This window comes from Sphingomonas chlorellae, assembly GCF_056485145.1.
This window is the reverse complement of the sequence record NZ_JBQXXM010000001.1, coordinates 1110370-1167860: the sequence shown is the minus strand read 5'-3', so window position 1 is coordinate 1167860 and position 57491 is coordinate 1110370. Positions and strand designations below refer to the sequence as shown.

The following is a 57491-nucleotide window of genomic DNA, read 5'->3' as shown; positions in this document are numbered from 1 at the left end:
AGATCGTCGTCGTATCGCCCGGGCGCACCTTCACCCGTGACTTCGAATAGGTATAGTTGGCGATCAGCACCGCGCGGCGCGAACCCCAGACGGGGATGTATTTCTGCGCCTCGACCTCGCCGCCCCACAGCGTCGCGCGCGGCGCATTGGCAAAGCTGGTGAACGGATCCTCGGCGATGAAGCTGCTATAGGTCTCGATCGGCTTGTCGATCTTCTTGTAAAAGCCCGCGAGCGAGACGCGCTGGTCGGGAGCGAAATACCACTCCCAGCGCGCATCGACATTGTACAACTGGCTGTCGCGCAGCAACGGGTTGCCGCGGAACAGGCGGTTGGTCTCCGGATCATAATATTGCTGGAACAGCAGCTCGCGGAACTGCGGCCGCGCGATCGTTTTCGATCCGCTGACGCGCAGCTGCATCTGCGGTGCGACTTCCCATGTCAGCGTCGCGGCGGGCAACAGATAGTCGCGCTCGATCTTGTTCGATGCGCCCGAATTGCTCGGCGTCGTGAACACCTGCAACGGCGACACCGTCTGGCGCGCCGTCTCGAACCGGAAACCGGCATCGAGCGTCAGGCCCGGCGCCAGCGTGACATTGCCCTTCAGATACGCCGCCTGGCTGAGCAGCGCGGCGCGGAACGCCGGATCGGTCTCGGTCGGCTCGACGATGTCGAGGTTGAACGCCTTGATGATCGCCCCGCCGAGCAGCAGGTCGGGGCGCAGCATGCTCACGCCGACCGGGAAATTCTCCAGACTGCCCGCGCGGATCTGAAACTCCCGCCGCGCCGAGGTGCGGCTCGTGTCCGAATAGGCATAGCCCGCGCTCATCGTCAGCGCCGGCGAGAACTTGTAGGAAAAGTCCAGCCCGCCCGAATAGAGGTCCTCGTTCAGCCGCGAAAAGGCGATGTCGGCCGATCCGAGCTGGTTGTCGAGGCGGTTGATGTAATTCCCGCCATAACCTGGAAACGCCCGTTCGGTCGCCAGCACATAGCCGATCGAGGTTTCGAACGGCGAGCGCCGCTTCGAATTGGCATAGCCAAGCCGCACATCGACGCTCATCCCGCGGATCTTGAACTCGCCGACGAACTGCGTGTCGATCAGCTGGCGTTCGAACCATGCGGTATCCTGCAGCATCCGCTGGCGGTCGCCCGACGTATAGTCGATGCCGCGGCCGAGCCGCGCCTGCTTCAGCGTGTCGCGGATATACAGGTTGGTCCAGCGCAGCTTGTTGTCGCCGAACTCGAAACCCAGGCCCAGCAGCCCGTTCACCACGACGCGATTGTCGGTGATGACGCGCTCATAATCGAACCGCTTGCTCGAAAGGTCGGCCGAATCGGCGGCCTGTTGCGTCGCGTCGCGCGTCCGGAACTTGCTGCTGTACCCGGCCGCCGCGATCAGCCCCAGGCGGGCATCGTCGCCCGTATCGATCGCGGTGCCGGCGGTCAGGTTGGCCGACCAGTTGACCGGCATGTCGGTATTGCGCTGCAACAGCGCCGTGCGCGCATTGACGAGCTGCCCGGCGATCGCCTGCCGGTCGGCCAGGCTCAGGTCGCTGATCCGCTGGCGACCGTTGAAGAAGTTCTGGAGCGCGGGCGGCGTCCGGCGCGTGCCGTCGTCGAACCCCGTCCAGTCGTTGCCGCCGCCGGCATAGACATAGCCGAGCTTCCCCGTCGTCCGGCTGTCGGCGCCCACGCTTCCCGAGATCGACAGGAAGCTCTCCTTGGGCACCGCCTTGGTCGTCAGGTTGATGACGCCGCCGCCGAACTCGCCGGGGAAATTGGGCGAATAGCTCTTCTGGACCAGCGATGAGGCAATGACGTTGGTGGGAAAGATGTCGAGCGGCACCACGCGGCGCAGCGGCTCCGGGCTCGGCAGCGGCGACCCGTTGAGCAGCGCCAGCGAATAGCGATCGCCGAGGCCGCGGACATAGACGAAGCCGTTGCCGACCACGCTCAGGCCGGTGACGCGGCCCAGCGCGCCGGCAATGTCGCCCTCGCCGGTCCGCGCGATGTCGGCGCTCGACAGGACCGAGACGACCTGCGGCGTCGACCGGGTGACGTTGGCGCCGCGCCGGCCCACCACCACGATCTCGCCGCCGCCGCCGGGAACCGAAATGTCGGGTGCGGCCTGGTCCTGCGCGGCCTGATCCTGCGCGGCATCGCCGCTCGCCTCGGCGGGAGTGCCTGCCTGCGGGGCGTCGGCGCGCGTCGCGGTGTCGGGCAGCGTGGTCTGGGCGTGGGCGGCAAGCGGCGCCGCCAGCGCGGTGGAAACGAGCAGCAGGCGTGCAAGCCCGGACGGCTTCGTCATGGTCAATCCCCGAAATGTAAAGACGGGGCGGGACGTCGCCACCCGGGCCACGTCCCGCCTTGGTATCGCACTGCCTGTGGCCGGCCTCAGCTCGTGGGCAGGCTGGTGCAGGCGCCGGTGTTGCCCGAACCGAAGTTCGCGGTGGCGCTGTTGCAGGTCCAGCCCTGGAACCAGGTGTCGGTCGAACGGATCGCGCCGATAAAGCCCGCCTTTTCGAAGAAGGCGCCCAGCGTCGACGCGTCGAACGCCGTCACCGCCGCTTCCGACGCGCCGTTGACGAATGCCGGCGTCCCCGCGAGCAGCGTCGTCAGCGTCGGCGTAAAGGCGTCGTTGTTGCCGTTCGCGCCCGAGCCGAAAATGGTCTGGACGTTCGCCGCCGTGACGCCGTTCGCACCCAGATACTTGGTCGACGCGCACTGCATCACCACCGAACGGAACACCGGCGGGCCGGCCTCGTCCTGCGCGGGATCGGCGGCCTGGATCGTGTTCGTGCGGCTGATGCGCAGGCACGGCAGGTCGGGGCTCACCACCACCGAATTGACCAGCGAGTAATCGGTGCCGCCGCGCAGCAGGATCGCCGCCAGGTCCGCACCCGTGGTCGACCGCTGGAGGAAGGTCGCGTTCGACACCAGCGTGTTCTGGCGCGGCGTCTGGCCGTCATTGCTGTTGTCCGAATCGGCCTCGATCATCGCATCGCCGATGCCCGAGCGCTGGACCGCCAGCACATACTGGAAGTTCGCCTTGACGCCCGTGTCGGTGTCGAGATTGTCGTCCTCGGCGCCGACCGCGACGAAATACTTCATGTTCACCCGGCCGCCGAAGAATTCGGCCGCGTCGTCCGAGCTGTTGAAGCTCATGATGTGGTCGATCGTCGTGCCGGTGCCCACGCCCTCGGTCGTCAGCGACTGCAGTTCGGCATCGGCAGACAGGACATAGCCGGAGAAGCGGATCTGGACATAGCTCAGCTTGCCGCTGTTGTCGTTCGGCGTCGCGCCGCCATAGGTCGCCGGGTCGACCGCGCCTTCGGTCTGGCGTTCGCAGCCGACGGTGCCCGGGGTCGCGCCCGTCGCGGCGCAGTCGGTGATCGGCGCGCGGCCCATCAGCACCACGCCGCCCCACTGGCCCGACGCGCTGTCGCCGTTGAGGCCCAGCACATTGTCGCGGCTGGTAAAGACGATCGGCTGCGTCGGCGTGCCGACCGCGTTGATCTTGTTGCCGCGATTGACCGCCAGCCACGACACGCCCGTGCCGCCGAAGACGATGACGCCGGGTTCGATCGACAGCGTCACGCTCTTCTCGCCCGCGACCGGGGTGGCGCCCAGGTCGCTGCCCACGTCGACGCGACCGCCGAGGCGATAGAGCAGGCCCGGCAGCTTGGGCAGGTTGGTGCTGACGTTGATCTTGGCCGGCAGCGTGCACACGCGCCATTCGCCCGTCGGGCCGGTGATGACGCCGCTGTCGGTCAGGCCCTGCGGGTCCGCGATCGTCGGGCAGCCGCTGGCCGCCTTCACCGTCCCGCCGGTCGGCGTCGGCGTCGGGGTCGGGGTGGTCGGCGTCGGATTGTTGATGATGACGTTGCCGCCGGTGCCCGGCGAGGCAATGTCGTTGGCGCCGTCACAGGCGGACAGCGCTGCGGCAGCGCAGCTGGTGGCTAGAACGAGGCTGACGCGTTTGAAGCTGGCCATAAAGTCTCCGTTCCGGCAGGGCGCCGGGTTGTGCCGAGGGCGAATGCGCGGGATCGACTCGATGGCTCGATCGATCACATCCGGCGGCTAACGGGCTTGGATGACGCCAAAACGCGTTTTCAGAGACAGTTGCGTGACTGTCATATGACAGTTCGAAGGCGTTGCGCGGATGCAATGCAGCATCGCCCCCGCACAATGCGCGGTCGGTCAGGGCGCGCGCACGATCCGCCCGGCCTGCATGACAAAGGTGACGCGGCGCAGATCGGCGGGCGCGACGCTCGGATCGCCAGCCACCGCGACCAAGTCGGCCTCCAGCCCCGGCGCGATCCGGCCGATGCGGTCGCCCATCCCCAGGATGCGCGCATTGCCCGCGGTCGCGATGCGCAGCGCCTCGGCCGGTGCCAGCCCCCATTGCGCCATCAGCTCGATCTCGCGCGCGTTGTCGCCATGGCGAAACACCCCGGTGTCGCCGCCGACGCACAGCGTCACGCCCGATCGCAGCGCGGCGGCATAGCTTCGCCGCTTGACCGCGATCGCCTCGGGTTCGGGCGTTCCCGCCTTCCATCCGGCATAGCGCGCGCTTGCCTCGCTCGCGGCCAGCGTCGGACACAGCGCCGTCCCGCGCGCCTGCATCAGCGCCAGCGTCTCGGGCGTCGCATCGTTGCCATGCTCGATCGTGTCGGCGCCGGCCAGCACCGCGCGGCGAATCCCCTCGGGCGTGCTCGCATGGACCGCCACCTTGCGCCCGGCATCGTGCGCCGCCGCGACGGCGGCCGTCATTTCGGCCTGGCTGAAGGTCGGCCGGCTCGGCTCGCCCGGCGCCCAGCGATAATCGGCATAGAGCTTCACCCAGTCGGCGCCATGCGCGATCTGGCGCCGCACCGCCGCGACCAGCCCCTCGCCGCTCGCCTCCTCGGCGCCCTGCGGCACGTCGAAGGCATAGCCCTTGGGACCATAGGCGCCCGTGGCCACCAGCGCGCGACCGGCGATCAGCAGCCGCGGGCCGGGAACGATCCCTTGCGCGATCGCCGTCTTCAGCCCGGCATCGGCTTCCCCCGCGCCTTCGGTGCCCAGGTCGCGGACCGTCGTGAACCCGGCCATCAGCGTCGTCCGCGCCTGCGCCACCGCACGCGCGGTACGCAGCGCCAGCGGCTCCTTAATCACCTGGTCGTTCCAGCTCGTCTCGTCATAGGGGTGGAGAAACAGGTGGACGTGCAGGTCGATCAGCCCGGGGATCAGCGTCGTCCCGGCGAGCCGCAGCACCGTCGCGCCCGGCGGCGGCGTCACCGTTTCACCGACGCCCGCGATCCGGCCATGGTCGACCAGCACCTTCCAGCCGGCATGGCTCACCCGGTCCTCGGCGGTGAACACGCGGTCGGGCACCAGCAGTACGGCCCCCGCGCCCGCATCGGCCGTTGGAACCGCGGGCGGTGCCGCGCCATTCTGCGCCTGTGCGCCGCCGGCCGTGACCGTGGCGACCAGCAGCGCCAGTCCCCGCACCGCCCCCATGCGCTTCCGTCCGTTCGCCCACGCCATTCCGTTGCCCCCGATTGCGACCATCGCCGCGCATCCTGGCACCGGCACCGCCGCACGGGCAAGGCGAATGCCCGCAAAAGCAAAGAAGCCCGCGAGCCGTTCGGCCAGCGGGCTTCTTCAAAATGGTGGGCGCGGCAAGGATTGAACTTGCGACCCCTGCGGTGTGAACACAGTGCTCTACCACTGAGCTACGCGCCCATTGCCTTGCGGCAAATCCGGGAAGCGGGCCTTTAGGGCGCTGCGTTGCGCCTGTCCAGCCCCCAATTCCCGGATCGCGAAAAAATCAGTTCACCGAGTCCTTCAGCACCTTGCCCGCCTTGAACTTGGGCTGGTTCGAAGCCTTGATGGTCATTTCCTCGCCCGTGCGCGGGTTGCGGCCGGTCGAAGCCTTGCGCTTGCTGACCGAGAACGTGCCGAAACCGACAAGGCGAACCTCGTCCCCCTTCTTCAGCGCCACGGTGATCGCGTCGAACACGGCCTCGACGGCCTTGGTGGCATCACCCTTGCCGAGGCCGGAGGTCTCCGCGACCTGACCGATCAGCTCTTGCTTGTTCATGTTGCTGGGATCCCCCTGATCAAAATGCGTCAAAATGAATGAATCGCGGCGCGAAGCCGGAGGGGCCAGCAAGCACGCCGGCCCCGCCGCTGTCAAAGGCTTTCCCCGTGATTCGCTCGGAATTGACCTCAAAATCAGTGGTGCACGGGGTCTCCCAGCCCGGGAACGCCCACGGGCGGCTGCGTCGCCAGCTCGTCGGCCTCGGTCCAGTCGATCGGCGTCAGCGGTTCGGTGAGCGCCAGGCGCAGCACCTCGTCGACATGCGCGACCGGCACGATCTCCAGCGCCTCGCCGATATTGGCGGGGATTTCGGCCAGGTCCTTCTCGTTCTCGGTCGGGATCAGCACCGTCTTGATCCCCCCGCGCATCGCCGCGAGCAGCTTTTCCTTCAGCCCGCCGATCGGCAGCACGCGGCCGCGCAGCGTCACCTCGCCGGTCATCGCCACGTCCTTGCGCACCGCCACGCCGGTCAGCGTCGAGACGATCGACGTGACCAGCCCGATGCCCGCCGACGGACCGTCCTTGGGCACCGCGCCTTCGGGGAGGTGGACGTGGATGTCCTTGCGCCCGAACAGGCTCGGCTTGATGCCATATTGCGGCGCCCGCGCCTTGACGAAGCTGAACGCGGCCTCGACCGATTCCTTCATCACGTCGCCCAGCTTGCCCGTCGTCTTGATCGCGCCCTTGCCGGGCACGGTGACGCTCTCGATGGTCAGCAGTTCGCCGCCCACCTCGGTCCAGGCAAGGCCGGTCACCGCACCGATCTGGTGCTCCTCCTCGCCCACGCCGAAGCGATATTTCCGCACGCCGGCATAGTCGGCCAGGTTCTCGGGGGTGATGGTGACCTGGGTCTCCTTGCCCTCAAGGATCTTGCGCAGGCTCTTGCGCGCAAGCTTGGCGATCTCGCGCTCGAGCGTGCGGACGCCCGCCTCACGCGTGTAATAACGGATCAGGTCGCGCAGGCCCGCGTTGGTGAGCGTGAACTCGCCGTCCTTCAGCCCGTGCGCATCGATCTGCTTGGCGATCAGGTGCCGCTCGGCGATCTCGACCTTCTCGTCCTCGGTATAGCCCTCCAGCCGGATGATCTCCATGCGGTCGAGCAGCGGCTGCGGCAGGTTGAGCGAGTTGGCGGTGCACACGAACATGATGTCCGAAAGATCGATGTCGATCTCCAGATAATGATCGTTGAACTTGCTGTTCTGCTCGGGGTCGAGCACCTCGAGCAGCGCCGACGCCGGATCGCCGCGGAAGTCCTGGCCCAGCTTGTCGATCTCGTCGAGCAGGAACAGCGGGTTCGACGTGCCCGCCTTTTTCAGGTTCGACACGATCTTGCCCGGCAGCGAGCCGATATAGGTACGCCGGTGGCCGCGAATCTCGGCCTCGTCGCGCACGCCGCCCAGCGACTGGCGGATGAACTCGCGGCCCGTCGCCTTGGCGATGCTCTTGCCCAGGCTGGTCTTGCCGACGCCCGGCGGGCCGACGAGGCACAGGATCGGCCCCTTCAGCTTGTTGGTGCGCGCCTGGACCGCCAGATACTCGATGATCCGGTCCTTCACCTTTTCCAGCGCGTAATGATCCTCGTCGAGGATCGCCTGCGCCTCGCCGATATCCTTTTTCAGCTTCGACTTCTTGCCCCAGGGCAGCCCCAGCAGCACGTCGAGATAGTTGCGCACGACGGTGGCCTCGGCCGACATCGGCGCCATCGTCTTGAGCTTCTTCAGCTCGCTCTGCGCCTTGCCGCGCGCTTCCTTCGACAGCTTCAGCGTGGCGATCTTCTGCGTCAGCTCGGCAACCTCGTTGCCCTCGCCGTCCTCGCCCTCGTTGCCCAGCTCGCGCTGGATCGCCTTCAGCTGCTCGTTGAGGTAATATTCGCGCTGGGTCTTCTCCATCTGGCGCTTGACGCGGCTGCGGATCTTCTTCTCGACCTGCAGCACGCCCAGTTCGCCCTCCATGAAGGCGAACACCATCTCCAGCCGCTTGGCCGGATCGCGCTCGACCAGCAGCGACTGCTTGTCGGCGACCTTCACCGCGATATTCGCCGCCACCGCATCGGCCAGCCGCGACGGATCGTCGATCTCGCTCAGCTGCACGGCGGTCTCGGCCGGCAGCTTGCGGTTGAGCTTGGCATAATTCTCGAACTGCTCGACCACCGAACGCATCAGCGCACGCACCTCGGCGCCGTCGCTTTCGACGTCGGCGACCGGGCTCACATGCGCCACGAGATAGTTGCCCGCGTCCTCGATCGAATCGAGCGTCCCGCGCTGCTTGCCCGCCACCAGCACGCGCACGGTGCCGTCGGGCAGCTTCAGCAGCTGCAGCACCTCGGCCGAAACGCCCGTGTCGTACAGGTCCTCGCGGCCCGGATCGTCCTCGGCAGGGTCGAGCTGCGACACGAGGAAGATTTCCTTGTCGCTCGCCATCGCGGCCTCGAGCGCGGCGACCGATTTGTCTCGCCCGACAAAGAGCGGTACGATCATCTGCGGAAACACAACGATATCGCGAAGCGGCAGGACGGGATAAGACTGCTTCATGAAAACTCCGGGTCGGCCCAATCGGGCCCTTGTGCTCCCTATATATGGGTACAGTGCCAGCGGCATCAATCACCGCCGCGATTTCACTTCGGCCGTTTCGGCCTCGAACGGCCGCATTTGCCGGCTTGCCGGTACGGCGCGCGGCGTCGCGCTGGTCGCGGCGGCGCTCGCGGCGATCCCCGCCGCCTCGGCACAGCGCAGCACCGCGACGCCGGGCGAACCGCCGATCACCGCGGTGACGCAGGCATCGGGCGGGCCGGTCGCGCCCGAACGCGCCGCGCTCCATCTCGATCATGTCGACCTCGCGATCACCGTGCTCCCCGAAACGCACCGGATCGAGGGGGTCGCCCAGCTCACGCTGCGCAGCACGATCGCGCAGGACCGGCTGCTGATCGACCTCGATCGCAACCTGCCCGTCTCCGCCGTCCGTATCGACGGCGCGGCGCTCCCGGCCGGGGCATGGCGCAATCCCGACGGGCGGCTCGTCGTCACGCTCCCGCGCCCGCTCGCCGCGAATACCCCGGCCAGGGTCGAGATCCATTATGGCGGCCGCCCGCACGTCGCGGTCCGGCCGCCCTGGGACGACGGGCTGGTCTGGTCGACGACGCCCGCCGGGGCGCCGTGGATCGCCACCACGGCAGAGGGCTATGGCTGCGACCTGTTCTGGCCGTGTCTCGATTTTCCCGCGGGAGAACCCGACGCGGTCGATCTCCACATCACCGTCCCGCGCGGGCTGTCCGCGCCCTCGAACGGCGTGCTTCAGCGTGTCGAGACGCTCGCCGACGGCCGCACCACCTGGCACTGGCGCGCGCGCAGCCCCAATCCCTATTCGGTCGCGCTCAACATCGCGCCCTATCGCGAGCTGACCGCGCCCTATGCCAGCCGCTTCGGCTACACCGTGCCGATGCACTATTGGTATCTGCCGGGCGAGGACGTTCAGGCGCGCGGGCTGTTCGCCGAATTCGCACCGGCGCTCGATTTCTTCGAGGCCAATCTAGGCCCCTATCCCTGGCATGACGAAAAGGTCGGCGTGGTCGAAACGCCGCATCTCGGCATGGAGCACCAGACGATCAACGCCTATGGCAACGGCTATCGCAAGACGCCCAGCGGCTTTGACGAGATTTTCCAGCACGAACTCGCGCACGAATGGTTCGGCAACCAGATGTCGGCCGCCAACTGGGACGATTATTGGCTGCACGAGGCGTTCGCCCAGTACATGCAGCCGCTCTATGGCCGCTGGCGCGAGGGCGAGGCGCGCTATGCCGTGATGATGGATGCCTTCCGCAACCAGATCCGCAACGGCGCGCCGATCGTCCGCGGCCGCGTGCTCACCGAAGAGGAAGTGTACGAGGAATCGCGCGGCGGCCCCGGGCTCGACATCTATGTGAAGGGCGCGTGGGTGCTTCACACGCTGCGCAACCTCGTCGGCGACAAGGCCTTCTGGGAGATGACGCGGCGGCTCGTCTATGGGCGGCCCGATCCGCAGCCGGGCAATTTCCGCCCGCGCTTCGCCACCACCGACGAGTTCATCCGCATCGCCAATTCGGTCAGCGGGCGCGATCTCAACTGGTTCTTCGACGTCTATCTGCGCGAGGCGGCGCTTCCCGACCTGATCGCGACGCGCACCGGCGACACGCTGCACCTCGCCTGGCAGGTGCCGGGCAACCGCCCCTTCCCGCTCCCGGTCGAGGTCGAGGTCGACGGCCGCGTCCAGACGGTCGCGATGCCCGACGGCAAGGCGACGCTCGCCGTGCCCGCCGGCGCGCATATCGTGCTCGATCCGCAATCGCGCATCCTGCGCCGCTCGCCCGCGGTCGAGGCATATCGCGCCGCCCGCGAGCGCTAATTGCCCTGAATGACCAACTGCCGGCCCGCCTGTGTGGCGGACCGGCAGTCGTTCGTCGGTCTGGCCGCGATCAGTCGTCGATGTTGCGGCGGAAGGTCTCGGGGAGCAGGAACAGCCCCACCACCACCGTCAGCGCGGCGACCGTCACCGGGTACCAGAGCCCGTAATAGATGTCGCCCGTCGCCGCGACCATCGCAAAGGCCGTGGTGGGCAGGAAACCGCCGAACCAGCCATTGCCGATGTGATAGGGCAGCGACATCGACGTATAGCGGATCCGCGTCGGGAACAGTTCGACCAGCATCGCCGCGATCGGGCCGTACACTGCCGTCACCAGCAGGACGAGCACGGTCAGGATGGCGATGACCTTCACATAGTCGATCTGCGCCGGATCGGCCTTGGCGGGATAGCCGGCCTTGCCCAGCCCGGCCTTCACCGCGGCCTGGAAGTCGGTGATCGCCGTCTTCTTCTTCGCGCCGGTCACCGCTGCGGGATCGGGGGCAGCCAGCGTCACGCCGCCGATCTGCACCTGGGCGATCGTGCCTGCCGGTGCGGCGACGTTGTGATAGTTGACGCCGTTCTTCGCCAGGTACGACTTGGCGATGTCACAGCTCGTCGCGTCGAACTTGTTCTTGCCGATGGGATCGAACTGGAACGAGCACTCGTCGGGGTTGGCGACGACCGTCACCGGCGCCGAACGCTGCGCCTGTGCCAGCGCGGGGTTGGCCGCGTCGGTCAGCCCGGCGAACAGCGGGAAATAGGTGATCGCCGCCACCGCGCAGCCGGTGAGGATGATCGGCTTGCGTCCGATCCGGTCCGACAGCCAGCCGAAGATGACGAAGAAGGGCGTGCCGATCGCCAGCGCCGCCGCGATCATCACATTCGCCGTTGCGCCGTCGACCCGCAGCATCTTCTCCAGATAGAAGAGCGCATAGAACTGGCCGGTGTACCAGACGACGGCCTGGCCCGCGACCGCGCCGAACAGCGCCACGATCACCCAGCGCAGGTTGCCCCAGCGCGCGAACGCCTCGGTCAGCGGCGCCTTCGACGCGGTGCCTTCCTCCTTCATCTTCTGAAAGACGGGGCTTTCCGAAAGCTGCATGCGGATCCACATCGACACCGCGAGCAGCACCATCGAGATCAGGAACGGCAGGCGCCAGCCCCAGGCGGCAAAGGTCGCCTCGCCCATCGCGGTGCGCAGGCCGATCACCACCAGCAACGCGGCGAACAGGCCCAGCGTCGCCGTGGTCTGGATCCAGCTCGTATAGAGGCCGCGCTTGTTCTGCGGGGCGTGCTCGGCGACATAGGTCGCGGCCCCGCCATATTCGCCGCCCAGCGCCAGGCCCTGGAGCAGCCGCAGCGCGACCAGGATGAACGGCGCCGCGACGCCGATCGTGGCATAGCTCGGCAACAGGCCGACCGCGAAGGTCGACAGGCCCATGATGCCCATCGTGACGAGGAAGGTGTTCTTGCGTCCGACCAGGTCGCCGATCCGGCCGAAGACGAGCGCCCCGAACGGCCGCACCGCAAAGCCCGCGGCGAACGCCGCCAGCGCCAGGATGAACCCGGTCGTCTCGTTCACGCCCGAAAAGAACTGGGCGGAGATATAGGTGGCGAGCAGGCCGTAGAGATAGAAATCATACCATTCGAACACGGTGCCCAGCGACGAGGCCGCGATGACCAGCTTCTCGCTCTGCGTTGCCCGATGGTGTTTGGGGATCGCCTCATATGTTGTTGCCATGACATCTCTCCAGAATAGCTTGTCTTATTCTTTTCTTGTCTGGCTTCGGCCTGCCCGGCGCCGCCTCTCGCGTGCGGTCGCCTGTCGGGGTGATCCCGCCGTAACGGCTGGCGCGGAGCCGGCGAACCGGCCCCGCGCGCGGGATCAGAAGCCGAACTTGGCAGCGAACTCGAACCGGTCGAGCTCGCCCGTCGCGCCGCTGACGATGCGGCGCTGGCCGTGCCGGTATTCGACGCCCAGATCGAGCCCCTTGACCGGCGACCAGAAGATGTTGCCCGCCGCGCTCCACGCCTGTTCGTTGAGCGCCGCGATCGCCGCCGCGGGCAGCACGTCGTCGTAATAGTCGCGCTGGTAGCTGAAGATCAGGCTGCTGCGCACGGTCGGCGTCAGCGCGACGCGCAGCGCGGCAAAGGCGGCGAAATTGTCGACCTTGTGCAGGTCGCCCGTGGTGGGATCGAGCACCGCGTCGGGGGCGAAGTTCAGGCCGACATAACGGCCGATGCCCGCGCCATAGGTCGCCATGAAACGCAGGTCGGTGCCCTTCTTGCCGATCGGCAGCTTGCCCGCGGCGCTGACGCCCCACGACCCGCTGTGCTCGCGCACCGCGCCGTTGCGCACCGCCAGTTCGCGCGCGACGCCCGCCAGCGACAGCTCGCCGAAGCTCGCGACATAGTTCAGCCGCGCGACGAAGTCGGGCATCCGCGACGCGTCGTTGTCGACCAGCGCCGCCGTGCCGCGCGTGATCGAGCTGCTGTCGGGATTCTCGGCCGCAAGGTGCAGCGTCGCCTTGGGCGACAGCTTCATCGAATAACGGATCAGCGGCTGGCGCGAGAACACCGTGCCCTCGCTCGCGCCGACGAAGTCGGTGCTCTCGGGCAGCGCGGTGACATACTGGAACGTCGACCAGTCCTGGCCGATCGTCAGCCCGTCGAACTGCACATAGGCGCGGCGCAGCGCCAGGTCATAGCCGTTGGTGGTCCGCTCGGTGCCCTGCGTGCCCGGCGCCGTCTGGAAGTCGGCCTCGACATAGCCCTTCAGCACATGCCCCGCGGGCGAGGCGTCGAGCGACACCGAAAGCCGCGTCTGCTTGGCCGAATAGTCGTTGTCGGTCGAGCTGTGGCCGCCGCCGATCGGGATCTGCGCGGGCACATAGAAATCGCGGCCCAGCGCGCCCACCGCGACGTCGCCGTCGCTCCAGTGGCTCATGCTCGCGACCGTGCGGATGAAACCGCCGATCTTGACCGTGGTGGGGCCGACCTTGAACCCTTCGGCGGGCGGGGTCGGCTTGGCCTCGATCGCCGCGACGCGCGTTGCCGTCGCCCGCGACTGTTCGGCCGCCGCATTCGCCTGCTGTTGCGCGGTGCTCGCCTTGGCTTCCGACGTCGCCTGGGCGGCGCGCGCCTCGGACAGTTCGGCGCGCAGGCTCGCCACCGCTTCCTCGAGTTGCTTCAGCCGTGCCTCCAGCTCGGCCTGGCGGGCGCTGTTCTGCGCCATTGCGGGGGCCGGCGCCAGGGCAAGCGCGGCCGCGCCCGCAAGCCAGGTCCAACGTGCAGTCTGCATGGAATTCATCCTTCTCCAACCGTGACCTGTCTTTTTTAGGATGCTTTCACGGCATCGCAGATCTTCACCGGTTATTTGGCGCAGGAACAGCTAGACCTTGGTCGAAGGTGCCTCAGCACTTCGCGCGCGATAGGATGCCCCAAAATCTGAGAGGAAGCTCCATGTCGCAGACGATCCATCCCGTCCCCGCCGAATGGCGTGCCCGCGCGCTGATCGATGCCGAAGGCTATGCCAGCCGCTATGCCCGCTCGGTCGAGGATCCCGACGGCTTCTGGCGCGACGAGGCGCAGCGGCTCGACTGGATGCGCCCCTTCTCGCGCGTCAAGAACTGCTCGTTCAACGAGGCCGATTTCGGCATCCGCTGGTTCGAGGACGGCGCACTCAACGTCGCCGCCAACTGCCTCGACCGCCATCTCGCCGAACGCGGCGACACCGTCGCGATCCTGTGGGAGCCCGACACCCCCGGCCAGGAACGCCGCATTACCTATCGCGAACTGCACGAGGAAGTGTGCCGCTTCGCCAACGTCCTCAAGGCCGAGGGCGTGCGCAAGGGCGACCGCGTCACCATCTACCTGCCGATGATTCCCGAAGCCGCGATGGCGATGCTCGCCTGCGCGCGGATCGGCGCGATCCATTCGATCGTGTTCGCCGGCTTCTCGCCCGAGGCGCTGGCCGGCCGCATCACCGACTGCGATTCCAGCCTCGTCATCACGGCAGACGAGGGGCTGCGCGGCGGCAAGCGCGTCCCGCTCAAAGCCAATGTCGACGAGGCGCTCGGCCATTGCACCTCGGTCGAACGCGTCCTCGTCGTCCGCCACACCGGCGCCGACGTCGCGATGACGCCGGGCCGCGACGCCTGGTATCATCTCGCCCGCGAGCAGGTCGGCACCGATTGCCCGGCCGAGCCGATGGGCGCCGAGGATCCGCTGTTCATCCTCTACACCTCGGGCTCGACCGGCAAGCCCAAGGGCGTGCTCCACACCACCGGCGGCTATCTCGTCTGGGCGTCGATGACGCACCAATATGTGTTCGATTACCGCCCGGGCGACATCTACTGGTGCGCCGCCGACATCGGCTGGGTCACCGGGCACAGCTATGTCGTCTACGGGCCGCTCGCCAACGGCGCGACGACGGTGATGTTCGAAGGCGTGCCGAGCTACCCCGACGCCAGCCGCTTCTGGCAGGTGATCGACAAGTTCGGCGTCAACATCTTCTACGCCGCGCCCACCGCGCTGCGTGCGCTGATGCGTGAAGGCGACGCGTTCGTCCACGCCACCTCGCGCGCGTCGCTCAAGCTGCTCGGCAGCGTCGGCGAGCCGATCAACCCGGAGGCGTGGGACTGGTATCACCGTGTCGTCGGCGAGGGGCGCTGCCCGATCGTCGACACCTGGTGGCAGACCGAAACCGGCGGCGCGATGATCACCCCGCTCCCCGGCGCCACCGATCTCAAGCCCGGCTCGGCGACGCGTCCGATGTTCGGCGTCAAGCCGCAGCTCGTCGACAGCGAGGGGCATGTGCTCGAAGGCGCGACCGACGGCTGCCTCGTCATCACCGATAGCTGGCCCGGCCAGATGCGCTCGGTCTGGGGCGATCACGAACGCTTCTTCCAGACCTATTTCACCACCTTCCCCGGCAAGTATTTCACCGGCGACGGCGCGCGTCGCGACGCCGACGGCGATTACTGGATCACCGGCCGCATCGACGACGTCATCAACGTCTCGGGGCACCGCATGGGCACCGCCGAGGTCGAAAGCGCGCTCGTCGCGCACGCCAAGGTGGCCGAGGCCGCCGTCGTCGGCATGCCGCACCCGATCAAGGGCCAGGGCATCTATGCCTATGTCACGCTCAACGCGAACGAGGCCGGCGACGAGGCGCTGCGACGCGAGCTCGTCCAGTGGGTCCGCCACGAAATCGGCCCGATCGCCACGCCCGACGTGATCCAGTTCGCGCCCGGCCTGCCCAAGACGCGCTCGGGCAAGATCATGCGCCGCATCCTGCGCAAGATCGCCGAGGGCGAGCTCGACTCGCTCGGCGACACCTCGACGCTTGCGGATCCTTCGGTTGTCGACCATCTCGTCGCCAACCGCCCGGTGCCTGCATGAACCAGACCATCCTCGTTGCCGACGATCATCCGCTCTTCCGCCAGGCGCTCGTCCTGGCGGTCGAGCGCGTGGCGCCCGATGCGCGCGTGGTCGAGGCGGGGACGGTCGACCGCGCCGTCGCCGCCGCGGCGGCGGCCGACGACCTCGCGCTCGTGCTGCTCGATCTGAAAATGCCCGGCGCCACCGGCTTTTCGGGGCTCGCGCTGCTCCACGCCGAACGCCCGCACACGCCGATCCTCGTCGTGTCGAGCGCCGAGGGGATGGCGGTCGCGGCCGAGGCGGTGCGCTTCGGCGCGGTGGGCTTCATCGGCAAGGACCAGGATCTCTCGGCGATCGAACACGCGATCGAGGAAGCGCTCGCCGGCAAGACGCTCGAAGGCCCCGCCGACCCGGAGATCGACCCCGTCGCCGCCAAGGTCGCCAGCCTCACGCCGATGCAGCTCAAGGTACTGCTCGGCGTGCTCGAAGGCCGGCTCAACAAGCAGATCGCGTTCGACCTCTCGATCAGCGAGGCGACGGTCAAGGCGCACATGACCGCGGTGCTGCGCAAGCTCGACGTCCACAACCGCACCCAGGCCGTCCTCGCCGCCCGCGCCCTCCGCCTCGACCTCGTTCACTGACGGCCAATTCGGGCTCCGGATGCCTCCCTGAGGTGCGGCATCCCGGCGGCCCCTACGGCATCGTGAAATAGGCCGGAACCTCGTAATTGGTCAGCTTGGCCATCGTCACGCCCAGCCGCTCGCATGCAGCATCGGCCGCACGGGTTGCGCCCTCGACCACGCCGTAATCGTCGAAGACCACGATCCCGCCGCGCACCATGTGCGGCAGCAGCGTCTCGAGCGCGAACGCCGTCGGTTCATAGACGTCCATGTCAAGATGAAGCAGCGCAACCTTCAGCGACGGCCTTTCGGCAACAAACTGTGGCAGGGTGTCGAAAACATTGCCCTCCACCAAGCGCGTGTTGACGAACCCTTTTTCGCGGATCAGCGCCTCCAGCGCCGTCCTGGCGATACCCGGCCCGCCTGCCGCCTCGAAACGGCTGATGAATTGCTGATCGGCAGCGCCCACCACCGCTTCCTTCGGAAAATCGCCAAAGGCGTCGAACCCGATCAGCGGCCGGCTATGTGCATTCTCCAGAATATGGCGAAAGGTTGCGAACCGCATCAGCGAAGCGCCCTTGTAAACGCCCATTTCGACGACGGCGCCGGGAAGGTCGACTATTTTCCTATAAAGCTCATAATGAGCAAGCATCTTGGCCATCCGCGTGGGATGACTTCGCAAGTAAAATCCGTTTTCGATCTCATAGGGATCCATATCCTGTGCTGGAGTATAATGAGTCACGATCGGCTTCCTATGTTCGAAATCAGGCACGGCGCACGGCAATAGCGGGCTATTCTGTATCGCACACCGCAGCCATAGCCCATGAAACATCGCGGACGCCACCGACCATGGCCGCGAACGGTCGCGTTGCCGCTTTCCGCTCGCCAGCCGCGCCGGACGCCGCCACATTCCGGTGACAACGACGCATCGGGAGAGCGTGCGACAATGGCGCATCATGTGGTGGCGATCGTCCCCAGCCGCGATCTGGCGGCGAGCAGCGCCTTCTACGAACGGCTCGGCTTCGCGGTGGTGGGCGATTACGGCCATTACCGCATCCTCGAGGACGGACGCGGCTGGCACCTGCATCTCAACCACATGCCTGGCTGGCCCGCGCGGATCGAGGACAATCCGTTCGGCCTGTATCTCTATGTCGACGATGTCGATGCGGTCGCCGATCGCGTGCGCGACGCGATCATCGAACCCGGCGCGCCGCATGCGAAGCCCTGGGGCACCTATGAATTCGCCGTCAGCGATCCCAGCGGCGTGCTGGTCCGCATCGGCCGCGTGATCGACCCCGACTGAGCCCAGCCGCCATCGGAGCCGCCACCGCGGTCGCCACGCCGCGCGTCACGCCGCGCCGACGGCGGCCTCGGCCAGAAAGCTCGCCAGCGCGTCGGCCGGGATCGGCTTGGCGAACACCGGGATTCCCGCCGCCGCCGCGCGCGCCAGCGTCGCGGGGGCGGTGTCGGCGGTCACCAGCGCGGCGCGCAACGCCCGGTTGCGCACGCGCAGCCGCCCGATCAGCTCGATCCCGTCGATCGCCGCGCCCAGGTGGAAATCGACGAGCGCGATCTCGGCGTCGCCCACGGTCGCCAGCGCCGCGGCGGGCGATGGCGCGGGCAGCGGCTCGTGCCCGGCGGCGCGCAGCGCGGCCACGGTGGCATCGACGATGTCGGGATCGTCGTCGACCACCAGCACGCGGCGCGGCACCATCCCGGTTCCCAGCGCGCGGGCCAGCCGCGCGGGCGGCGCCGCCGGCTCGGCCGGGCTGGCGGGCAGCCGCACGCCGAACGCGCTCCCCCGCCCCGGCACCGACCGCAGCGTCACGCCCGCGCCCAGCAACGCGGCGGTCCGCTCGACGATCGCGAGCCCCAGCCCGATGCCCGACTCGCCGGTATTGCCCAGCCGCTCGAACTCGCGAAAGATGATCGCCTGCTGCTCGGGCGCGATCCCCACGCCCGTATCGAACACCTCCACCGCCATCCGCCCCTCGCGCCGCCGGATCCCCACCAGGATGCCGCCGCGCTCGGTATAGCGCACCGCGTTCGAGACGAAGTTCTGGACGATCGAGCGCAACAACACCGGGTCGGTCTCGACCACGCCGTCGCCCGGCCCCAGCCGCAGCGCCAGCCCCTTTTCGTCGGCGAGCGGGCGGAACCCCTCGACCACCTCGGCGAGCAGCGGGCGCAGCCGCAGCGGCTCGGGGCGCGGCACCACGCCCCCGGCGTCGAGCTTGGAGATGTCGAGCAGCGCGCGCAGCAGTTCGTTGGCGGCGTCGATCGAGCGGTCGATCCGGCCCAGCAGCACGCGCCCGCGCGGGTCGAGCTGGCGGTCGAGCGCGGTGCAGAATAGCCGCGCGGCGTGGAGCGGCTGGAGCAGGTCGTGGCTTGCCGCCGCCAGGAACCGCGTCTTGTCGCGCGTCGCGGCGGCCAGTTCGGCGTTGAGCCGCGTCAGCTCGGCGGTGCGTTCGGCGACGCGTGATTCGAGCGCGGCGCGCGCGCGTTCCAGCTCGGCGCGCGCCTGCGCCTCGGCGGTGATGTCGGTAAAGCACATCACATAACCGCCGCCGGGCATCGGCCCGCCCACGGTCTTGATGACGCGCCCGTCGGGGCGGATGCGTTCGAAGCTGTGCGGCACGCCGCGGCGCAGGTGCATCAGCCGCCGCTCGACATGCGCCTCGATCTCGCCCGGCCCGCACTCGCCGCGCTCGGCGTTGAAGCGGATCAGGTCGGCGATCGGGCGGCCGACATGCACCATCCCCTCGGGATAGGCGAACAGCTCCATGTAACGGCTGTTCCACGCGATCAGCCGCTGGTCGCCGTCGATCACGCTCACGCCCGGGTCGATATTCTCCAGCGTCGCGGCGAGCAGCCCCTTCGAGAATTGCAGGCTCTGCCCGCCCTCGTCGAGCATCCGCGCGACGTCCTCGTGGCTCAGCCGCGTGCCCGCCAGCGCCGACGCCATCAGCGCATGCGCCGACGCTGCGCCCACCACCGCCGCGATCGCGCGTTCGGCGCGGCGGGCATCGGCGCGCTCGATCCGCCGGCCGGGGGCGCGCTCGGGGAACAGCTCGGCGACGCGCGGCTCGCCGACGAAGCGCGCGACAAAGGCCGACAGTTCGGCCAGGTCGCTCACCACGCCGATGCGGTTGCTCGGCTTCAGGATACGCGGCGCGCGCGCGGTGCGGCGCAGCGTGCCGACCAGCCCGAACAGCGCCAGGTTGGCGCCCAGGCTCCACGCGACGCCGTGCACCAGCGGCGGCGCGTTGCCGATGCCCAGCAGCTTGTGCGGGTCGAACGCCCCGCCGCTCAGCGCGGCCATCCACGCGCCCGGCAGCACCGGCGGCAGCGCCAGCGTGAACAGCCACAGCGCCAGCCCGCCGATCAGCCCCGCCTTCGCCGCCAGCGCGTCCTGCCCCGCCCCGCGCACCGCGAGCAACAGATAGGGGGCAAGCTGGATCAGCGCGGTAAAGGCGATCAGCCCGATCGACGCCAGCCGCTCGTCGGTGCGCACGTTGAGGCCCCAGAACAGCGCCGCGGCGATCACCAGCACGATCGACACGCGCCGCACGCCCATCAGCACATGGCCGAGCTGCGCCTCGCCCGAAAGCCGCGGGCTGCGCAGCAGCACGGGGGCGATCAGGTCGTTCGACACCATCGTCGCCAGCGCGACCGATTCGACGACGACCATCGCCGTCGCCGCCGAAAAGCCGCCGATGAACGCCGCGGCGGTCAGCACCGGCGATCCCACCGCGATCGGCAGCATCAGCACGAACTGGTCGGCGGGCGCGTTCGGCGGAACGAAGGTCAGCCCGGCAAGCGCGATCGGCACCACCGCCGCGCTCATCACCATCAGATAGATCGCGACGCGCCAGCGCGCGCGGCGCAGGTCGGTCGGCCCGCGCGCCTCGATCACGCCCATATAGAACTGGCGCGGCAGGCACAGGATCGCCGACATCGACAGCACGGTGATGACGATCTGCTCCAGCCCCAGCCGGCTCGGCGCAAACGCGTCGCGCAGCCGCACCAGCCCCACCTGCGCCACCGCGTCGGGCGCGCGCGCCATCAGCGCGACCGCCAGCGCCGCCACCGCGACGAACGCGGCGAGCTTGACCAGCGATTCGAGCGCGGTGGCGAACACCAGCCCCTCGTTGCGCCCCGCCGCCTCGTATCGCCGCGCGCCGAACAGCAGCGCAAACAGCGCCAGCACGCCCGCGGTCGTCGCCATCGCCGCGCCCGCGCTCCCGCCGCCGCTCAGGATGGCATAGGCCGACCCCACCGAACGCAGTTGCAGCGCGATATAGGGGATGATCCCCAGCACCGCGGTCAGCGTCACCAGCGCCGCGACGCCCCGGCTCTTCGAAAAGCGCGATCCGATGAAGTCCGAAATCGCCGACGCGCCGTCGGCCTGCGCCGCGCGCACCAGCCGCTCGAGCAGCCGCGGCGCGAACAGCAGCACCAGCGCCGGCCCCAGATAGATCGGCAGATAGCTCCACCCGTCGAGCGCCGCGGTCCCCACCGCGCCGTAAAAGGTCCAGCTCGAGCAATAGACCGCAAGCGACAGCGCATAGGCGTGCCGCCGGATCGGGTCGGTCGCCACGCGGTGCCGGTGCCGCTCGACCAGCGCCGCCAGCGCATAGAGCAGCCCCACGAACCCCAGCGCGATCAGGATCAGCGCAAGCGATCCCATCCCCGGCCCTTCTCCTCCCATGGCGTTGCCGCGGCGTCCCCGCGCGTCTCTGCACGGGCCAGCATCGCCCCCCGCGCCGCGCCGCGCAACCCCGCGCAAGTCCCGGCCCGCCTGCACCGGCCCGCGACACAAAGTTTCACCGCACCCCCCGGTGCCATCCCAAATTGCATTCGCCGCCATCGGCTCCTAAGGAAGCCCGCCATGACCACGATCATCCGCGAAGCAGACCTGATCGAGAGCGTCGCCGACGCGCTCCAGTTCATCAGCTACTATCACCCGATGGATTATATCCGCGCGCTGGGCGACGCCTATGCCGCGGAGCAAAGCCCGGCCGCCAAGGACGCGATCGCGCAGATCCTCACCAACAGCCGCATGTGCGCCGAGGGGCACCGCCCGATCTGCCAGGACACGGGCATCGTCACCGTGTTCGTCAAATGGGGCCAGGACTGCCGGCTTGAATCGGACAAGAGCCTGCAGGAGGTCGTCGATGAAGGCGTCCGCCGCGCCTATCTCAACCCCGAAAACCGCCTGCGCGCCTCGATCCTCGCCGATCCCGCCTTCTCGCGCCGCAACACGCGCGACAACACGCCCAGCGTGCTGCATGTCGAGATGGTGCCCGGCGACAAGGTGCATGTCGACGTCGCGGCCAAGGGCGGCGGTTCCGAGAACAAGTCGAAGTTCAAGATGATGAACCCCAGCGACTCGATCGTCGACTGGGTGCTCGAAATGGTGCCCCAGATGGGCGCCGGCTGGTGCCCGCCGGGGATGCTGGGCATCGGCATCGGCGGCACCGCCGAAAAGGCGATGCTGCTCGCCAAGCAGTCGCTGATGGGCTCGATCGACATGGCCCAGCTCAAGGCGCGCGGCCCGCAGAACGAGATCGAGGCGCTGCGCATCGAACTGCACGACAAGGTCAACGCGCTCGGCATCGGCGCGCAGGGGCTCGGCGGCCTCGCCACCGTGCTCGACGTCAAGATCCTCGACTGGCCGACGCACGCCGCGTCGAAGCCGGTGGCGATGATCCCCAACTGCGCCGCGACGCGCCACGCGCACTTCACGCTCGACGGTTCGGGGCCGAGCTATCTCGAAGCGCCCAAGCTCTCCGAATGGCCGCAGGTCCACTGGACGCCCGACGCCTCGGCGCGCCGCGTCGATCTCGACCAGCTCACGCCGGAGGTGGTCAAGAGCTGGAAGCACGGCGACCGGCTGCTGCTCAACGGCAAGATGCTCACCGGCCGCGACGCGGCGCACAAGCGTATCGCCGACATGCTCGCGCGCGGCGAGGAACTGCCCGTCGAGTTCCGCGGCCGCGTCATCTACTATGTCGGCCCGGTCGATCCGGTGGGTGAGGAAGTCGTCGGCCCGGCCGGCCCCACCACCGCGACGCGCATGGACAAGTTCACGCGGATGATGCTCGAACAGGGGCTGCTCGCGATGGTCGGCAAGGCCGAACGCGGCCCCGCCGCGATCGACGCGATCCGCGACCACCAGTCGGCCTATCTGATGGCGGTCGGCGGCGCGGCCTATCTCGTCGCGCGCGCGATCAAGGGCTCGCGCGTCGTCGGTTTCGAGGATCTCGGGATGGAGGCGATCTACGAGTTCGAGGTTCAGGACTTCCCCGTCACCGTCGCCGTCGACAGCGAGGGCCAGTCGGTCCACCATCTCGGCCCGCTCGTCTGGCGCGAAAAGATCGCGCGTCAGCAGGCGGCGGCCGCCACCGCCTGATCGCGCCGCCCGCGGGCGGTCCGCATCGCGAAACGGGGGGCGCCCGCCGGGCGTCCCCCTTTTTCATGGCCGCGCGCCGCCAGCCGTGAGCCATCGGCCGTCAGCCGTGAACCTCAACTGCGGACGCTCAGGTCCACATGCACGCGGATCGAATCGTGCCGCCAATATTCCTGGTCATATTCGATCACCCGCCCCTGCGCGTCGAGGCTGGTGCGCACCACCAGCAGCCCCGGCGTCCCCGGCTTCACGCCCAGCGCGTCGGCGGCGAACTTGACGAGCGCGCACGGGCGCATGTCGACGCGGTTGCGCACCGCGGTCAGGCCATAGCGGCCGCTCAGGATCTGCGTCAGCGATCCGTCGAGCATCTCGCCCGGCAATCCCGGCGCCAGCGCGGGGTCGACCATGATCCGTTCGACCAGCACGGGCCGCCCGTCGATCGCGCGCCGCCGCGTGATCGCATAGAGCGGCGTCCCCGGCGCGACGCGAAAGATGTCGGCGATCGCCGGCGCCGCGGGCACGCTGTCCTTGGCCAGCGTCTCGGTCGACGGCGTCCGCCCCTGTTCGGCGACATAGGTCATGAACCCCGCCCAGCGCGTCGGGTCATAGGTGACGGGCGGCGGCGAGACGTACCAGCCGCTGCGGTCACGGCGATAGATCATGCCCTCCGCCTCGAGCTGGAACAGCGCCTCGCGGATCGTGCCGCGCGCGGTGCCGGTGTCGCTCTGCATCCGCCGCTCGGACGGCAGCTTGGTGCCCGGCGCGAGCCGCCCCATCTGGATGTTGGTCGCGATCTGGTCGCGCAGCGCCAGATATTGCGGGCCGTCGTTCGCCGCGCCCGCGGTCGCGGCCGGTTCGGTCAGGGTCATGCTCGATCGTCCGTGCGCATCGCCGACCGGCATGGCAGCGGCGATGCGCCGGGGTCAAGCGCACCGGTCAGGCCGGCCTCCCGCCCCGGCAGCGCGGACGGGGGAACGCCCCCGCCCGCTCGCGCGCCCGCTCAGTAGCGATAGCTCAGCCGCATCATATAGGTCCGGCCCGGCTCCAGATAATCCTTCTGATAGCTGGGGTTATCGCCCTTGGTCGTATAGTATTTCCAGTCGTCGAGCAGGTTGCCGATGTCGAAATCGACCGCCAGGTTCGCGTTGATGTTGTACCGCGTATGCAGGTCGACGCTGCGGTTGTGCTGCACCCACTTGTCGACGGCGTTGTCGCGTAGGTCCTCGATATACTTGCCGCGGTAATTGTACGACAGCTTCATCTCGAAGCCATATTTCTGATAGGTGATCGCCGCGTTGTACAAAACGTGCGGCGTGTTGACGAACCGCATCTTCTGCCCGTTGCGATAATCCAGCCCGCTCTCGGCGCTGCTGTGCTGCAACGTCAGATTGCCTTCGAAGCCGAAGCCGTCGAACGGCGCCGCCAGCCCGGTGAACTGCTTGATGAGCCCCAGCTCGACGCCATAGATCTCGGCCGTCTTGCCGTTCTTCGGCTCGGTGATCTCGATCGTCCCCTGCCGCGTCGACGCATTCACCTGGTTGCCGTTGGTAAAGATGAAATGGTCGATGTGCTTGAAATAGGCTGCGGCCGAAACGACGCTCGTCGCGTCGGGATAATATTCGACCGACAGGTCGGCATTGTACGACTTTGCGGGCTTCAGGTCGGGGTTGCCGCGGCTGATCGACACGATCTCCTTGGTGACGGGATCGCGGCCGATCGACTGGCTCGCCGCCACGCTGCCATATTCGGGCGGCGAATAGCCGGTCCACAGCACGCCGCGCACCACCGCCTTGTCGGCCGGCTGCCAGATCGCGGTGACGCTCGGCAACACCACCGTCGTGCTGCGGTCGGTGGTGGCAAAGCCCCGGGCCGCGCCGTCGTCGGACCAGAATTCGTTGTGCGTGCGGCGATGCTCGACGCGCGCGCCCGCGATCACGCGCAAAGGATCGGTGCCGAACTGCGCGAGCAGATAGCCGGCATAGACATTCTCGCGGTTGCGCTTGTCGTCGCGCAGCAGCTCGTCGGGCGACGGCGTCGATCCGCTCGCCTTCTGTGCGGCGTCGATCGCGGCGATCACCGCGGCGCGGCGGAAGATGTCGCCATAATAATATTCGCCGTTGAGCATGCTGGTGACCTGCTTCTCCACCAGCCCCGAATCCTTCAGGTTTTTGCCCGCCAGCGGCGTGCCGGTCAGGTCGCCGCTCCAGATCGGCGTCGAATCGTATCGGCGCGACGACCGCATCCATTTGACGCCCGCGCTCACATGATCGATCCACCCGCCGATGTCATAGCGCGCGTCGAGCTTCAGCGCGACGCGCCCGTCGGTCTGTTTCCAGCGGTCATGGCTCGCCCCGTCAAAGGGGAGCAACGACGAATCGCGTTCGACGTTGGCGGCAAAGGCGGGCAGGCTGGCATGCGGGAAGCGCGGGTCGTTCGACACCCAGTCGATCCCCGTCGCGTTCAGCGGATAGGCGCAGGCATCGCAATTATAGCTGATCGAATAGTTGTCCGGCGCCTGGCGCAGCCCGCCGCTATAGCTGGCGCTATAGCTCAGGTGGAGCGCGTCGAGGTCGCTCTTGCCGCCCAGTTCGATCGTGCCCAGCGTCTGGTTGACGTCGATCGTCGAAAAATTGCGCGCGAACTGGAACGCCTGCGGGTTCCACACGCCCGACCGGCCGTTCAGCGACCAGTATTGCTTCGAATTGCGGTCGGCGTCGGTGATCGCGCCGTCGCCGTCGACATCGACGATCTGGCGCGTGGTATAGCTATAGATGCGCCCCTTGGGCCCCACGCCGATCACCGCCTGGTCGGGCTGGATCAGGCTGGTGTCCTCGGGGTTCACCTGCGTCAGCCGCCGGGTCTTGCGGTTGCGGTAATCGGTGGTGTCGTTGGTGCCGCGCAGTTCCTGGCGCGCGAACTGGCCGCGCAGATAGAGTTGCGTCGCGTCGCCGTGCCAGTCGATCGAGAAATTGCCGCCATAGCGCGTCTGCTTCACCCGGCGGTAATCGAGGTCGATGCCCGGCAGGTGCATGTTGCGCTCCGAAATCGGCTCGATCGAATCCTTGCGCCAGATGTGCGGCTCCCACTCGCCGTCATTCTCGGTTTCCTGGCCGTTGCCGTGGCTGACGCCGTAATAGCCCGAAACGAACACGCCGACGCGCTCGCCGATGCGCGTGCCGAAGTCGAGCTGGCCCAGATAATTGGCGCTGTCCTCGCCCGCCGAATGTGCGCGGCCGTTCAGCCCGGCGCTGGCATAGGCGCGCAGCACCATCGGCTCGCGGAAATCGAACGCGGTCGGCGTGCGGAAATCGATCGTGCCGCCGATCGCGTCGCCGTCCTGGTCGGGGGTCAGCGTCTTGGTGACGCGGATCGACGCCAGCCCGTTGGGCGGCAGCACGTTGAGCGACACGTCGCGGCTCGCCGGGTCGGTCTGCGCGACGCGCACGCCGTTGACCAGCACCGCGTTGTACGTGCCCGACAGGCCGCGCACGGTGACATATTCGCCCTCGCCCGTGTCCTGGTTGACGATCACGCTCACGCCGGGCAGCCGCGCGATCGCGTCGGCGACATTGGCGTCGGGCAGCTTGCCCAGGTCGTCGGCCGACACCACGTCGACGACGCTGTCGGCCTCGCGCTTCTCGCGGATCGCGGCGAGCACGCCCAGCCGCTGGCCGGTGACGAGGATCTCGCTGTCGGTCTCGTCGTGCGCCGCGGGGCCGCGCTGGCCCTGCGCCTCGGTCTCGGCGGGGGCGGGCGCGCGCGTCGCGGGCGAAGGCTGCGCCTGCCCCTGCGCCAGCGCGGGTGCCGCGCTGCCGGCAAGGAGCAGCGCGACCGCCCCCGCCCTCAGCGTGCGGCGGTGCCCCCCGCGCCGCGCGGCCGGGTCGGCGGCAATCGTGCGGGCGGGCGTCGGTGCGGGTGCGCGCGGCGGCTCGGCCGGTGCGCGGCGGTGGTCGTGCAAGGATGCGGTGGTCATCGGAAAGCTCCCCCATCGTGGTGGCGGCCCCATGGCGGGGCGGCCGGGGGCCGACCGGCGCGGGCGCACGTCGTCGCCGTCGCGCGCGGGGATGGCCGCGCGCGTCGCCCGACGCTCCCGGTGGATCGACCTGTTTCGAACTTGGCTCACGCAAACGCCGCCGCTCGGCGACGCAACTGGTATAAACCAGTTTGAAATTACGCCCGCGTGACAGTCGAAAGCCGCGTTTCCATGATTTTTCGCAATGCAAATCCTACATGGATTCGGATCGGCGATTTTTTGCGCCGAACTGCGGCTTTCGTCCTCCGAACGACAAAAAACCGCGCCGGACTGCGGTGTCCGGCGCGGTTTTTGTGGGCTTCGTCCCGCCGTTGGGCGGGGTTCAGGCTTCGGCGCGGATCAGCGACCCGAGCAGCGTGCGATAGCTGTCCAGCCCGGGCACCACCCAGTCGGGGCGCTTGCCCTGATCGTCGAATCGGCGCAGCAGCACCGCGTCGGCAAAGAACGGCCCCTGCTCGAACGCCAGCATTTCGGCGGGGTCCATCGGCCCGCCCTGCAGCTTCAGGCTCAGCGCCGACGCCCCGCTCAGCGCCTCCTGATAGCCTGGTTCGGCGGCGCACAGATAGCGTTTGGCATCGACGTGCAGCCGCACCGGCTCGGTCACTTCGGGGGGAAAGGCGCGCGCCAGGAACGCCGCGCCGCTCACCTCGTGCCGCCCGTCGATTCCACGATATTCTGCCGCGTTTCCAGCATCATCCATGAACTGCCCGACATCGTGGAGCAGCGCCGCGGCGATCATTTCGGGGCCGCATCCCGCCTGCCGCGCCAGCTCGGCGCACTGCAGCGCATGCGCCCGCTGCGACGCGTGCTCGCCATAATGCGCATCGCCGAATCGCTCGAACAGGGTGAAGATCGCCTCGACCATATCCGCTTGCATTCGTCCGCCACCCCTGCCTTGCCGGCGACCGTGCCGATCCATCATCGGCGCGCGTCGTCGCTGTCTCGAATCCGTCGTCAAACTGGACTAGACCAGCCTCGATTGCGGCACGCCTAGCGTGTCGGACGTTGGAGGGGAACCCATGATCGGATCGACAAGGCGAGATTTTCTGAACCTGTCCGCCACCGCCGCCGGCACGACGCTGCTCACGGGCCTGATCGACCGCGCGCTGGCGATTCCCGCGCACCGCCGCACCGGCTCGATCGCCGATGTCGAGCATGTCGTCATCCACATGCAGGAAAACCGGTCGTTCGACCATTATTTCGGCGTTCTCAACGGTGTACGCGGCTTTGGCGACCCTCGCCCGCTCCGCCTGGCCGGCGGGCGCAACGTCTGGGCACAGCCTTCGCCGCAGCATCCCGACGGGCACGTCCTGCCCTATCACGGCGATTCGAAGACGACGCGCGCGTTCAAGGTCGACGGCGCCGACCAGTCGCACCGCGAGAACACGCACATCTTCAACCGCGGCCGTTTCGATCGCTGGGGACACAGCGGCGAGCTGCACCACCGGATGCTCCATTACGGCCCCGGCGACCTGCCCTTCTACTATGCGCTCGCCGACGCCTTCACGATCTGCGACGCCTATCACTGCTCGACGATGACGCAGACCTATCCCAACCGGCTGCACCTGTTCACCGGGTGCAACGGCGGCGGTGCGGTCGGCGGCGAGCCGCAGATGCACAATTACGGCGAGGATGAAACGCCCAGCGCCGACATGGCGACCGACCAGCCGCTTCGCCCCGACGCCTATCGCTGGACGACCTATGCCGAACGGCTCGAAGCCGCCGGCGTCGACTGGAAGGTCTATCAGGAATACGACAATTTCGGCGACAATCTGCTGTCGGTGTTCCCGCCCTTCCGCCCCTGCGCGCGCGATTCGTCGCTCTATCGCCGTGGCCGCGCCTGGGTGAGCGAGCACCGAAGCGGCGCCGACCGCACGCGCTCGGACGGCGAGCAACTGGTCGAGGCATTCCGCCGCGACGTGGCCGGCGGCACGCTGCCCCAGGTCTCGTGGATCGTCACCGCCGCCGACCTTTCCGAACACCCCACCGCCGAGCCCTCGAAGGGCGAACACATCACGGCGCGACTGATCGAGGCGCTGGTCGATCATCCGGAGGTGTTCGCGAGGACGGTGTTCATCCTCAACTATGACGAGGCCGGCGGCTTTTTCGATCACGTCCCGCCGCCGGTGCCGCCGCTCGACCGCGACCGGGGCATGAGCACGGTTCCCGTCGACGGCGAGGCAAAGACCTACCCCGCCGACGATCCGCTCGCCGCGGGCACGCACCCGATCGGCCTCGGCATCCGCGTTCCCGCGATCATCGTCTCGCCCTGGAGCCGCGGGGGCTTCGTTTGCTCGGAACTGTTCGATCACACCTCGGTGCTGCGCTTCCTCGAAAAGCGCTTCGGCGTGCGCGAGCCCAATATCAGCGCGTGGCGGCGCAGCGTGTGCGGCGACCTGTCGTCGGCGTTCGACTTCGCGAATCCCGACGCCGATACGCGCGCGCTCAAGCTGCCCGCGACCGACGATTTCCGCGAACGCGTCGCGACATCGCTCGCCGGCACCGAAAATGCCGTTCCCGCGGTTCAGGTGCCGACGCGCCAGATGCCGGGGCAGCGCCCGCACCGGCCGCTGCCTTATCGGGTTGCCGTCGCGTCCGAAATCACCACGGCCGGGCGCCTGCGCGTCACGATGACGAACGGGGGCATCACCGGCGTCGTGATCGCGGTGCACGACAATCGCGGCAGCCTGGGCCCGTGGCACTATACGGTCGGCGCCGGTGCGCAACTGGCGAGCGAGCAATGGCACGACGCCGGGCTGCTCGACGCCTATGACCTGACGTTGCGCGGCCCCAACGGGCTCTGGTGCCGGCTGGCCGGCGGTTTCGCCGCCGACGCCCCGGCGTGCGAGGCGCAGGCGCTGGCGCGGCCCGATCTGGACGCGGTGGAGATTGCCCTGCACAACCACGGGACGATGCCCCAAACCTTCCTGGTCGCGCTCGACCCCGATTATCCGACGCTCGGCGACCGCCGCCGCCGCGTGTCCGTGGCTCCGGGCAAGACGGTGCGCGACCTGTGGCGGGTCGACCGCAGCGACCATTGGTACGACCTCAGCATCACCGTGGAAGGCGATTCGGCCTTTCTCCGCCGGTTCGCCGGCAAGGTGGAAACCGGCCGCGCGGGGCGCACCGATCCGGCGATCGGCCGCATGCGGCTGACGGCATGACCTGGCGGCTTACCCTGCGCCGCCGCGTCGCACCGCTGCTCGCGCTGCCGCTCGTCGTCGCCGTCACGGCTGCGGCGCCGGCCGGCAACGATGACGGCCCCTATCTCCCGCGCACCAGTCTCCCCGACGCGATCGCGATCCTGCCGCCGCCGCCCGCCCCGGGCAGCGCGGCGGCGCGCGCCGATCAGGCGGTGTTCGCCGCGACGCGTGCGCTCGCGGGGAGCGCACGCTGGCGGATCGCGACCGACGACGTCACCAACGCCCCGCTCGATCGCTTCGCCTGCGCGATCGGTGTGCAGCTCGATGCGCATCGCGCGCCGGCGCTGGCCCGGCTGCTCGACCGCATCGGCACCGGCGACCTCGTCGGCCCGGTCAAGGCGCATTACGCGGTGCGCCGCCCCTATCTCGGCGGCGACGCGCCGATCTGCGAGCCGCGCACCGCGCATCTTGCCGCCAATGGCGACTATCCTTCGGGCCATGCCGCCAATGGCTGGCTCGAAGGACTCGTGCTCGCGCAGCTGCTTCCCGGCCGCGCCGGGCCGATCCTCGCCCGCGCGCGCAGCTATGGCGAAAGCCGCGTCGTCTGCGGCTCGCACAGCGTCAGTGCGGTGCAGGCGGGGTGGCAGGCGGCGGCGATCACCTTTGCGCTGCTCCAGTCGCGGCCGGCCTTCCGGCGCGACCTCGCCGCCGCCCGCGCCGAACTCGCCCGCCTCGCGCCGGCCGCCCCCCGTCCGGACAGCGGCCAGTGCGCCGCCGAAACCGCGACGCTCGCCCAGCGTCCATGGTGAGCATCGGGCGTCATCAAAGCGTCGCAACTGGTCTATACCAGTCCGGCATGGACGCTGATCTTTCGGAAAACGACGCCGCCTCGTCGGGCGCACAGGGCGGGATTTCGTGGCCGGTGCTGATCGCCGGCGGCCTCGCCGCGTTCGGCGCTTACTTCGCCATGTACGCCTTCCGCAAGCCCTTTGCCGCCGCGACCTATGAGCATGTCGCGGGCTGGGACTTCGCACTCGACTACAAGACCGCGCTGCTGATCGCCCAGGTGTTCGGCTATGCCGCGTCGAAGTTCATCGGGATCCGCGTCATCGCCGAATTCGGGCGTCAGGGACGGGCGCTGGCGATCCTCGGCCTGATCGGCGCGTCATGGCTCGCGCTGATCCTGTTCGCCCTGCTGCCGCCGCCCTGGACGATCCTGTGCCTGTTCCTCAACGGCCTGCCGCTGGGCATGATCTGGGGGCTGGTGTTCAGCTATGTCGAGGGGCGCCGTACCTCCGAACTGCTCGGCTCGATGCTGTGCGCCAGCTTCATCCTGTCGTCGGGCGTGGTGAAGTCGGTTGCGGTGATGCTGATGCAGGCGGGGGTCGCCGAACGCTGGATGCCCGCCGCGACGGGGCTCGTGTTCGTGCCGCTGCTCCTCGTCTCGCTGTGGATCCTCGAACGGCTGCCCCCGCCCGATGCGCGCGACATCGCCGAACGGACCGAACGCGTGCCGATGCACCGGGCCGATCGTGCCGCCTTCCTGCGCGGCCACGGCACCGCGCTCGCACTGCTCGTCGCGGGCTATATCCTGCTCACCGCGATCCGCGACTTCCGCGACAGCTTCGCTGCCGAGATCTGGCGGGCACTGGGCTTCGGCGGCGTCGCCTCGGTCTTTTCGGCGAGCGAGCTTCCCGTCGCCGCGATCTCGCTTGCCGGGCTCGGCGCGCTGATGCTGGTGCGCGACAACCGGCGCGCGCTGCTCGCGATGCATGCGCTCGTCGTCGCGGGCGCGGCGCTGCTCGGGCTTGCCACGCTTGCATTCCAGTCGGGGTGGCTGTCCCCGCTCGCCTGGATGATCCTCACCGGCGCCGGGCTCTATCTCGCCTATACGCCCTTCAACGCGATGCTGTTCGACCGGATGGTCGCGGCGATCGGCCGCGCGGGCAATGCGGGCTTCCTCATCTACATCGCCGACGCCTCGGGCTATGCGGGCAGCGTCGCGCTGCTCCTCTATCGCAGCCTGGCCCAGCCGAAGATGGACTGGCTCCGCTTCTACATCGACTGCGCCTATACCGCCGCGGCGGCGGTCGCGCTGTTCACGATCGCTTCGGCGATCCACTTCGCGCGCAGCCGTCGCGCCACGCCGTCGCCCACGCGCGAGGCGGCCCATGGCTGACCCCGTCACCAGCGATGTCGTGATCGTCGGCGCCGGCATCGTCGGGCTGGCGCACGCGCTCGCCTGCGCCCGGCGCGGCCTGCGCGTCACCGTGATCGATCGTGACGCCCAGGCGAACGGCGCCTCGATCCGCAATTTCGGCTTCGTCACCGTCACCGGCCAGGCGCGCGGCACCGTCCATGGCCTCGCCCGCCGCAGCGCCGCGATCTGGCGCGAGGTCGCGCCCCAGGCGGGGATCGCGGTCGAACAGCAGGGACTGCTCCTCGTCGCCCAGCGGCCCGAGGCAGAGGCGGTGCTCGACGCGTTTCTCGCGACGGAGATGGGGCAGGACTGCGAACGTCTCTCCCCCGCCGCGAGCGCCGATCGCTTCCCGATGGTCCGCGACGCGCGCGCCGCGCTGTTCAGCCCGCACGACCTGCGCGTCGAATCGCGCGAAGCGATCCCGCGCCTCGCCGCCTGGCTCGCTGCCGCGCACGGCGTCCGCTTCGTGCGTCAGGCTGGGGTTCACCATGTCGAAAGCGGCCGCGTCGTCACCAGCGTCGGGCGCTTCGATGCCCCCGCGATCATCGTCTGCCCGGGCGATGCCGGCGCGGCGCTGTTTCCCGAGTTGTTCGCCGCGGCGCAGGTCACGCGCTGCAAGCTCCAGATGCTGCGGCTCGCGCCGCCGGGCTGGCGCCTGCCCGCACCGGTGATGAGCGACCTGTCGATGGTCCGCTATCTCGGTTACGCCGAACTGCCCGAGGCGGCGGCGCTCGAGGCCCGGCTCCGCGCGGAGCCCGCCGCGGCCGCGGCCCTCGCCGACGGCATCCACCTGATCGCGGTGCAGAGCGCCGACGGCAGCCTCGTCGTCGGCGACAGTCACCACTATGCCGCCACGCCCGACCCGTTCGGCGACGATCGGGTCGATGCCGCGATGCTGGCGCAGTTCGCCGCGGTGCTCGGCCCCGCGCCCGCGATCCGGCAGCGGTGGATCGGCACCTATGCCAGCGGACCGCAGCACAGCATCGTGCGGACGCCGGCGCCCGGCGTGCGGCTCGTCGTCGTCACCAGCGGCACCGGCGCCTCCACCGGCTTCGCGCTCGCCGAAACCGTGGTCGACGAACTGCTTGGGTGAAATCGGTCAGAAGGGGGAGATTCGCATGGTTCCGGGGCTGAAGGCGGTCGTGTTCGACTGGGCCGGCACGATGATCGATTTCGGCAGCCGCGCGCCCGTCGTCGCGCTGTGCCGCCTGTTCGCCGATGCCGGGATTCCGGTATCGGAGGCCGAGGCGAGGGCCGATATGGGTCGGGCAAAGCGCGATCATATCGCCGCGCTGCTCACCCATCCGCGCATCGCCGGGGAATGGATCGCCCGTCACGGCCACGCCCCCGGCGACAACGAGATCGACACGCTGTTCGCCCGGATCGAGCCGATGATGCGCGAGGCCGCCCGCGAATGCGCGACGCTGATCGACGGCGCCGCCGCGGTCGCGGCGCAACTCCGCGCGGCGGGTGTCCGCATCGGTTCGTGCACCGGCTATACGCGCGCGATGATGGCCGACATCCTGCCGGCGGCCGCCGAACAGGGCTATCGCCCCGACTGCGTCGTCTGCGCCGGCGACACCCCCGCGGGTCGGCCCTCGCCGCTGATGCTGTGGCAGAATCTGGTCACGCTCGGCGTCTGGCCCGCCTCCGCCTGCGTCAAGGTCGACGATGCCGAGGTGGGGATCGCCGAGGGGCTGGCCGCCGGCGTGTGGACCGTCGGCGTCGCCGCCAGCGGCAACGGCGTCGGCCTGTCCGCGGCCGCACTCGCGGCGCTTCCCGCCGAGGAGCGCGAGGCGCGCATCGCTGCGGCGCGCGACCGTCTGCTAGCCGCCGGGGCACATGCCGTCATCGACACGGTCGCCGATCTGCCCGCATTGCTCGCCGGCCCGTTCGGCGAATATCTCCAGGGCTAGGCATCGCCCGGCGCCAGCCCCGCACATTGTCGCGCCAGCCAGTCGCGTTCGGCGGGGGGCGGCGCCAGTGCAAGCGCGGCGGCATAGCTCGCGCGTGCCGCGGCGATGCGCCCCAGCCGTCGCAACAGGTCTGCGCGCACCGCATGGAATGCCAGGTAACGCTCCGTCGCCGGCCCGGCGAGCGCATCGACCGCGGCAAGCGCCGCCGCCGGTCCCGCCACCTCGGCCAGCACGACGGCGCGGTTGATCCGCACCACCACGTCGTCGCGTATCGCCACCAGCCGATCATAAAGCGCGAGCAGTTCGGCCCAGGGCGGCGGCTCGGCCAGCGACCGGCGGCGGCACCATGCCCGCTGCAGCGCCGCCTGCACCCCGCGCGGGGTGTCGAGCAGCGCCGCGCCCGCCGCGTCCGCCTGCGCATCGGCCTGCGCGATCAGCGCGCGGCGGAAGCGCTGCGGGTCCTGTTCGGACAGCGGCACCATGCCCCCCGCCGCATCAAGCCGCGCGGGCCGCCGCGCCTCGGCATAGCGCACCAGCGCCGCCAGCGCGCGCACCTCGGCCGCGTCGGGCAGCAACGCGGTGAGGATCGTCGTCAGATGCAGCACCTCCGCCGCAAAGCCGGCATGGGCGCTGCGCCCCGCCGCGTCCTCGTGCGCCTTGGCATAGGCGAGCTCGAGCGTGGTGAGCACCGCTTCCAGCCGCTCGGGCCAGGCCGCGGGCGCGGGCAGTTCGAACGCGATTCCCGCCTGCGCGATCTTGCGCTTGGCCCGGACCAGCCGCTGCGCCAGCGTCGGCTCGGGGATCAGCAGCGCCCGCGCAATCTCGGCGGTGCTCAGCCCGCAGACGAGCCGCAGCGTCAACGCCGCCCGCGATTCGGGCGCCACCGCCGGGTGGCAGCAGATAAAGATCAGCCGCAGCCGCTCGTCGGGGATCGCATGGCCGTCGGCCGCCAGCATCGCCTCGGCGCTCGGCACCGGATCGGGCGGCGGCGGCATCGGCTGCCGCGCCCGGACCGCGTCCCGGCGCAGCCGGTCGAGCACCACGCGTTCGGCGACGCGATAAAGCCACGCGGCAGGATCGTCGGGGATGCCGCGCTCGGGCCAGTGGCGCAGCGCCCGGACACAGGCTTCGGCAAAGCCGTCCTCGGCGCATGACAGGTCGCGAAAGCGCGCGGCGAGCGCGGCGACGATGCGCCCGCCCGCCGCACGGAACACCCGGTCGAGTGCGGCGCCGTTCACTCGTCGATCAACGGCCGAACCTCGATCGACCCGTCGCCGATCAACGGCACCTCGCGCGCAATCGCCAGCGCGGCGTCCAGGTCGGGAACGTCGATCAGGTAAAAGCCGCCCAGTTGCTCCTTGGCCTCAGCGAAGGGGCCGTCATGCACATGCTTGCCGCCGCCGGCGGTCCGCACCGTCGTCGCGGTCGCGGTCGGGCGCAGCCCGGCCCCGCCGACGCGCCGGTCGCCCAGCCCCTGCGCAAAGGCCTGGTGCCGCGCGATATGGTCGCGCAGCAGCTTGCCGTCCTCTTCCGGGCCATAGGCGGCTTCGTCTTCATAGATGAACAGCGCGAACTTCATCGTCCTTCCCCTTCCGATCGGGCACCATAATCGGTCGGCCCGCACGGGAAAGACGCGGTGACAGCACGCGGATCGACAGCCGCACGCAAAAAAATCGCATCGGTCGCGAACGGGACCGATGCGGCACGCAAATCGACGCGCGACCGCCGAAGCGGCCGGTTATCACTCGGTTTTCGGGAAATGCCCGGCCGAAGCGGGGAGCCATATGGCGGAGAGGGAGGGATTCGAACCCTCGGTACGGTTACCCGCACAACGGTTTTCGAGACCGCCCCGATCGACCACTCCGGCACCTCTCCGCAATGGGGCGACACGCTTGGTTTCCGTCGGGGATTTCCGTCGGGACACCGGCGCGCCGGTCGATTGGAGGCGCGCCACTAGCCCAAGGTTTCGGGTTGTGCAAGCGTCATTCTTGCCCTTCGCCGTCGGCACCCTAAATTATTTGTATGAATCGTTCGGATCTCGCCCTGCCCGACACCGCCCTGCGCGCCGCGCTGCCGCTCCCCGAAGTCGCCACCGCGCGCTTCGGCATCGGCGACGTGGTACGCCACCGCAGCTTTGATTTCCGCGGCGTGGTGTTCGATGTCGACCCGGTCTTCGCCAACAGCGACGAATGGTACGAATCGATCCCCGAGGCCGTCCGCCCGCGCAAGGACCAGCCCTTCTACCATATCCTCGCCGAAAATGCGGAGGCGAGCTATGTCGCCTATGTCAGCCAGCAGAACCTCGAGGCCGACGACAGCGGCGAGCCCGTCGACCACCCCGCGATTCGCGATCTGTTCAACGAGGACGATGACGGTCGCTACCGGCTGAAGCCCCAGCACCGCCATTAACCGGCACCGCCATTAAGGCGTAGGCGCGGCCGAAGCGCGCGCGACGCGGCGCATCGCCGCCGCGTCCGGACGCCGGCCACCCGGCGGGGCGGCATAAATTGCCCCCCGCGCCCCCGTTGGCGGTTGACTCGAACCCTGCCTTACCTTAGGTGCGCCTTTCCTTCCTGCTCGGGTGCTGCCCGCGCGGGCACACGCATTTTGGGTTGAGAAGAAAGCCATGTTCGCAGTCGTGCGCACGGGCGGCAAGCAGTATCGCGTTGCCGCGGGAGACAAGATCGTCGTCGAGAAGCTCGAGGGCGAAGCCGGTTCGACCATCACGCTGGGCGACGTTCTGCTCGCCGGTGAAGGCAGCGAACTGAAGCCCACCCAGGGTCTGACCGTTTCGGCGGAGATCATCGCGCAGGCGAAGGGTGAAAAGGTCATCATCTTCAAGAAGCGCCGCCGCCACAACTATCGTCGTCGCAACGGCCACCGTCAGCAGCACACCATCCTGAAGATCACCGCCATCGGCGGGCAGGAAGGTTAAGGCACGCGCGGTTCGAGATCGAGGAGTTTAGGAAATGGCACATAAGAAGGCAGGCGGTTCGTCCCGCAACGGTCGCGACTCTGCGGGCCGTCGTCTCGGCGTGAAGAAGTTCGGTGGCGAAGCCGTCGTCGCCGGCAACATTCTCGTGCGTCAGCGCGGCACCAAATTCTATCCGGGCGTGAACGTGGGCATGGGCAAGGACCATACCCTTTTCGCGCTCGTGAACGGCCGCGTGTCGTTCAAGGAAGGCAAGCTTGGCCGCAAGTTCTGCTCGGTGGAAATGATTGCGGAGGCTGCCGAGTAACATCGGGCAACCGGCCGGGTTGCCCACCAGGGCGACCCGGGTCCGCACGGACCAACGCAAAAAGGGAGACGGGTCGCCCCGGCTCCCTTTTTTCGTGCTCCCTCCACCCGCGCTGTCGCATGGCCGTCACTGAAAACGGGCATGGGCGCGCCGAGACCGAGGAGAGTGGTCATGTTCGTGCGTACGCAGAGACTGACATTAAGGCCCGGCTGGAACGAGGATGCCCCCGCGATCGCCCGCGCGATCGGCCATGCCCAGGTTTGCGAGCGGCTGGCGCAGGTTCCCTGGCCCTATGAGTTGACCGAGGCGCAGGCGTTTCTCGCCGCGCAGCGCGAGGCGCGCTATCCGGCGCTGCTGATCTTCGAACATGTGGGACCGGAGGTCCGGCTGATCGGCGCAACCGGCATCAACGCCCGCGACGACGGCAGCCATGCGCTCGGCTATTGGCTCACCCCCGCCGCCTGGGGGCGCGGCTATGCGACCGAGGCGGCGGCAGGCGTCGTGCGGATGGCGCGCGAATCGCTGCGGCTCAAGCGGCTCGTCGCCGAACATTTCATCGACAACCCCGCCTCGGGGCGCGTGCTCCGCAAGCTCGGCTTCCGTCCGACCGGGGCGGTGGTGCCGCGTTTTGCCCGCGCGCGCGGATGCGAGGTCGCCAGCGTGCTGTTCGAACTCGATCTTCAGGCCGATGCGCCCGATCGATGCCACGGGATCGAACGTATCGCCGCCTGACCCTCGGCCGGATTCCGGCCGCTCTCCGCCCTGCCCCGCCGCCGGCCGCTGCCGTGCGGCGGGGCCGGTGCCGTCACGACCGGGCGGGCACCGGCTGCCCCGCCAGCGCCGGGTCGTCGGCCGCCACGAGCAGATGGCGGTCATCATGCTGCCACGGGTGGAAGCCAGGCATGAAGAACGCCAGATACTGTCCCGCCACGCGCCGCGCGAGCCCCGGCGTGCCAAAGGCATACCAGAACAGCCGCCACCAGATGCGCGGGCCGCGCAGCCCGTCCTGCCGCAACAACTCCAGGATGCCGCGCCGCCGCCCGTTGAAGAAATGAACGCTGGTGAGCAGCATCACGCTCGCCTTCATCCGCCACCGCTGCCACCGGCTCCAATCGCGCGTGGCGTGCAGCCAGGTGTCATAGGCGACGCCCTTGTGCTCGATCTCCTCGACCGCGTGCCAGCGCCACAGCGCCGCCGCGTGCGGGTCGGCGCCCTTCAGGTGGCGCGGATCGGCGAGCAGTTCGTGCGCCAGGATCGCCGTGAAATGCTCCAGGCACATCGTCGCCGCCAGGCTCGCGATCGGCGGCCGCGTGCGCGCCAGCGCAAGCTGCTTGTCGACATCGGCTTCGAGCGAGTCAACGACATAGCCCTGCTGCGTCACATGGCGGTTGAACGCCAGATGCTCGCGGCTGTGCACCACTTCCTGTCGGATGAACGCCGCGATCTCGGCATCGAGGCGCGGCGGCACGCCGGCACGAAACTGGCGCACGCTGTCGATGAAAAAGCCCTCTCCCTTCGGAAAAGTGACTGAAAGCGCATTGTAAAATGCGGTCGCGACGGGGTCGTCATCCAGCCACCATCGCCGCTGGTCTACGCCTCGACCAAAGCGCCGGTCGCGCGGCGTGATGGTGACCTTGGCAGGAGTCTTTGCTTTCGGCATGCAATTGCTCCACTAGCGTTCGCTTCCTTTTTACCAGAAGCCGATGGTGATATTAACACCAATGTCAAAAAATGCACGCAAGCGTCTCTCGCCCGAAGAATCGCGCGACGCGGCGCTTGAGGCGGCCCGGACGCTGCTGCTCGAATCGGGGCCGCAGGCGGTGACGCTCAAGGCCGTTGCTGCGGCGATGGGGCGCACCCATGCCAATCTGCTCCATCATTTCGGCAGCGCCGCGGGGCTGCAAAAGGCGCTTGCCGCGCGCCTGGCCGCCTGTGTCACCGCCAAGATCGGGGCGGCGGTGCTCCGTTCGCGCGAGCAGGACGAGGATCCGCGCGAGGTGGTCGAACTCGCCTTCGACGCCTTCGATCGCGAAGGCGCGGGCGCGCTCGCCAGCTGGATGCTGCTCAACGGCAACGAGGATGCGCTCGACCCGATTCTCGAGGCGATCCACCGCCTGCTCGACGAAATCGGCCCTACCGATGCGCTGGGGCCTGAGGCGCTGCGCGAACGCACGCTTCAGATCACATTGATGGCGCTCGGCGATGCGCTGCTCGGCGGGCCGATGGCGCGCGCGCTGGGGCTGCCGCGCGATCGGGCGCGCGAAATCGCGGTGCGTCAGTTGCGGGACTGGGCGGCGGCGGCGCCGGCGGGCGCGGTCCAGGGCTGACGCGCGGCGGCTATTCGGCGGCGACGCGCGTGCCGCGATCGACCTGCATCGCCTCGTCGATCGCCTTGGCTAGCCCGGCGAGCGTATAGGGCTTGCGCAGCACCGTGTGGCCGCCGAACGTCGCGGCATCGACATCGCCGGCAAAACCGGTGACGAACAGCACGCCGACATCGCCGATCCGCTCGCCCAGCGCCGCGATCATCTCCGGTCCCGTCTGTCCGGGCATCAGCACGTCGCTGACGATCAGGTCGAGCGCGGGCATCGCCTCGATCACATGCGGCACGGCGATCGGGTCGGTGCAGGTGGTGACGCGGTGGCCCAGTTCCTCGATCGCGCTCTTGGTCGCGGTCAGCACGCGCGGATCGTCCTCGACGACCAGGATGTCGAGCGCCGCGGGCCGCCCCGCCCCGACCGGCACGGGCACCGGCACGGCCGGTGCCAGGGCGGGCGCCGCCGGGCTCACCGCCACCGGCGCAGCGGCGGCCGGCAGCGCCGTCGGCGACGGCGTCATCCCGCCCGTTTCCGCCTCGCCGGCGGCCGCCGCGGCGACGTGGCGCGGCATGTACAGCGTCACGCGCGTGCCGCGCCCGATCGCGGTCTCGATCCCGATCTCGCCGCCCGACTGGCGCACGAAGCCGAAGATCTGGCTGAGGCCCAGCCCCGTGCCCTTGCCCACCGGCTTGGTGGTAAAGAACGGTTCGAACACGCGCTCGAGCACTTCGGGCGGCATGCCGCAGCCGGTGTCGGCGACGGTGATCGTCACATATTCGCCGGCTGCGCACTCGCCCACCTGCCCCGCCGCCAGCATCGCGCCCGCCGTGGTGATGGTCAGCGTGCCGCGCCCGTCCATCGCGTCGCGCGCGTTGACCGCCAGGTTGAGCAGCGCATTTTCCAGCTGGTGCCGGTCGACATGGATGCGCCATCCGGTCCCGGCGTCGCGCGTCACGACGCGGATCGTGTCGCCCAGCGTGCGGTCGAGCAGCTCGTGCATCCCCGCGATCAGCGCCGATGCCTCCACCGGCTCGGGCAACAGCGCCTCGGCGCGCGAAAAGGCGAGCAGCCGCCGGGTCAGCGCGGCGGCGCGGTTGGCGCCCTCCATCGCGTTCTCGATGTGGCGCTGCGCGTCGGGGCCGTTGCTGTGCAGGTGCCGCTTGGCGAGTTCCAGCCCGCCCAGCACCACCGCCAGCATGTTGTTGAAATCGTGCGCGATGCCGCCGGTCAGCTGGCCCACCGCCTCCATCTTCTGCACCTGGCGGAGCTGGGCTTCGGCCTGTTCGCGCTCGCGCGCCTCGCTGCGCAGTTCGGCGGTCGCGGCCTCGACCGCGGCCTGAAGCTGCTCGGCCCGCGCGCGCTCGGCCTCGGCCTCGGCATCGGCGCGCGCGCGCTGGCCCTCGGCCTCGATCGCCATCCAGCCGATCAGGATCGCGCCCAGCACGATCAGCACGCCGAACCCCATCAGGACGTGCGACGCGACGCTCGAATTCTCGACCAGATCGGCCGCCGCCTGTGTGCGGGCGCGCAGCAGCGTGCGCTCCGAATCGACGATCTGCCCCACCAGCGCCTCGACCTGCTGGCGCGCCGGGCTGTTGCGCACGCGGTAATAGCTGCCCCAGGCGTCGTTGTGGCGCTTGAAGGTCGAATAAAGCGCGGTTTCGTTGAGTTCCTTGCCGCGCTGGTCGAAGGCGCTGCGCAGCCGGGCGATCTGCGCCTGCTGGCGCGGGCTGTCGCCGGTCAACTGGCGCAACCGCGCGAGCTGGTCGCCCGCGCGCGTCCATTGCTCGGTATATTCCTGGCCCAGCGTGCGGTCGCCGCTGACGACATAGCGTCCCAGCGCCGCTTCCGCCGAAGAGATCGCGCCCGACAGTTCGCGCGCGCGCATCACCACTTCGAACGTGTGCTGCTGGCGCGCGATCGCCAGGTCGCGCTCGCGGTCGCTGCGCTGCTGGAGCAGGATGAGCGCGGCAAGCACCCCCAGCCCCAGCACCGCCAAGGCGCCGAGCAGAAGGATCCGCCAGTTCGTCATGTGACGAACACGATCGATCAGGGTGCCCTGTCCCTCGCTCATCCGGCGCCTATCCTAGGCTTTTCGGCGGCGGCTGAAAAGCTGCGGTTTGCCCTCAGCCGAGGACGCCGACCGCCTTGCCCGCCGCCTCGAACATGCCCAGCACGCGATCGATCTGCTCGCTCGTGTGCTCGGCGCACAGCGAGCAGCGCAGCAGATAGGTGCCGGCCGGGGTCGCGGGCGGGCGCGCCATGTTGACGTACAGCCCGTTATCGAGCAGCGCCTGCCACATCCGCACCGCCTGTTCCTGGTCCTCCAGGATCACCGCGATGATCGCCGAATCGGGCGTCGCGGTGCCCAGGCGGAAGCCCATCTGCGTCAGCCCGCCGTGCAGCCGGCGCGCATTGTCCCACAGCCGCGCGCGCTTTTCGTGCGCGTGGCGCAGCTTGCGGATCGACGTCGCGGCGGTCGCGACCACCGACGGCGGCAGCGACGCGGTGAAGATATAGGGGCGGCACGCCAGCCGCACCGCCTCGAACTTGGGATGGTTCGAGACACAGAAGCCGCCGACCGTGCCGACCGACTTGGAAAAGGTGCCGACGACGAAATCGACCTGCCCCTCCAGCCCCTGGTCCTCGTACACGCCGCGCCCGTTGGGACCGAAAAAGCCCATCGAGTGCGCTTCGTCGACAAGCACCATCGCGCCGTGCTTCTTCGCTACCGCGACCATCTCGCGCAACGGGGCGATGTCGCCCAGCATCGAATAGACGCCCTCGAGCACGACGAGCTTGCCCGGCTCGACCGGCAGGCGGCCCAGCCGCTTGTCGAGATCCTCGACCGAATTGTGGCGGAAGCGGACGATCTCGGCATTGCCCATCGAACAGCCGTCATAGATCGACGCATGGCTATCGGCGTCGAGCACGACATATTCGCCCTTGCCCGCCAGCGTGCTGATCATGCCCAGATTGGCCTGATAGCCGGTCGAAAACACGATCGCGCCGCTGGTGCCATAGAATTCGCGCAGCGCCGCCTCGGCTTCCATATGGTCGCGGAAGGTGCCGTTGAGCATGCGGCTGCCGTTGGTTCCCGAACCAAAGGTCTTCAGCGCCTCGATCCCCGCCGCGATCACGTCGGGGTCAAAGGTCATGCCCATATAGTTGTAGGTGCCGAGCAGGATCGTGTCGCGGCCCTTGATCACCGCCTCGGTCGGCGACTTCACCTGGTCCATCACGATCGCGAACGGATCGGTCACGCCGCTGTCGAGCAGCTTCTGGCGTTCGGCGATCAGGCCGTCGAACTTGCTCATCAGGTCGCCCGTCGCGGGCGCCCCGTCGGTACGCAGCATTTCGGTCACTTGGCTCAGCCCTTCAGCTTGGCGACCGCGTCGACGAGCTGGCCGACGGTCTCGATCTCGGCCTGCATGTTCATCGTGATGATGATGTCGAACTCGTCCTCGATCGCCGCGACGAAATCCATCACGGTCAGGCTGTCCCACTCCAGGTCGCCGGCAAAGCTGGTGGAGTCCGTCAGCGCGATGCCCTTCTTGTTGAACGGCTCGATCAGGCGGGAGACGGTCTGGAAGATTTCGGCGCGGTCGCTCACGGTCATTCCTTGAATGGTGGTTCGAGGCCCGCCCTGCCAAGCAAATGCGGCGGGGTTTGGGCGAACGGCGCTCTATAGCAGCCCGTTCGCGCGATACCATGCCGCGGTACGTGCCAGCGCGGCGGGCGTATCGAGCGTCGGTTGCCACATTTGGGCGGGCACGCGGCGGGCGGGATCGACCACCCAGTCGGGATGGCAGAAATAGTCGACGCGGTCGGGCGTCAGCTTCGCCCGGTCGCCGCGGACGCGCCGGTCGGCCCAGGCGGTCGCCATCAGCAGCGGCCGCGGCACGCGCAGCGCCAGCACGCGCCGCCCCACCGCTGCGCCCAGCGCATGCGCGAATTCGCGGTGCGTCCACCCGCCGGGGCGGCCGTCGTCGACCTCCAGGATCGTGCGGCAGTCGTGCGTCGCCGCCAGCGCGAGCAACAGCCGCCCCAGCTCGCTCACCTCGATCACCGACAGCCGCCCGGCCGACGGCAACAGCGCCAGCCCCCATCGCGCCATCCGGAACAGTTCCAGCATCTCGCGATCGCCGGGACCGAAGATCGCCGGCGGCCGCACGATCGTCCAGTCGAGCGGCGCGGCCGTGACCAGCGCCTCCGCCTCGGCCTTCGACCAGCCATAGGTCGACAGGCGCGGCTCGCGCGCGGCGAGCGACGAGACATGGACGAAACGGTTCACGCCCGCCGCCTGCGCCGCCGCCAGCATCGCCGCGGTGCCGTCGATGTTCCCGCGGGCAAAGCCGTCGCGCGTCGGCGCGTTGACCACCCCGGCGACATGGATCACCGCATCGGCGCCGGTCGCCAGCGCCTGCAGCGCCGCGGCGTCGTCCAGGCTGCCGGGCACCCATTCGATGCCGTCGCGCGCGGGCTGTGCGCGCCGGGTGAGCGCGCGCACGCGATGCCCCGCGGCGAGCGCCAGCTCGATCAGGCACGAACCGACAAAGCCCGTCCCGCCGGTGATCGCCAGCACGCTCACAACAGCGCCATGTGGCTGCGGTGCACCAGCGCGGCGCGCGGCGCATAGCCCAGCACCGCCTCGATCGCGTCGCTGCGCATTCCCATGATCCGTTCCGCCTCCTCGCGGTCATATTCGGCCAGCCCGCGCGCGATCCGCTCGCCGTCGGGGCCGACCACCACCACCAGGTCGCCGCGGACGAAGCCGCCCTCGATCCGCGTGGCGCCCGCGGGCAACAGGCTGCGCCCGTCGCGCAGTGCGCGGGCCGCCCCCGCATCGATATGGATGGTGCCTTGCGCAGTCAGCCCGCCGCTCAGCCACGCCTTGCGCGCGCGCGCCGGGCCGTGCGCGACGAACAGCGTGCCGCCGCGCGTCGCCAGCGCGGTCAGCGGACGCGCGACGCGGCCCGTGGCGATGCCCAGATGCGCGCCCGCCGCGGTCGCGATCCGCGCCGCCTCGACCTTCGACACCATGCCGCCCGATCCCATCCCCGACGCCGACCGCGAATCGGCCATGTGCGCCACCGCCTCGATCGAATCGACGCGCGCGATGCGCTGCGCCCCGGCGTGAGTCGCGGGGTTGGCGTCGTACAGCCCGTCGACGTCGGACAGCAGCAGCACGCCGTCGGCGCCGCACGCGCTGCCGACGCGCGCCGCCAGCCGGTCGTTGTCGCCGAAGCGGATCTCCTCGGTCGCGACGCTGTCATTCTCGTTGATGACCGGCACCACGCCCAGCCGCAGCAGCCGGTCGAGCGTCGCCGAGACGTTGAGGTAGCGGCGCCGCGTCTCGAGGTCGTCGAGCGTCACCAGGATCTGCGCGGCGGTCAGCCCCTGTTCGTGGAGCAGCGTCGCCCAATGGCTCGAAAGCGCGATCTGGCCCGTCGCGGCGGCGGCCTGCGCATCCTCCAGGCTGGCGCGCCCGCCCTTGGCGAGCCCCAGCCGCCGCGCTCCCAGCGCGATCGCGCCCGACGAGACGACGACGATCTGCTGCCCCGCCGCAGCGCGCGCGGCCAGGTCGGCGACCAGCCCGGCCAGCCACTCGCGCCGCACGCGCCCGTCGGGGTCGACGAGCAGCGCCGAACCGACCTTGACCACCAGCCGCGCGCACCGCTCGGGCGCCAGCGCGGCGTTCAGGTCCAGCGACTGTTCCGGGTCCAGTTCCGCCATCGCCGCCTCGCTCAGATCGGCGACCACGGCTTGGGCGCATCCTCGCCCGCCTCGCCTTCGGCGTCCGGATCCGAATCGCCGCTGCGATGCGCCTCGCCATAGCTGTCGGCCGGGCCGATCCGCTCGAGCAGCCGGTCGAGCACCGCCTCGACGCCCGCGCCGGTCGCGCCCGAAATCGGGATCACCTCGGCGCCGCTCGCCTCGGCGAGTTCGGCCGACAGCGCCTCGGTCAGCTCGTCGTCGAGCAGGTCGACCTTGTTGAGCGCGATCACCTCGGGCTTGTCGGTCAGCCCGGCGCCATAGGCGTCAAGCTCGCCGCGGACGATGCGATAGGCCTCGACCGGGTCGTCGCCATGCGCGTCGACCAGGTGCAACAGCACACGGCAGCGCTCGATATGCCCCAGGAAGCGATCGCCGATCCCCGCCCCGTCAGCTGCGCCTTCGATCAGGCCGGGAATGTCGGCCAGCACGAATTCGCGCCCCTTGTGGCTCACGACGCCCAGCTGCGGCCGCGTGGTGGTGAAGGCATAGGCGCCGACCTTGGCCTTGGCGTTGGTCACCGCGTTGATGAAGGTCGACTTGCCCGCGTTGGGCAGCCCGACCAGCCCCGCATCGGCGAGCAGCTTCAGCCGCAGCCACACCCACGCCTCCTCACCGGGCCAGCCGGTGCCGTGCTGGCGCGGCGCGCGGTTGGTCGACGTCTTGTAGCTCGCATTGCCGCGCCCGCCGTCGCCGCCGCGCAGGAACACCTGGCGCTGGCCCGGATAGGTCATGTCGAGCAGCAGCGTGCGCTCCTCGTCGTCGGCCAGGATCTGCGTGCCCACCGGCACCTTGATGACCAGGTCGCGCCCGCCGGCGCCGGTCTTGTTCGATCCGGACCCGCCGGTGCCGCGCGGCGCGCGGAAATGCTGGGTATAGCGGAAATCGATCAGCGTGTTCAGGCCGGGCACGGCCTCGAACACGATGTCGCCGCCCTTGCCGCCGTCGCCGCCGTCGGGGCCGCCATATTCGATGTACTTTTCGCGGCGAAAGCTGACGGCGCCGGGGCCGCCATGGCCCGAACGCACGAAAATCTTGGCTTGGTCGAGGAAATGCATGGGGTGCATATAGCCATTGCCGCAAATCCGTCACCCCATGGCGTGCATTTGGCACTTTCGGGCTGGCATGGAACGGAACCCCGGCTATACGCTTTGGCGTTCACCAGGGCGTCGCCGGGCGCCGATGACCCAACAGCAAGGCTTCCGTCGCACCGCATGAAATCGATCGATCGCTACATGGCGCGGCTGATCGCGGTTCCGCTGATCTCCACGCTGCTCATTTCGGCGATGCTCCTCGTGCTCGACCGGATGCTCCGCCTGTTCGACTTCGTCGCGACCGAAGGCGGGCCGGTCAGCGTGGTCTGGCGGATGCTCGCCAACCTGCTTCCCGAATATCTGGGGCTCGGCATCCCGATCGGGCTCATGCTCGGCATCCTGCTCGCCTTCCGCAAGCTCGCGACCTCGTCCGAGCTCGACGTGATGCGCGCCGTGGGGATGAGCTACACCCGGCTGCTGCGCGTGCCCTATATGTACGCGATGGCGCTCGCGCTGCTCAACCTGGCGATCGTCGGCTATATCCAGCCCTGGGCACGCTACAATTACGAACAGCTCCGCTTCGAACTGCGCTCGGGCGCGCTCGGCGCGTCGATCAAGGTGGGCGAGTTCACCAGCTTCGGCCCCAAGATGACGCTGCGGATCGAGGACAGCCAGAAGGAAGGGCGCGAGCTGTCGGGCATCTTCGTCCAGATGAAGACCAGCGACGGCACCCCGCTCGCGGTCAGCGCGGAAAAGGGCACCTTCCTGCGCTCGGACGATCCCGACACGATCATCTTCCGCCTCACCAACGGCACGCTCGTCCATCATGACAAGGGCTCGCCGGTGCCGCGCGTGCTCACCTTCACGACGCACAACCTGCCGATCCCGCTGCCCAAGTACGAGAATTTCCGCAAGCGCGGCGGCCGCAACCTCGAACTGACGCTGCCCGAACTCGCGCGGATCGGCGGCGACCCGCGCGCCGATCTCGAACAGCGCGATACCAGCCGCGCGCAGTTCCATTTCCGGCTGGCGGAGATCGTGTCGATCTTCCTGCTGCCGATGCTCGCGGTGGCGCTCGGCATCCCGCCCAAGCGCTCGACCTCGGCGCTCGGCGTGTTCCTCTCGATCGTGATGATCGTCACCTATCACAAGGTCAACGAATATGCCGAGGCCGTCGGCGCGCTCGGCAAGATCGATCCCATCCTGGCGCTGTGGGTGCCGTTCGCGGTGTTCGCGGGGCTGGTGATCTGGATGTATCACACCGTCGCCTATGTCCCCGGCGGCCAGCCGATCGGCGCACTCGAACGCGTGTTCGCCAAGGCGTGGAAGCTGATCCGCAAATATCTGCCCGGCCGCCGCAAGGAGTCGCGGGCATGAAGCTGATCGACCTGTTCCCCTCGCGCGCGCTCGCGCTCTACACGGGGCGGATGTTCCTCACGCGCACGCTCGCGATCCTCGCGATGCTCGTGCTGGTGCTCCAGGCGCTCGACCTGCTCAGCGAATCGGGGTCGATCCTCGCGCATCCGGGCAATGGCGAGGCCGAGATCTGGCGCTATGTCGGCCTGCGCGCGCCCCAGATCGTCGCGCGCTTCCTCCCCTTCTCGGTGCTGCTCGGCACGATCCTCACCTTCATGCAGCTCAACCAGAACAGCGAGGTGATCGCGCTCAAGGCCGCCGGCCTGTCCGCGCACCAGTTGCTCGCGCCGCTGATGGCGACGGCGCTCGGCGTCGCGCTCGTGTCGTTCACCTTCAACGAACGCGTCGTCACGCGCGCCACCGCGACGCTCGAACAATGGTCGAAGGTCGATTTCGGCCCGATGCCGATCGACCGCGGCGATCGCTCGAACGTGTGGGTCAAGAACGGCGCCGACCTGATCGCCGTCGATCAGATCCGCGGGCGCGGCGATGCGGCCCAGCTCTACGGCATCACCGTCTACGAACGCACGGGCGAGGCGCTGCGCACGATCGTCACCGCCGCACATGCCCGGCGCGAGGGTCAGGGCTGGCGCGCCGACGGCGTCCGCCGGTTCGACATCGCCAGCGGCCAGATGACCGCCCCCGGCACCGCGCTGCTGGGCGACGGCGTCCGTCCCGACCAGTTCACGCTCAACCATGTCGATCCCGACAGCACGCCCTTCTGGCAGCTCAAGGAGGCGATCGACGAGCTCAAGGTCGCCGGCCGCCCGACCAAGGCGCTCGAAGGCGCGCTGTGGCACAAGCTGTCGGGGCCGCTCTCGTCGATCCTGATGCCGCTGCTCGGTGCGGTCGCCGCCTTCGGCATCGCGCGTTCGGGCAAGCTGTTCCTGCGTGCCGTGATCGGCATGGCGCTCGGCTTTCTCTATTTCGTCGCCGACAATTTCGCCCTCGCCATGGGCAATCTGGGCGCCTATCCGCCCTTCCTCGCCGCCTGGGCGCCGTTCCTGCTGTTCCTGATGATCGGCGAGGCGGTGCTGTTGCGCAGCGAGGAATAGCCGCGCCCGGTTGCCGCCCTCCCCACGTGCAAGGAGGCGCGGCGGCGCGAACGGGGCTTGATCATCGCCGCCGCTTCGGCCGATGATCCGCCCCGAAAAGTGTTTTCAGCCGCAGCCGTGGCGGCGCACCCCGTATTTCAGTATCGGAAATCCTGCCATGTCTCTCCGCATTCGCCCCGTCGCCGGCAAGCGCGACACCAAGGCCTTTATCGACCTCGCCTATCGCCTCAACGCCGGCGATCCCAACTGGGTGCCGCCGCTCAAGGCCGATGTCGCGGGCACGATCGATCCGCGCAAGAACGGCTGGTTCAGCCATGCCGAGGCCCAGCTCTTCCTCGCCGAACGCGACGGCCGCGTCGTCGGCCGCATCTCGGCGCATATCGACCGCCTCGCGCTCGACATGCCGCCCGAACAGGGCTTCGGCCCCGGCACCGGCTTTTTCGGCATGTTCGAGGCCGAGGATGAGGAAACCGCCGCCGCGCTGATCGCCACGGCCGAGGACTGGCTGCGCGCCAAGGGGATGACGCGCGTGCTCGGCCCGGTCAGCCTGTCGGTGTGGGAGGAACCCGGCCTGCTCGTGCGCGGCCACGATCATGCCCCCACGATCCTGATGGGCCACCACCCCCAGCGCTATCAGGGCTGGATCGAGCGGCTGGGCTACACGACCGCCAAGACGCTGCTCACCTACGAACTCGACATCACGCGCGAGTTTCCGCCGATCGTCCAGCGCATCGTCGCCGCGGGCGAAAAGGATCCGCGCGTCCGCATCCGTCAGGTCGACAAGTCGCGCTTCGACGAAGAGGCGGCGACGATCCTCGCGATCCTCAACGACGCCTGGTCGGACAATTGGGGCTTCGTCCCGCTCACCCAGCCCGAAATCGACGATGTCGGCAAGAAGCTGAAGCCGCTGGTGTTCGAGGATCTGATCCGCATCGCCGAAATCGACGGCGAGCCGGTGGCGTTCATGATGACGCTCCCCGACCTCAACGAGGCGCTCAAGCCGCTCAACGGCAGCCTCTTTCCCTTCGGCTGGGCCAGGCTGCTGCTGTGGCTGCGCCGTCCGCGCGTCCGCACGATGCGCGTGCCGCTGATGGGCGTGGTCAAGCGCCTCCAGGCGTCGCGCAAGGCCAGCCAGCTCGCCTTCATGATGATCGAATATATCCGCCGCGCCGCCACCACGCATTACGGCGCGTCGCGGGGCGAGATCGGCTGGATCCTCGACGACAATCAGGGGATGATCGCGATCGCCGACGCGATCAACAGCCACGTCAACCGCGAATACCGCGTCTATCAGAAGGCGCTCTGAGCGCGGCGCCCGCCGGCGGGGAACGGTGCGTCGCGCCCGCCCCCGCCCGGCATCCCGGCGCCCGCGCGATCAGCGGCGGCCCCGCACCTGCGGCGCCGTCGCGGGATCGAAGCCCTCGCTCGCGATCCAGTCGGCGCGCGTGCGGCATTCGCGGTGCGGCAGCCGCGATCCGGTGACATAGCTCTCGACGCAATATTTGCGGTTCGCCGCGGCGGGATCGCTCTGGTCGTCGACCTTCTTCTCGGCGGCGGCGGTCGGCTCGGGAATGGCGCGCGCCAGCGCGGGCGACACTGCCGTTCCCAGTGAAAGCGCCATGGCGGCGACCGAAATCAGCTTGAAAGCACGCATGTTCCAACTCCTGCCTTGTGGGACACAGGCGGCTTCCCGCCTGCGCCCCATGCAGGTGCATTAGTCATGCCAAACACCTAAACTGCGGATTTCCGCCATTCTCGCCGGCGCGGCCGCGGGACATTCGCGAAAATCCGGCGAAATTCGCCATCCCCTGGCAAATCGCACCACGCGGCGCCGATCGGCCTCAGCGCAATGTCACCCAGGTCGGCGCATGGTCGCTTGCCCGCTCGCGCCCGCGATAGGACTTGTCGACGCCGGCCCCGGTCATCCGGTCGGCGGCCTGCGGGCTCAGCAACAGATGGTCGATGCGGAACCCGGCATCGCGCTGCCACGCGCCCGCCTGATAGTCCCAGAAGGTCCACACGCCCCCCTGCGGGTATCGCGTGCGCAGCGCGTCGGTCCAACCCTGCGCCAGCAGCGTGCGGTAACGCTGGCGCGATTCGGGCTGCATCAGCGCGTCGTCGGCCATGGCGCGCACCGAAAACGTGTCGTCGTCATTGGGAATGACGTTGTAATCGCCCGCCAGCACCACCGGCCGTTCCTCGGCGAGCAGCGCCTTCGCCCGCTCGGCCAGCCGTTCCATCCAGCGCAGCTTGTAATCGAATTTCGGCCCCGGCTGCGGGTTGCCGTTGGGCAGATAGATCGACGCGACGATCAGCCCGTCGACCTCGGCCTCGATATAGCGGCTGTGCGCGTCCTCGGGATCGCCCGCCAGCCCGCGCTGGCGTTCGACCGGCTGCTGCCCGCGCGCGAGCACGGCGACGCCGTTGAACCCCTTCTGCCCGTGCCACACCGCGCCATATCCCGCCGCCTCGATCGCCGCGACGGGCAGCGTCTCGTCGGCGCCCTTCAGTTCCTGCAGGCACACGATGTCGGGCTTCTGCTCGGCCAGATATTCGGTCAGCCGCTCCAGCCGCGCCTTGATGCCGTTGACGTTATAGGTGACGATCCGCGGCATCGGCGTCAGACCGCAAAGCTGGTGCCGCAGCCGCAACCGGCCACCGCATTGGGGTTCTCGACGCGGAACGCCGCGCCGCCCAGCGAATCGACGAAATCGACGCGCGCGCCGCGCACCAGGTCGAGGCTGATCGAATCGACCGCCAGCCGCACGCCGTCGGTCTCCACCACCACATCGTCCTCGGCCACCGCGTCGGCCAGGCCGAACCGGTACTGGAAGCCCGAACAGCCGCCGCCCTCGACCGAAAGGCGCAGGATGGCGGGCTTGCCCTGCTTGGCGGCGATGGCGGCGACGCGCGCCGCCGCCGCGGGCGACAGGGCGATTTCCGGCTGGGTGGTGCTGGTCATGCGGACCGAGATAGGGCGCACGCCCGCGCCAGGCAATGCCGCGCACCGGCGCCCGGCTCCACCCCGCACCCACGCCGCGAGGCGACGCAAAAAAGCCGGCCCGGCGATCGCCGAACCGGCCCCCTGCCCGGCCGCAACGGCCGGCGCTTGCCGTAAAGGGTTACGGGCGCGGGCCGCCCACGCCGCCCTGGACCTGCTGCGCCGAGGCGACATATTCGCCCGTCTGCAGGAACGGGATCGGGTTGACGGCACGGCCGTCGACGCGAACCTCGTAATGCAGGTGGCTGCCGGTCGAACGGCCGGTCGAACCCATCAGCCCGATGATCTGGCCGCGGCGCACGCGGGTATTGTCGGCGACGAGGATCTTCGACAGGTGGCCATAGCGCGTCTCGATGCCGCGGCCATGGTTGATCTGCACCAGGTTGCCGTACCCGCCCTGGCGGCCGGCGTGCGAGACGACGCCGTCGGCGGTGGCATAGATCGGGGTGCCGATCGAACCCGGAATGTCGACGCCGGCATGCATCGCGGCGGTGCCGCGGAACGGGTCCGAACGCACGCCGAAATGCGACGTGAAGACCAGCTTCTCGACCGGCTGCATCGACGGCACCGAAATCACCGTCTGCTCGAGCGCGTCGAGCTTCTTCCAGGTGAGGAACAGCGTGCGGAACTCCTCGTCCGCGCGCGCCGCGACCTCGGTGGTGCCGGTGGTGGTGCCGTTGGTGCCCGCGCTGTCGCTGATCGGCTCATAGGGGCCGCCCATGCCGCCCTGCGCGTTCGCGAAGCGGGCGGGCGAAAGTCCCAGCCGGTGCAGCGTGACGGTGGTGCGCGCGATCCGCGCCTCGCCCGCCGCGCGCGCCTTGCCCGCCAGCGTGACCTGGTGCGCCTCAACCGCGCGCAGCGGCGCGACGAGTTCCTGCGCCAGCTTGCCGCGTGCCGGCGCCGCCGGTTCCACCGCGCCCGCCAGCTTGTCGAGCGCGCCGCCCTTGGCCTTGCCGTCGATCACCGCCGCGAGCAGCGCCTGGCGCTGTTCGACGCGCTGGGCATGGTCGCGCACCGCCTGCTTGGCCTCGGCAACCTCGCTCTGCATCCGCGCGACTTCGGCGCGGAGCGCGCGAAGCTGCGCCTCGGGCGTCGCCGGCCGGGCCGAAACGCCGCTGGTGGTGATCGCCTCGGCCATCGCCTGCGACACGCCATAGCCCGAAAAGAGCAGCGTCAGCGACGCGACGCCCGCCATCAGCGCCTGCGCCCGTGCGCCGATGCTGAAACGGCGCAGGTCGCGGCCGTTGTGCAGAATGAAATGACGTGTGGTGAAGAAATCACGGAACTGCCGCAGCAGCTGCGCATTTTCGGTCGTATTGGCCTTGCTCGCTTTCGCGTTGCTTGCGTTCTCGTCCGCCATGCGTCCCCGGCTTATGCGTTGCAGCAGCCGTCGTCGCGCGGTGGCGCGACGCCTGCCCTCGACCCGTTTTTTTGCCAGAACAGCCCCCGCCGCATCTGACGGATGGCTTTTGAGCCGATGCGTCAGCCCGCCGCAAGCGCTTGGTAATAAGACCGCGTTAGACCGGCTGAGTCGCGCGCCGAGTCGTTGAACGGCGGCTTAATCAATCCGCGAAAATGCGCGCGGACCAGCGCGTGCCACGTCGTTTCGGGAGCCAAACCATCGGCCTTGCAGGCTGATTCGAACCATGTCGTCCCCGCGCGGACATGGCGCACCTCGTCGGTCAGGATGCGCGTCAGGATGCGCGCCGTCGCGGTGTCGCCCGCGGCTTCGAACCGCTCGATAGTCGCCGGCGTGACGTCCAGCCCGCGCGCCTCGAGCACCATCGGCACCACCGCCAGCCGCGCCAGCCGGTCGTGCGCGGTCTCGGCCGCGGCGTCCCACAATCCGTCGTGCGCGGGCATCGCGCCGTAATGGCTGCCCAGCTGGTGCAGCCGGCGGTCGAGCAGCGCGAAATGCATCGCCTCGTCGGCGCCGACGCGCATCCAGTCGTCGGTGAAGCCGCGCGGAAATGCCGCGCCGAACCGTCCCACCGCGTCGAACGCCAGGTCGATCGCCGCGAACTCGATATGCGCGAGCGCGTGGATCAGCGCGATCCGTCCGCGTTCGGACCCGCCGCGGCCGCGCTTGGGCATCCGGTTGGGCGGCCACAGTTCGGGCCGCTCGGGGCGTGCGGGCCGGTCGGGCATCGCCGCGTCGAAGCGGAAGTCGAGCCGTCCCAGCCGCCATTCGCGCGCGGCGTTGCGCGCCGCCATCACCTTCGCGCGCGGATCGGCGGTGGTCAGGACCGCGCGCGCGGCCTCGGCGACGCTTCTGCTCACGCGTCGCCCAGCGCGCGCACCGCGTCGAGCACCGCCTCGGCATGGCCCGGCACCTTCACCTTGCGCCATGCCTTCGCCAGCCGCCCGGCCGCATCGAACAGGAAGGTCGAACGCTCGATGCCCATATAGCGTTTGCCATAGAGCTGCTTTTCCACCCACACGCCGAACGCGGCCATCGCCGTGCCGTCCTCGTCGCTCGCCAGCGGCACGGTCAGGCCGTATTTGGCGGTGAACTTCTGGTGTCGCGCGGGCGAATCCTTCGACACGCCGATCACGCGCGCGCCCAGCGCCGCAAAGGCGTCGATCCGCTCCGAAAATTCCTGCGCCTCGCGCGTGCAGCCGCTCGTGTCGTCCTTGGGATAGAAATAGACGACCAGCGGCGCGCCGATACACGCCTTCAGGTCGATCGCCGACCCGTCGGCGGCGGTCAGCGTCACGGCGGGAACGGCATCGCCCGGCGCCAGCGGCGCGGGCATCTCGGCCTCGGACATGGGCAAACTCCTCCGGTCAGCCGGCGGCGCGCACCGCCGCCCAGCAATCGCGCACCTCCTGCCGGGTCCGCTCGAGCGACGCAACCACCGCGTTCCAGTCGGCCAGCCCCAGCGCGCGCGCGATCAGCACCTGCGTCGCGGGGGGCGGCACCTGTCCGTCGGGCGCCACCAGCCGGCACACCACCAGCAACCGCGACAGCAGCGCATAGGCATCGGCCATCGCCGGGGGCAGCAGCCCCTCGGCGATCAGCGCGGCGATCGCCTCGGCCAGCCTCGGCGCGAATGCCGTGCGCCGCGTGAGCTGGCGGACATGCACCGCGAATTCCAGGTCGACGAGCCCGCCGTCGAGCAGCTTGACGTCCAGCGGCCCCGCGGGCGGCTTGTGCGTCGCGATGTCGTCGCGCATCCGCGCCGCCTCGGCGGGGATGTCGCGCGCGGGCCGCGCCCCCGCCAGCACCGCCGCGACGATGTCGGCCACCTGCGCCCTTGCCGCCGCCGATCCGAACACCGGCCGCGCGCGCGTCAGCGCCATGTGCTCCCACGTCCAGGCATCGGCCTCCTGGTATCGCCGGAATGCGTCGAGCGAGACCGAAAGCGGCCCCTGCGCGCCCGACGGCCGCAACCGCGTGTCGACCTCGTACAGCGGCCCCGCCGCGGTCGGCACCGAAAGCGCTGCGGTCACGCGCTGCGCCAGCCGGTTGTAATAGGTCACCGCCCCCAGCGGCTTCGCGCCGTCCGATTCGGCGGCATAGTCGCCGGTGAACAGGTAGATGAGGTCGAGGTCCGACGCGTGCGTCAGCGCCTGCCCCCCCATCCGCCCCAGCGCCAGGATGACCAGCTCGCTGTCGGGCACGCGGCCATGGACGCGCTCGAACTCGGCCACCGTCGCGCCCGCGAGCACCGTGATCGCCGCCTCGGCGACGCGCGCATAGCCGGCGGCGACGTCGATCGGGTCGCTCGCCCCCGCGACGATCTGCGCGCCCAGCGCAAAGCGCTTCTCGCCGACCAGCCGCCGCACATGCTCGAGCACCCACTGGTAATCGGCATCGGCCTCGCGCGCCGCCATCGCCGCGACCAGCGCCGGCACGTCGGGCATCGGCGCCAGCGCGCTCGCGTCGATCAGCCCGTCGAGCAGCTCGGCGCGTCGCCCCAGTTGCTCGGCCAGCGGCGGCGCATGGCACAGGATCGCGCTCAGCAGCGCGAGCAGCCCCGGCTGCGCCTCGAGCAGCCGCAGGAAGTTGATCGCGCTCGGCAACCGCGACAGCATCGCATCGAACCGCGTCAGCGCGTGCATGTTGTCGGGCGCGCGCGCAAAGGCGTCGGCCAGCCGCGGCAACAGCGCCTCCAGCGCCTCGCGCGCCTGCGGGCTGCGCAGCGCCGGATACGGCCCGCTCCGCCACGCCTGCACGATCCGCACCGCCGCCGCCGGATCGGCAAAGCCCAGCGCCTGCAGCCGCGCCGCCAGCCGGTCGGCATCGCCCGGCAGCCCCTCGCCCTCGCCGCTCGCCAGCGAGTCATAGATCCGCCCCACCCGCGTCACCGCCGGCCGCAACAGGTCGAGCAGCGCCGCCCCGTCGTCCATCCCGTGCAGCCGCGCGACATTATCGAGCGCGCCCGCATCGGCGGGCAGCTCGTGCGTCTGGCGGTCGTCGACCATCTGCAGCCGGTGCTCGATCGTGCGGAACAGCACATAGGCGTCGGTCAGCACGCGCGCCTCCTCGCCGCCGATCCGCCCCGCCGCCGCCAGCGCCGCCAGCGCGTCGCGCGTCGCCGGCGCGCGCAGCGCGGGGTCGCGCCCGCCATGGATCAATTGGTGGACCTGCGCAAAGAACTCGACCTCGCGGATGCCCCCGCGCCCGCGCTTCAGGTCATATCCCGGCCCGAATGCCTGCGCCTGCGCGTAATGGTCACGAATGCGGCGCGAAATGTCGCCGATCTCGCGGATCGCCCCGAAATCGAGCGCGCGCCGCCACACGAACGGGCGGATCGCGGTCAGGAACGCCTCGCCCAGCGCGCGGTCGCCGGCACAGGCGCGCGCGCGGATGAAGGCCGCACGCTCCCATGGCAGCGCCTGCGATTCGTAATAGGAAATCGCCGCCTCCACCGGCAGCGCGATCGGCGTCACCTCGGGCGACGGGCGCAGCCGCAGGTCGATGCGCATCACATAACCGTCGCCGTCGCGCGCCTGCAGGATCTCGACGACGCGGCGCCCGATCCGCACCGCCGCCTCCTCGGGCGCCTCGTTGCGGCGGCACGGCAGCGTTTCGGGGTCGAAGATCAGGATCGGGTCGATGTCCGACGAATAGTTGAGCTCGCGGCTCCCCTGCTTGCCCAGCGCGATCGCGGCAAAGCCCTGCGGCGCGGCATCGGGGGTGCGCTCGGCGATCGCGGTGCGGATCGCGCGGTCGAGCGCGTCGTCGGCAAAGCGCGTGAGCAGCCCCGTCACCGCGTCGAGGTCGAAATGCCCCGCCAGGTCGCCCAGCGCGACCAGCGCCGCCAGCCGCCGCCGCTCGAGCCGCAACCGCCGCGGCTCGGCAATCGCGGGGTCGATCGTCGCCAGTGCGCCGAACGGATCGGCCAGCCCGGCGGCCAGCCGCTCGGCGTCGATGCCCTCGCGCTCGATCAGCATCGCCAGAAACGGCGAATGCGCCCGCGCCCGCGCCAGCACGGCATCCAGCCGCGCCGGTGACGGCAGGTCGGACGATGACTGGCCGGACGAC

The 57491-nt window shown here is 69.3% G+C and carries 46 protein-coding genes and 2 tRNA genes (1 of these 48 running past the window's edge); 18 read left to right on the top strand and 30 right to left on the bottom strand.

The annotated features are described in order from the left end of the window. The 6 genes from ACT3CF_RS05385 to lon all read right to left on the bottom strand — a co-directional run. Positions 1-2305, bottom strand: partial view of a TonB-dependent receptor domain-containing protein gene (locus ACT3CF_RS05385; protein ID WP_478420922.1) — the 5' portion only. Its footprint begins 404 nt before the window's first position; 2305 of the gene's 2709 nt are visible here — the first part of the coding sequence; the start codon lies at positions 2303-2305; its stop codon lies off the left edge, out of view. A gap of 86 nt (positions 2306-2391) precedes the next feature. Further along, the gene (locus tag ACT3CF_RS05380) at positions 2392-3990 is read right to left on the bottom strand and encodes a hypothetical protein (RefSeq protein WP_478420920.1); all 1599 of its coding nucleotides are present in this window, start codon (positions 3988-3990) and stop codon (positions 2392-2394) included. A 207-nt stretch (positions 3991-4197) separates the two neighbouring features. Further along, the gene (locus tag ACT3CF_RS05375) at positions 4198-5499 is read right to left on the bottom strand and encodes a metal-dependent hydrolase family protein (RefSeq protein WP_478420918.1); all 1302 of its coding nucleotides are present in this window, start codon (positions 5497-5499) and stop codon (positions 4198-4200) included. A 150-nt stretch (positions 5500-5649) separates the two neighbouring features. Further along, positions 5650-5724: transfer RNA gene (locus ACT3CF_RS05370), tRNA-Val, on the bottom strand. A gap of 85 nt (positions 5725-5809) precedes the next feature. Then, complete coding sequence (locus ACT3CF_RS05365) at positions 5810-6082, bottom strand: HU family DNA-binding protein (RefSeq protein ID WP_478420916.1); 273 nt, start codon at positions 6080-6082, stop codon at positions 5810-5812. A gap of 134 nt (positions 6083-6216) precedes the next feature. After that, positions 6217-8613 (bottom strand): endopeptidase La, encoded by a 2397-nt coding sequence (gene lon / locus ACT3CF_RS05360; RefSeq protein ID WP_478420914.1) that lies wholly within the window; start codon positions 8611-8613, stop codon positions 6217-6219. A 151-nt stretch (positions 8614-8764) separates the two neighbouring features. Here lon and ACT3CF_RS05355 point away from each other — a divergent pair, with 151 nt between their 5' ends. Beyond that, complete coding sequence (locus ACT3CF_RS05355) at positions 8765-10459, top strand: M1 family metallopeptidase (RefSeq protein ID WP_478421363.1); 1695 nt, start codon at positions 8765-8767, stop codon at positions 10457-10459. Between the two features lie 70 nt (positions 10460-10529). Here ACT3CF_RS05355 and ACT3CF_RS05350 read toward each other — a convergent pair whose 3' ends face one another. Together ACT3CF_RS05350 and ACT3CF_RS05345 are read right to left on the bottom strand one after the other, a co-directional pair. Continuing rightward, positions 10530-12197 (bottom strand): MFS transporter, encoded by a 1668-nt coding sequence (locus ACT3CF_RS05350; RefSeq protein WP_478420912.1) that lies wholly within the window; start codon positions 12195-12197, stop codon positions 10530-10532. 144 nt (positions 12198-12341) lie between these two features. Beyond that, a complete protein-coding gene (locus ACT3CF_RS05345; protein ID WP_478420910.1) occupies positions 12342-13757 on the bottom strand; it encodes a DcaP family trimeric outer membrane transporter in 1416 nt (471 codons plus the stop codon). Positions 13758-13918: 161 nt separating this feature from the next. Between ACT3CF_RS05345 and acs the strand changes: the two genes are divergently transcribed. Then, positions 13919-15859, top strand: coding sequence for an acetate--CoA ligase (gene acs / locus ACT3CF_RS05340; RefSeq protein ID WP_478420908.1), 1941 nt, complete (start codon positions 13919-13921; stop codon positions 15857-15859). Continuing rightward, positions 15856-16479, top strand: coding sequence for a response regulator (locus ACT3CF_RS05335; RefSeq protein WP_478420906.1), 624 nt, complete (start codon positions 15856-15858; stop codon positions 16477-16479). The genes acs and ACT3CF_RS05335 overlap by 4 nt, the downstream gene beginning before the upstream one ends. A 52-nt stretch (positions 16480-16531) precedes the next feature. Here the strand turns inward: ACT3CF_RS05335 and ACT3CF_RS05330 are convergent, their stop codons facing one another. Beyond that, positions 16532-17200, bottom strand: a complete 669-nt coding sequence (locus tag ACT3CF_RS05330; RefSeq protein ID WP_478420904.1) for a TylF/MycF/NovP-related O-methyltransferase — start codon at positions 17198-17200, stop codon at positions 16532-16534. A 204-nt stretch (positions 17201-17404) separates the two neighbouring features. Between ACT3CF_RS05330 and ACT3CF_RS05325 the strand changes: the two genes are divergently transcribed. After that, complete coding sequence (locus ACT3CF_RS05325; protein WP_478420902.1) at positions 17405-17761, top strand: VOC family protein; 357 nt, start codon at positions 17405-17407, stop codon at positions 17759-17761. A gap of 45 nt (positions 17762-17806) precedes the next feature. On the opposite strand, the gene ACT3CF_RS05320 is transcribed toward ACT3CF_RS05325, so the two are convergent. Then, the gene (locus ACT3CF_RS05320) at positions 17807-21148 is read right to left on the bottom strand and encodes a PAS-domain containing protein (protein WP_478420900.1); all 3342 of its coding nucleotides are present in this window, start codon (positions 21146-21148) and stop codon (positions 17807-17809) included. Positions 21149-21349: 201 nt separating this feature from the next. Between ACT3CF_RS05320 and ACT3CF_RS05315 the strand changes: the two genes are divergently transcribed. After that, complete coding sequence (locus ACT3CF_RS05315) at positions 21350-22873, top strand: fumarate hydratase (protein ID WP_478420898.1); 1524 nt, start codon at positions 21350-21352, stop codon at positions 22871-22873. Positions 22874-22986: 113 nt separating this feature from the next. On the opposite strand, the gene ACT3CF_RS05310 is transcribed toward ACT3CF_RS05315, so the two are convergent. The 3 genes from ACT3CF_RS05310 to ACT3CF_RS05300 form a co-directional block, all read right to left on the bottom strand. After that, on the bottom strand, positions 22987-23739 hold the full coding sequence (locus tag ACT3CF_RS05310) for a UTRA domain-containing protein (protein WP_478420896.1): 753 nt from the start codon (positions 23737-23739) through the stop codon (positions 22987-22989). A 131-nt stretch (positions 23740-23870) separates the two neighbouring features. After that, positions 23871-26843: a TonB-dependent receptor gene (locus tag ACT3CF_RS05305; protein ID WP_478420894.1), complete on the bottom strand. Its 2973-nt coding sequence runs from the start codon at positions 26841-26843 to the stop codon at positions 23871-23873. A 382-nt stretch (positions 26844-27225) separates the two neighbouring features. Beyond that, a complete protein-coding gene (locus ACT3CF_RS05300) occupies positions 27226-27780 on the bottom strand; it encodes an HD domain-containing protein (protein WP_478420892.1) in 555 nt (184 codons plus the stop codon). Positions 27781-27922: 142 nt separating this feature from the next. Here ACT3CF_RS05300 and ACT3CF_RS05295 point away from each other — a divergent pair, with 142 nt between their 5' ends. Genes ACT3CF_RS05295 through phnX form a run of 5 tightly spaced genes read left to right on the top strand, consistent with a single transcriptional unit; the run spans position 27923 to position 34162 of the window. Next, the gene (locus tag ACT3CF_RS05295; protein ID WP_478420890.1) at positions 27923-30067 is read left to right on the top strand and encodes a phosphocholine-specific phospholipase C; all 2145 of its coding nucleotides are present in this window, start codon (positions 27923-27925) and stop codon (positions 30065-30067) included. Then, entirely contained in the window at positions 30064-30855 is a 792-nt protein-coding gene (locus ACT3CF_RS05290) for an acid phosphatase (RefSeq protein ID WP_478420889.1), read from the top strand. The genes ACT3CF_RS05295 and ACT3CF_RS05290 overlap by 4 nt, the downstream gene beginning before the upstream one ends. 47 nt (positions 30856-30902) lie before the next feature. Then, entirely contained in the window at positions 30903-32225 is a 1323-nt protein-coding gene (locus tag ACT3CF_RS05285; protein ID WP_478420888.1) for a DUF5690 family protein, read from the top strand. Next, complete coding sequence (locus ACT3CF_RS05280) at positions 32218-33339, top strand: TIGR03364 family FAD-dependent oxidoreductase (RefSeq protein ID WP_478420887.1); 1122 nt, start codon at positions 32218-32220, stop codon at positions 33337-33339. Before ACT3CF_RS05285 ends, ACT3CF_RS05280 begins: the two co-directional genes overlap by 8 nt. 25 nt (positions 33340-33364) lie before the next feature. Beyond that, on the top strand, positions 33365-34162 hold the full coding sequence (phnX, locus tag ACT3CF_RS05275; RefSeq protein WP_478420886.1) for a phosphonoacetaldehyde hydrolase: 798 nt from the start codon (positions 33365-33367) through the stop codon (positions 34160-34162). Here phnX and ACT3CF_RS05270 read toward each other — a convergent pair. From ACT3CF_RS05270 to ACT3CF_RS05260, 3 genes are all read right to left on the bottom strand, one after another. Next, a complete protein-coding gene (locus ACT3CF_RS05270) occupies positions 34159-35400 on the bottom strand; it encodes an RNA polymerase sigma factor (protein WP_478420885.1) in 1242 nt (413 codons plus the stop codon). The genes phnX and ACT3CF_RS05270 overlap by 4 nt on opposite strands. After that, positions 35397-35741, bottom strand: coding sequence for a YciI family protein (locus tag ACT3CF_RS05265; RefSeq protein WP_478420883.1), 345 nt, complete (start codon positions 35739-35741; stop codon positions 35397-35399). Before ACT3CF_RS05265 ends, ACT3CF_RS05270 begins: the two co-directional genes overlap by 4 nt. A gap of 206 nt (positions 35742-35947) precedes the next feature. Beyond that, positions 35948-36037: transfer RNA gene (locus tag ACT3CF_RS05260), tRNA-Ser, on the bottom strand. A 147-nt stretch (positions 36038-36184) separates the two neighbouring features. On the opposite strand from ACT3CF_RS05260, the gene hspQ reads away from it, so the two are divergent. The 4 genes from hspQ to ACT3CF_RS05240 all read left to right on the top strand — a co-directional run bounded on the left by hspQ (position 36185) and on the right by ACT3CF_RS05240 (position 38133). Further along, complete coding sequence (gene hspQ / locus ACT3CF_RS05255; RefSeq protein WP_478420881.1) at positions 36185-36571, top strand: heat shock protein HspQ; 387 nt, start codon at positions 36185-36187, stop codon at positions 36569-36571. Between the two features lie 217 nt (positions 36572-36788). Continuing rightward, positions 36789-37097, top strand: a complete 309-nt coding sequence (gene rplU, locus ACT3CF_RS05250) for a 50S ribosomal protein L21 (protein WP_478420879.1) — start codon at positions 36789-36791, stop codon at positions 37095-37097. 34 nt (positions 37098-37131) lie between these two features. Next, complete coding sequence (rpmA, locus tag ACT3CF_RS05245) at positions 37132-37401, top strand: 50S ribosomal protein L27 (protein WP_478420878.1); 270 nt, start codon at positions 37132-37134, stop codon at positions 37399-37401. 171 nt (positions 37402-37572) lie between these two features. Next, on the top strand, positions 37573-38133 hold the full coding sequence (locus tag ACT3CF_RS05240) for a GNAT family N-acetyltransferase (RefSeq protein WP_478420877.1): 561 nt from the start codon (positions 37573-37575) through the stop codon (positions 38131-38133). Between the two features lie 73 nt (positions 38134-38206). Here the strand turns inward: ACT3CF_RS05240 and ACT3CF_RS05235 are convergent, their stop codons facing one another. Beyond that, positions 38207-39061: a metal-dependent hydrolase gene (locus tag ACT3CF_RS05235; protein ID WP_478420876.1), complete on the bottom strand. Its 855-nt coding sequence runs from the start codon at positions 39059-39061 to the stop codon at positions 38207-38209. 61 nt (positions 39062-39122) lie between these two features. Between ACT3CF_RS05235 and ACT3CF_RS05230 the strand changes: the two genes are divergently transcribed. Next, positions 39123-39728, top strand: a complete 606-nt coding sequence (locus ACT3CF_RS05230) for a TetR/AcrR family transcriptional regulator (protein WP_478420875.1) — start codon at positions 39123-39125, stop codon at positions 39726-39728. 10 nt (positions 39729-39738) lie between these two features. Here ACT3CF_RS05230 and ACT3CF_RS05225 read toward each other — a convergent pair whose 3' ends face one another. The 6 genes from ACT3CF_RS05225 to obgE all read right to left on the bottom strand — a co-directional run bounded on the left by ACT3CF_RS05225 (position 39739) and on the right by obgE (position 46552). Beyond that, positions 39739-41793 carry an ATP-binding protein gene (locus tag ACT3CF_RS05225; RefSeq protein ID WP_478420873.1) on the bottom strand — a complete coding sequence of 685 codons (2055 nt, stop codon included), beginning with the start codon at positions 41791-41793 and terminating at the stop codon, positions 39739-39741. Positions 41794-41845: 52 nt separating this feature from the next. Further along, positions 41846-43075 carry a serine palmitoyltransferase gene (gene spt / locus ACT3CF_RS05220; protein WP_478421361.1) on the bottom strand — a complete coding sequence of 410 codons (1230 nt, stop codon included), beginning with the start codon at positions 43073-43075 and terminating at the stop codon, positions 41846-41848. A 14-nt stretch (positions 43076-43089) separates the two neighbouring features. Beyond that, positions 43090-43332 (bottom strand): acyl carrier protein, encoded by a 243-nt coding sequence (locus tag ACT3CF_RS05215; protein WP_478420872.1) that lies wholly within the window; start codon positions 43330-43332, stop codon positions 43090-43092. A gap of 72 nt (positions 43333-43404) precedes the next feature. Beyond that, positions 43405-44310: an NAD-dependent epimerase/dehydratase family protein gene (locus ACT3CF_RS05210; RefSeq protein ID WP_478420871.1), complete on the bottom strand. Its 906-nt coding sequence runs from the start codon at positions 44308-44310 to the stop codon at positions 43405-43407. Beyond that, the gene (gene proB / locus ACT3CF_RS05205) at positions 44307-45455 is read right to left on the bottom strand and encodes a glutamate 5-kinase (protein WP_478421359.1); all 1149 of its coding nucleotides are present in this window, start codon (positions 45453-45455) and stop codon (positions 44307-44309) included. The genes ACT3CF_RS05210 and proB overlap by 4 nt, the downstream gene beginning before the upstream one ends. An 11-nt stretch (positions 45456-45466) precedes the next feature. Then, entirely contained in the window at positions 45467-46552 is a 1086-nt protein-coding gene (gene obgE / locus ACT3CF_RS05200; RefSeq protein ID WP_478421358.1) for a GTPase ObgE, read from the bottom strand. A gap of 156 nt (positions 46553-46708) precedes the next feature. Between obgE and lptF the strand changes: the two genes are divergently transcribed. The 3 genes from lptF (at position 46709) to ACT3CF_RS05185 (ending at position 50305) form a co-directional block, all read left to right on the top strand. Continuing rightward, positions 46709-47905, top strand: coding sequence for an LPS export ABC transporter permease LptF (gene lptF, locus ACT3CF_RS05195; protein ID WP_478420870.1), 1197 nt, complete (start codon positions 46709-46711; stop codon positions 47903-47905). After that, complete coding sequence (lptG, locus tag ACT3CF_RS05190) at positions 47902-48999, top strand: LPS export ABC transporter permease LptG (protein ID WP_478420868.1); 1098 nt, start codon at positions 47902-47904, stop codon at positions 48997-48999. Before lptF ends, lptG begins: the two co-directional genes overlap by 4 nt. A gap of 157 nt (positions 49000-49156) precedes the next feature. Next, positions 49157-50305 (top strand): N-acetyltransferase, encoded by a 1149-nt coding sequence (locus ACT3CF_RS05185; RefSeq protein ID WP_478420867.1) that lies wholly within the window; start codon positions 49157-49159, stop codon positions 50303-50305. Between the two features lie 69 nt (positions 50306-50374). On the opposite strand, the gene ACT3CF_RS05180 is transcribed toward ACT3CF_RS05185, so the two are convergent. The 7 genes from ACT3CF_RS05180 to ACT3CF_RS05150 form a co-directional block, all read right to left on the bottom strand. After that, complete coding sequence (locus tag ACT3CF_RS05180; protein WP_478420865.1) at positions 50375-50653, bottom strand: hypothetical protein; 279 nt, start codon at positions 50651-50653, stop codon at positions 50375-50377. Between the two features lie 187 nt (positions 50654-50840). Further along, positions 50841-51614 carry an exodeoxyribonuclease III gene (xth, locus tag ACT3CF_RS05175; RefSeq protein WP_478420864.1) on the bottom strand — a complete coding sequence of 258 codons (774 nt, stop codon included), beginning with the start codon at positions 51612-51614 and terminating at the stop codon, positions 50841-50843. Between the two features lie 5 nt (positions 51615-51619). Further along, positions 51620-51961, bottom strand: coding sequence for an iron-sulfur cluster insertion protein ErpA (gene erpA, locus ACT3CF_RS05170; protein WP_478420863.1), 342 nt, complete (start codon positions 51959-51961; stop codon positions 51620-51622). Positions 51962-52121: 160 nt separating this feature from the next. Next, positions 52122-53360, bottom strand: coding sequence for a peptidoglycan DD-metalloendopeptidase family protein (locus ACT3CF_RS05165; protein ID WP_478420861.1), 1239 nt, complete (start codon positions 53358-53360; stop codon positions 52122-52124). Between the two features lie 122 nt (positions 53361-53482). Beyond that, positions 53483-54280 (bottom strand): ferritin-like domain-containing protein, encoded by a 798-nt coding sequence (locus tag ACT3CF_RS05160; protein WP_478420860.1) that lies wholly within the window; start codon positions 54278-54280, stop codon positions 53483-53485. Continuing rightward, positions 54277-54771 carry a peroxiredoxin gene (locus ACT3CF_RS05155; RefSeq protein ID WP_478420859.1) on the bottom strand — a complete coding sequence of 165 codons (495 nt, stop codon included), beginning with the start codon at positions 54769-54771 and terminating at the stop codon, positions 54277-54279. The genes ACT3CF_RS05160 and ACT3CF_RS05155 overlap by 4 nt, the downstream gene beginning before the upstream one ends. A gap of 16 nt (positions 54772-54787) precedes the next feature. Further along, positions 54788-57466 (bottom strand): bifunctional [glutamine synthetase] adenylyltransferase/[glutamine synthetase]-adenylyl-L-tyrosine phosphorylase, encoded by a 2679-nt coding sequence (locus tag ACT3CF_RS05150; protein WP_478421356.1) that lies wholly within the window; start codon positions 57464-57466, stop codon positions 54788-54790. Positions 57467-57491: the final 25 nt, after the last annotated feature.

Excerpts from the sequence above, each read along its gene's own strand:
- ACT3CF_RS05380 (WP_478420920.1), bottom strand. The coding sequence starts at position 3,990 with ATGGCCAGCTTCAAACGCGTCAGCCTCGTTCTAGCCACCAGCTGCGCT.
- ACT3CF_RS05375 (WP_478420918.1), bottom strand. The coding sequence starts at position 5,499 with ATGGGGGCGGTGCGGGGACTGGCGCTGCTGGTCGCCACGGTCACGGCC.
- ACT3CF_RS05365 (WP_478420916.1), bottom strand. The coding sequence starts at position 6,082 with ATGAACAAGCAAGAGCTGATCGGTCAGGTCGCGGAGACCTCCGGCCTC.
- lon (WP_478420914.1), bottom strand. The coding sequence starts at position 8,613 with ATGAAGCAGTCTTATCCCGTCCTGCCGCTTCGCGATATCGTTGTGTTT.
- ACT3CF_RS05350 (WP_478420912.1), bottom strand. The coding sequence starts at position 12,197 with ATGGCAACAACATATGAGGCGATCCCCAAACACCATCGGGCAACGCAG.
- ACT3CF_RS05345 (WP_478420910.1), bottom strand. The coding sequence starts at position 13,757 with ATGCAGACTGCACGTTGGACCTGGCTTGCGGGCGCGGCCGCGCTTGCC.
- acs (WP_478420908.1), top strand. The coding sequence starts at position 13,919 with ATGTCGCAGACGATCCATCCCGTCCCCGCCGAATGGCGTGCCCGCGCG.
- ACT3CF_RS05335 (WP_478420906.1), top strand. The coding sequence starts at position 15,856 with ATGAACCAGACCATCCTCGTTGCCGACGATCATCCGCTCTTCCGCCAG.
- ACT3CF_RS05325 (WP_478420902.1), top strand. The coding sequence starts at position 17,405 with ATGGCGCATCATGTGGTGGCGATCGTCCCCAGCCGCGATCTGGCGGCG.
- ACT3CF_RS05320 (WP_478420900.1), bottom strand. The coding sequence starts at position 21,148 with ATGGGATCGCTTGCGCTGATCCTGATCGCGCTGGGGTTCGTGGGGCTG.
- ACT3CF_RS05315 (WP_478420898.1), top strand. The coding sequence starts at position 21,350 with ATGACCACGATCATCCGCGAAGCAGACCTGATCGAGAGCGTCGCCGAC.
- ACT3CF_RS05310 (WP_478420896.1), bottom strand. The coding sequence starts at position 23,739 with ATGACCCTGACCGAACCGGCCGCGACCGCGGGCGCGGCGAACGACGGC.
- ACT3CF_RS05305 (WP_478420894.1), bottom strand. The coding sequence starts at position 26,843 with ATGACCACCGCATCCTTGCACGACCACCGCCGCGCACCGGCCGAGCCG.
- ACT3CF_RS05300 (WP_478420892.1), bottom strand. The coding sequence starts at position 27,780 with ATGCAAGCGGATATGGTCGAGGCGATCTTCACCCTGTTCGAGCGATTC.
- ACT3CF_RS05295 (WP_478420890.1), top strand. The coding sequence starts at position 27,923 with ATGATCGGATCGACAAGGCGAGATTTTCTGAACCTGTCCGCCACCGCC.
- ACT3CF_RS05290 (WP_478420889.1), top strand. The coding sequence starts at position 30,064 with ATGACCTGGCGGCTTACCCTGCGCCGCCGCGTCGCACCGCTGCTCGCG.
- ACT3CF_RS05285 (WP_478420888.1), top strand. The coding sequence starts at position 30,903 with ATGGACGCTGATCTTTCGGAAAACGACGCCGCCTCGTCGGGCGCACAG.
- ACT3CF_RS05280 (WP_478420887.1), top strand. The coding sequence starts at position 32,218 with ATGGCTGACCCCGTCACCAGCGATGTCGTGATCGTCGGCGCCGGCATC.
- phnX (WP_478420886.1), top strand. The coding sequence starts at position 33,365 with ATGGTTCCGGGGCTGAAGGCGGTCGTGTTCGACTGGGCCGGCACGATG.
- ACT3CF_RS05265 (WP_478420883.1), bottom strand. The coding sequence starts at position 35,741 with ATGAAGTTCGCGCTGTTCATCTATGAAGACGAAGCCGCCTATGGCCCG.
- hspQ (WP_478420881.1), top strand. The coding sequence starts at position 36,185 with ATGAATCGTTCGGATCTCGCCCTGCCCGACACCGCCCTGCGCGCCGCG.
- rplU (WP_478420879.1), top strand. The coding sequence starts at position 36,789 with ATGTTCGCAGTCGTGCGCACGGGCGGCAAGCAGTATCGCGTTGCCGCG.
- rpmA (WP_478420878.1), top strand. The coding sequence starts at position 37,132 with ATGGCACATAAGAAGGCAGGCGGTTCGTCCCGCAACGGTCGCGACTCT.
- ACT3CF_RS05240 (WP_478420877.1), top strand. The coding sequence starts at position 37,573 with ATGTTCGTGCGTACGCAGAGACTGACATTAAGGCCCGGCTGGAACGAG.
- ACT3CF_RS05235 (WP_478420876.1), bottom strand. The coding sequence starts at position 39,061 with ATGCCGAAAGCAAAGACTCCTGCCAAGGTCACCATCACGCCGCGCGAC.
- ACT3CF_RS05230 (WP_478420875.1), top strand. The coding sequence starts at position 39,123 with ATGTCAAAAAATGCACGCAAGCGTCTCTCGCCCGAAGAATCGCGCGAC.
- ACT3CF_RS05225 (WP_478420873.1), bottom strand. The coding sequence starts at position 41,793 with ATGAGCGAGGGACAGGGCACCCTGATCGATCGTGTTCGTCACATGACG.
- spt (WP_478421361.1), bottom strand. The coding sequence starts at position 43,075 with ATGCTGCGTACCGACGGGGCGCCCGCGACGGGCGACCTGATGAGCAAG.
- proB (WP_478421359.1), bottom strand. The coding sequence starts at position 45,455 with ATGGCGGAACTGGACCCGGAACAGTCGCTGGACCTGAACGCCGCGCTG.
- obgE (WP_478421358.1), bottom strand. The coding sequence starts at position 46,552 with ATGCATTTCCTCGACCAAGCCAAGATTTTCGTGCGTTCGGGCCATGGC.
- lptF (WP_478420870.1), top strand. The coding sequence starts at position 46,709 with ATGAAATCGATCGATCGCTACATGGCGCGGCTGATCGCGGTTCCGCTG.
- lptG (WP_478420868.1), top strand. The coding sequence starts at position 47,902 with ATGAAGCTGATCGACCTGTTCCCCTCGCGCGCGCTCGCGCTCTACACG.
- ACT3CF_RS05185 (WP_478420867.1), top strand. The coding sequence starts at position 49,157 with ATGTCTCTCCGCATTCGCCCCGTCGCCGGCAAGCGCGACACCAAGGCC.
- ACT3CF_RS05180 (WP_478420865.1), bottom strand. The coding sequence starts at position 50,653 with ATGCGTGCTTTCAAGCTGATTTCGGTCGCCGCCATGGCGCTTTCACTG.
- xth (WP_478420864.1), bottom strand. The coding sequence starts at position 51,614 with ATGCCGCGGATCGTCACCTATAACGTCAACGGCATCAAGGCGCGGCTG.
- erpA (WP_478420863.1), bottom strand. The coding sequence starts at position 51,961 with ATGACCAGCACCACCCAGCCGGAAATCGCCCTGTCGCCCGCGGCGGCG.
- ACT3CF_RS05165 (WP_478420861.1), bottom strand. The coding sequence starts at position 53,360 with ATGGCGGACGAGAACGCAAGCAACGCGAAAGCGAGCAAGGCCAATACG.
- ACT3CF_RS05155 (WP_478420859.1), bottom strand. The coding sequence starts at position 54,771 with ATGTCCGAGGCCGAGATGCCCGCGCCGCTGGCGCCGGGCGATGCCGTT.